The following is a 57671-nucleotide window of genomic DNA, read 5'->3' on the forward strand; positions in this document are numbered from 1 at the left end:
ATGTCTCTAATTCCATGAGATAAATCTGATGTTACTGCTTTTTCCTGGTGCGACATTCTGCGGATATTGTTTTTTTTGCACAAGTAGGGGGCTAGTACATATTTTTCAGGCAGAAAAGTGTGACTTGGTACTATGGAGGCAAAATCATCTGCACATTTGCGGTTTGTGTGGATAGACTGTCATATGGCGCGGTATTTTTTGTTATAAGCGTAATGTGGCATCCGTATTCGTCGATAATATTTAACTAACATGATGTATTTGGTGATCTATTTTTGGTTATTAAAAATAGTCAGTTACCCCTAAATTTTTGTAGTTTCTGTTTATTTGCAGGTGCTTGCTCTACCGTGGGGATTCTTTTGGATTGAAAATTCATAGTGAATTGATCGGTAAGGCCATTCAAAAAGGAAAATCCCTTATATTTTGGATAAACAAATAGCAATTTAACTTCAGGGAAAAGGTTTCGAGCGAGACTAATTTTTGCTTATTTCTCTCAGGTCTATATAGCCAATTCAGGATATATAGTCTTATTAATTTCACCAATTACGGCTATCAGGTTATCCCCCTTTTCATCCCCTTTGACGACGTTTACACTCGATCTGTTTATAAATTGGGCAATCCAATACTTTTTGAGGTAGATGTAGCTGTAAGTTCATAAAATCAACTAAGAGGGGCACGGCGGTGATTATAGCCATACCTAGAGAGACCGCAGAGGGAGAAGCACGTGTTGCAGCGACTCCCGATAGCGTAAGACGATTACGCGATTTGGGTTTTTCCGTAGCGGTGGAGAAGGGGGCTGGTAACAGGGCCAGTTTTACTGATGAAGCTTATGCTGAAGCCGGTGCAGAAATCCGTGAGGATATGCAACAGTGCCTGGCTGATGCGGGCATAGTATTAAAAGTACAAGCACCAACTGATCAAGAGTTGGCCCTGATTCCCAAAGGGGCTACGCTGATCGCCTTTCTGAAGCCGGCACAAAATGCCGAGTTCCTACAGAAGCTTGCCGAGCGCGATATCAATGCGCTAGCGGTCGAGTCGATTCCAAGAATTTCCCGCGCGCAAAAAATGGATGCGCTCAGCTCCATGGCAAATATTGCCGGCTATCGTGCGGTTGTGGAGGCTGCCCACAATTTTGGTCGCTTCTTTACCGGACAGATCACGGCAGCAGGAAAAATTCCCCCGGCAAAAGTACTTGTTATTGGTGCTGGTGTAGCGGGGCTCTCTGCAATAGGTACGGCAAAAAGCATGGGAGCTATAGTGCGGGCCTTCGATACCCGCGCTGAAGTACGTGAGCAAGTGGAGTCCATGGGGGCTGAATTCCTCACCGTAGAAATTGAGGAGGAAGGCTCGGGCTCCGGTGGTTACGCCAAGGTGATGTCGAAGGAATTTATTGATGCTGAAATGGCACTGTTCCGCGAGCAGGCCAAAGAAGTGGATATTGTGATCACCACTGCCTTAATTCCGGGGAAACCAGCCCCGAAATTATGGCTTGCAGATATGGTCGACAGTATGCCTAAAGGTTCTGTCGTCGTGGATTTAGCAGCAGAAATGGGCGGTAACTGTGACTATACAGTGGCTCATAAAAAAGTGGAGCAGAACGGCGTCACTATTCTTGGTTATACCAATCTGCCCAGTCGAGCAGCAGCACAATCCTCGCGCCTGTATTCAACCAATCTTGCTCATCTGCTTGGGGAGCTAACTCCAGAAAAAGATGGTGAGATTAATCTCAATTTTGATGATGAAGTGATTCGTGGTGCCACAGTGGTTAAATCCGGTGAGATTACCTGGCCTCCACCCGCACCCAAAATTTCTGCTCAGCCCAAGCCATCGGCGAAAGCTACTGAAGAAGTGAAAATTGTTGAGGAGAAAGCTGAGAAACGAAAATCTCCCGTATCTATTTTTGCATTTTGGGCGATCGCGGCAATCTTATTGTTGTGGTTGGGTCGTGTGGCACCTCCTGATTTCGTCTCGCACTTTACCGTATTTGTCCTGGCAATATTTGTTGGCTGGCAAGTGATTTGGAATGTTACCCATGCGCTACACACTCCGCTAATGAGTGTTACTAATGCAATTTCCGGCATTGTGGTTGTTGGTGCATTAGTACAGCTTGGAATTGCCAATTCGGGTTTGGTGAGCCTGCTTGCTTTCATCGGCGTGTTGGTGGCCAGTATTAATATATTCGGTGGTTTCTTTGTGACCTACCGTATGTTGAAAATGTTTCGCCGGTAAGGGGAGGAGAGAGTGATGAACGGTATGATTGCAATGGCTTATCTCTTCTCGGCAGTGATGTTTATCTTGAGCCTGGGAGGTTTATCCAGTCACGAAACTGCGCGCAGGGGAAATATTTACGGCATGGTGGGAATGGCAGTTGCCATTATCGCCACTATTGCTGGAGTGGCCGCCGGGGCTTACTGGATGGTCGCCATCGCCATGATCGTCGGTGCGGTGATTGGTTTGGCACTAGCCAAGCGTGTGGCTATGACTCAAATGCCACAAATGGTGGCTTTGCTACACAGCTTCGTCGGCCTGGCTGCGGTATTAATTGGTTGGGGCGGTTTCCTCGACCCGGTTGTGGAGTTACACGGGGCTGCTCATGTTGTCCACAGCACTGAGATATACCTGGGTGTATTTATTGGGGCAATTACCCTGACCGGTTCTTTGGTTGCTTTTTGTAAGTTGCAGGGATTGGTTTCCGGGAAACCATTAATGCTACCGGCCCGGCACTGGCTTAACTTGATTGCCATTTTGGCCTGTATTGTTCTAGGTGTGTTGTTTGTACCGGCAGATGTGCATGCGGGTACGGTTATTAACTTGCTGTTAATGACCTCAATTGCATTGCTGTTAGGTATTCACCTTGTGGCGGCTATTGGCGGCGCTGATATGCCGGTGGTTATATCCATGCTAAACAGCTACTCCGGTTGGGCCGCTGCCGCTACCGGATTTATGCTGGGCAATGACCTGTTAATTGTAGTGGGCGCCTTGGTGGGTTCTTCCGGTGCCATCCTGAGTTACATCATGTGCCGGGGAATGAATCGCTCTTTTATCAGCGTTATTCTCGGTGGATTTGGCTCTGATGGTGGTGAAGTTTCCGATGAGGAAGTCGATGGTGAAGTAATTGCCATTGATCAACAGGAGCTTGCGGATGAACTGGATGCGGCGGACAGTATCATTATTGTTCCCGGATTCGGAATGGCGGTAGCCCATGCACAGCAGGCGGTTAGTGACTTGACCGATCGTCTGAGAAAAGCGGGCAAAACAGTGCGCTTTGGTATTCACCCGGTAGCTGGACGTCTTCCCGGACATATGAATGTGCTTTTGGCTGAGGCTAATGTGCCCTACGATATCGTTCTGGAAATGGATGAGATTAATCCAGATTTTCCCGCTACAGATTTGGTTTTGGTGATCGGTGCTAACGACACGGTAAACCCGGATGCAGTGGAAAAACCGGGCTCGCCTATCGCAGGCATGCCGGTATTGGAAGTTTGGAAGGCTGGTAAGGTTGTTATCCTTAAGCGCTCTATGGCTTCCGGGTATGCGGGAGTTGCTAACCCGCTGTTTTACAAAGAAAACTCACGCATGCTGTTCGGTGATGCAAAAGATAGTTTGCAGGGGGTTTTGGGTAAAGTCGGCAATTAGTTGCTGACTCGGGTTATTAATAGTAATTAACCTGTTTTGTACTGAAAGGCCTGGTGGGGTACAAATTGTGATGTGCCTCTTCAGGCCTTTCTGTATTTTGGTTTAGCAATTTCTTTTGATGAAAAACTTGGTTATCGAACCCTTTTTCAAATAGTGGTAGGCTCCACCGCTTTACATATCTTTACTAATAAAAAGGTTAATAGGAGTTTGGGGATGGAAATCCGTCTACGTAAGCTAGCTTTAGCAGGGGTTGTTACTCTGGGAGCTTTAGGCTTGGCAGCCTGTGGGGGAGGCGGAGGTAGCTCTGACTCTGATAGTGGAGATGGTTCTGAGACGCCAACTGCCGTTGGCGGCACTTGGGAAAAGGATAACTTTCTGCCTGTCTCAACTTATGCGAGCCGGTGTGTTGCTCCCCGCAGTGGCACAGACCCAGCAACGGGTTCAGCTTATGCTGATGTAGCGGGCACCCGCGAGGACGAGAATAACTGGCTGCGCTCAATGAGTAATGAGCTCTACCTATGGTACGACGAGATTGAAGACCAGGATCCAGCGAGCTTCGATGATTCTTTAGCTTATTTCGAAGAGCTAAGAACTTTCGCTCTAACTCCCTCCGGTCGAGAAAAGGACCGCTTCCATTATACGGTTCCGTCAGATGAGTGGTATTCACAAACTGAATCTGGTGTGTACGTTGGTTATGGTGTCCAGTGGGCCCTACTTTCCGATAAGCCGCCACGTAAAGCGGTAGTCGCTTATCTGGATGAGGAAAACGGTGGTAATCTGCCGGATATTATCACCCGCGGTGCAGAAGTTATCAGTGTGGACGGCGTTGACCTGGCTTATGGTGATGATGTCGATACCTTAAATTACGGTATGTGGCCGGAAAACGATGGTGAGTCCCATGTATTTGAAATAAGACCTTTGGGTTCTTCAACGATTGAGACTGTCACTTTGGTTGCATCACCAGTGCAATCAGATCCTGTTCAATATGTTAAAACGGTGGACACAAATTCGGGCCGCAAAGTCGGATATATGTTGTTCAATGATCATATTGCGACAGCCGAAGCGGAATTGATTGATGCTGTCAGCGAGCTTGAGTCTGAGTCTGTTGACGATTTAGTACTAGACCTTCGTTATAACGGTGGTGGTTACCTCGATATCGCTGCAGAGTTAGCTTATATGATCGCAGGTGATAATACTGCGGGACAGGTATTTGAAACGTCCCAATTTAATGATCAACACCCGGAAACAAACCCTGTTACCGGAGCGCCATTGGATGGGACTCCATTCTACTCGACCGGTCTGGGCTTTGTTGATGAGTCTTTATACGGGGAAGAATTGCCGACTTTAAACCTGTCGCGACTGTTTGTCTTAACCAGTGAAAATACCTGCTCAGCCAGTGAGGCCATTATCAATGGCTTGCGCGGAATTGATGTAGAAGTTATTCAGATCGGTGAGACTACTTGCGGTAAGCCTTACGGTTTTTACCCCCTGGATAACTGTGGCACTACTTACTTCACAATTCAGTTCTCCGGTGTGAATGCAAAAGGCTTTGGCGATTACTCCGATGGTTTTGTACCCAATGGTAATTATGGAACTGATGCCGATTTGCCCGGGTGTGTGATTGGGGATGACTTTGACAATCTCCTGGGTGATGCTGATGAAGCGCGGTTTGCCACTGCGTTGAATTACATTGAGACTGGCGAATGTGGAGATATTGCGGTTAGCGCATTCTCCATTTCCGGTGAAAGCGAGGGTGCCCCCGCTTTCAATGCACGAGTGACCAAGGAAGTCTCTCGCAGTAACCGCATAATGGTGAAATAAAATGAAAAAGGCAGCTTTGGCTAAACTTTGTGGTTTTGCATTGGTGTGTCTTGGCTGCTCCTCCCAGCAAAATATTGAAACTGCACAACCGGCACTGTTACAGGAAACGAGCCCGGAGATTCAGGGCAAGTTGCAGGTGGCAGTTTCGCAAGCGCTGGGCGGGGTTAATGTGACCCTAGGCCCGAGGGTGTTTGTGGACGATACTATTTTGGTGATTGAGAATGATCCCAAAAAGATGGCTCTGATTGGCCGGGATATGGGGCGGCCGATCAAGTTTCAATTAGTCGGCAATGGTGAGAAGTGCTGGTTGAGGCGACTGTCCAATGGAGAATCCTGGGAGTTGCCTGTGATGTGTAAGCCTGTTTCCACTGGTTGAGAAAAGAAAGGGGAGCATTAGCTCCCCTTTTTGTTTAACGCAGCAGGTTGGACTTGCGAATATCCGGCTTCTGCGCCGCACGGAAAATCAGGGCAATCTTGCCGATTTCCTGTACCAGCTCGGATGAGGATTTTTCGCAAAGCTCACCAACGATTTGGTGGCGTACTTCCCGGTCGGTGATCATCAGTTTGACCTTGATCAGCTCGTGGTCTTCGAGTGCGCGGTTCAGTTCTTCCATCACCCCCTCGCTCAGCCCATTGCCGGCTACGGTCACGACAGGTTTCAGGTTGTGACCTAGAGAGCGAAGAGCTTTTTTGCGGTCGGCGGTTAAAGGCATACAATACTCCATTACCACTTTGTGGAATTCGATGTGGGAGCGGCCACAGACCGCGATCGTCGCCAGCGTTTGTTCGGCGGACCCGATCACGGCCAGTGGCCGCTCTTACAATTAAGCTGTAGTGATTGTAGGCATTGTACCCGATGGGCCGATCTAAGAGCAGCCACCGTTGGCTGCGTGAACATTTTAATGACCATTACGTCAAACAGTCCCAAAAAGAGGGCTATCGCTCCCGTGCCAGCTACAAGCTGCAGGAGCTACAAAATAAGGACCGCTTATTCAAGCCGGGAATGACTGTTGTCGACCTGGGTGCGGCTCCAGGGGGCTGGTCCCAGGTAGCGATGGAGTTGGTAGGGCACAAAGGTAAGGTTTTGGCGTCAGATGTATTGCCGATGGACCCGCTGGCCGGTGTGGACTTTGTCCAGGGGGACTTTACCGAGGAGTCGGTGCTCAGTGAACTGTTACAGCGCATGGGCGATGAACTGGCAGACCTTGTGATTTCCGATATGGCCCCCAATATGAGTGGGATACGCGATGTTGATCAGCCCGCCTCCATGTATTTGGTGGAACTGGCGGTCGATATGGCCCGGCAGGTACTTAAGCCCGGTGGTGCATTTGTTGCAAAGGTATTCCAGGGAGAGGGTTTCGACGAGTTGATCCGCGACTTGCGTGGGAGCTACAACAGTGTCGTAACTCGCAAACCTGGTGCTTCCCGCCCCCGTTCACGTGAAGTATACGTGGTGGCGCGAGGATTTAAGGGCTGAGAGCGACTGAGAATATCGGCGTATTTCTAGTCTGACTCCCCATATGGTATAAGCGATACCTGTATCGGGGGCGAAGGCTGTTGACCCCCCGCACCTATACTGGTTTTATCCGGTATTGATGTGGCCGGCATTGCCGGAATGAACGGATTTTGATTGCGAAAGCGAGAGGGCTATCCCTTTGAATGATATGGCAAAGAACCTAGTACTGTGGTTGATCATCGCAGCGGTACTGCTGATGGTTTTTCAAAACTTTAAACCGCAGTCACGGGATGAGGCTCTCAGTTACTCCGACTTTGTTCAGGATGTGCAGTCGGGCCAAGTTAAGAACGTGATCGTAGACGGTCTGGTAATCACCGGCGAAAAAGCCGATGGCAGCCGCTTCAAGACTATCCAGCCACAGATTATCGACGATGAACTCACCAATGAGCTGGTTCGCAGCAATGTGCAATTCGTTGGTCGCGAGCCTGAGTCACCGAGTATCTGGCAGCAGCTTCTGGTAGCCAGCTTCCCGATCCTGATTATTATCGCTGTATTTATGTTCTTTATGCGCCAAATGCAGGGCGGAGCCGGCGGTCGCTCAGGTCCTATGGCATTTGGTAAGAGCAAGGCGCGCCTGCTGGGCGAAGACCAGATCAAGACAACTTTTTCCGATGTTGCCGGAGTAGATGAAGCTAAGGAAGAGGTACAGGAGCTGGTCGAGTTCCTGCGCGATCCCACCAAGTTCCAGCGACTGGGTGGCAATATCCCCCGTGGCGTACTGATGTGTGGCCCTCCCGGTACCGGTAAGACCCTGCTTGCCAAAGCAATTGCCGGCGAAGCAAAAGTACCTTTCTTCTCTATCTCCGGTTCTGACTTTGTTGAGATGTTTGTTGGTGTGGGCGCTTCCCGGGTGCGGGATATGTTTGACCAAGCCAAGAAGCAGGCTCCCTGCATCATCTTTATCGACGAGATTGACGCTGTTGGCCGTCACCGTGGAGCCGGCGTTGGCGGCGGTCACGATGAGCGCGAGCAGACCCTGAACCAGTTGCTGGTTGAGATGGATGGTTTCGAAGGTAATGAGGGTGTGATCGTTATTGCAGCGACCAACCGCCCGGATGTACTGGACCACGCCCTGCTGCGCCCAGGTCGCTTTGACCGCCAGGTGTTTGTCGGGCTGCCAGATATTCGCGGCCGCGAACAAATCCTCAAGGTTCATATGCGTAAAGTGCCTATGGACGACAAGGTGAATCCGCAGACTATTGCCCGTGGTACCCCTGGTTTCTCCGGTGCCGATCTGGCCAACTTGGTCAACGAGGCTGCCCTGTTTGCTGCGCGAGCCAATAGACGCACCGTGACCATGGAGGAGTTTGAGCGCGCCCGTGACAAGATCATGATGGGTGCCGAGCGCAAGTCCATGGTGATGAATGAAAAGGAAAAGGTGAATACCGCCTACCACGAGGCCGGTCACGCCATTATTGGTCGACTGGTACCCGAGCATGATCCGGTACACAAAGTAACTATTATTCCCCGTGGCCGCGCTCTGGGTGTCACCCAGTTCTTGCCTGAGGAAGACAAGTACAGCCTGTCCAAGCGCGCGATTGAATCGCAACTGTGCTCCCTGTTTGGTGGCCGTATTGCTGAAGAAATGACGCTGGGTATCGACGGTGTTACGACTGGCGCTTCCAATGACATCGAGCGGGCCACTGACTTGGCGCGCAGCATGGTGACCAAGTGGGGCTTGTCTGAAAAACTCGGCCCATTGCACTACGGCGAAGATGAAAGTGGTCAGCCCGGTCAGGGCAACCCGGTTTCCGGCAAGACTTCCAATGAAATTGATGTAGAAGTGCGCCGTATTATCGATGTCTGCTACGAGCGAGCACAAAAGCTGCTGGAAGATAACCGCGATATTCTTGAAGCGATGAAAGATGCGCTGATGGAATATGAAACCCTGGATGCGGAGCAGGTGGACGATCTTATGGCTCGCCGCAAAGTTCGTGCACCAAGGGACTGGGAAGACAATAACTTCGGCTCTGGTGGAAACAGCCCGACCCAGGATACTGAAACCACAGAGGCCTCAACTGAGGCGGATAAGAGCAATACCGTCGGCGGCCCATTAAACGGCCACTGATTCTCCGAAGCGACTAACTGGACAAAACCAAATGCCGGGTTGGGGATAGGGCGATAGCCTGTTCCGATCCGGCATTTTTTATTTCAGCCAATGAAAATTATTTGTGGTAACCACACCCTAGACCTCTCCCAACCGGTGGTTATGGGGGTTCTGAATACAACGCCGGACTCCTTTTCCGACGGTGGCAATTGCTTTGCCTCCGGTAGCCTGGACTTGACCCTGGCTCTGCAGAGAGCAGAACAGATGCTCTCTGAGGGAGCGAAAATCCTGGATATTGGCGGAGAATCGACACGCCCTGGCGCATCGTCGGTCACCGAACAGCAGGAGCTGGATCGGGTAGTGCCGGTGGTGGAGGCGATCAAAGCGAACTTTGACGCGATCATCTCTGTCGATACCAGTACCCCGGCAGTGATGCGTGAGTCAGCTGCGGTAGGGGCGGGACTGATCAATGATGTTCGCGCCCTGGAGCGCCCGGGTGCACTGGAAGCGGCCGTTGAGAGTGGCTTGGCGATCTGCCTGATGCATATGCAGGGGCAGCCCGGCACTATGCAGGATGATCCGTCTTACACTGATGTTGTAGAGGATGTCGCCAGGTATCTGCAGAAACGGGTCGATCTCTGTATCGATCTGGGGGTGACACGGGACCGGCTCATTCTCGACCCAGGTTTTGGCTTTGGCAAAACCGACGACCACAATTTGACGTTGTTGCGTAATTTGTCGCAGCTGGCGCCGGCGGATATGCCCATACTGGCGGGCTTGTCGCGGAAATCGATGATCGGCCGCCTGCTCGATCGAGATGTAGATGGCCGACTCCCCGGTAGCCTGGCCCTGGCCATGTTGGCTGCGCAAAAGGGCGCAAGAATTTTACGTGTCCACGATGTTGCGGAAACCGTGGATGTGTTGCACATGCAGCAACTGGTTTGCAGCGAAATTTGATGAGTGATGTCTTACAGAGACCTTAAGCCGCAGGGTCCTGTTGTGGTTTTCCGACAGAACAGAAAAGCGGCGAAGTACACAATTGAGAAGCGTTATGGAAAGAAAGTATTTTGGCACTGATGGTATTCGTGGTCGCGTTGGCGAGGGAGCAATTACTCCCGATTTTATGCTGCGCCTGGGATATGCAGCGGGCAAGGTACTGGGAAGAATTTCCAAAGCTAAACACCACCGGCGCCCCCGCATCCTTATCGGTAAGGACACTCGGGTCTCCGGCTACATGTTTGAGGCAGCGCTGCAGGCGGGCCTGATTAATGCTGGCGTGGATGTCGCCCTGTTGGGGCCAATGCCGACTCCGGCGATAGCCTACCTGACCCGGACTTTCCATGCCGGTGCAGGCATTGTTATCAGCGCCTCCCATAATCCTTACCACGACAATGGCATTAAGTTTTTCAGCGCTGAAGGCTCCAAGTTACCGGATGAGGTTGAATTGGAGATTGAAGCCGCTCTCGAGCTGCCGATGGAAACTTCCGACGATCTCGGTCGCGCCTATCGTGTTGATGATGCAGCCGCGCGTTACATTGAGTTCTGCAAGGCTTCTACGCCCTGGGGTTTCTCCCTTGAGGGTTTGAAGATAGTTCTCGACTGCGCCAATGGTGCCACTTATCACGTAGCGCCGATGGTGTTTCGCGAGCAGGGAGCAGAAGTCAGCGTAATTGGAGCGGGTCCTGATGGACTCAATATCAATCTAGATTGCGGCTCCACTAAACCACAGCAGTTGCAACGGGCCGTGGTTAAGCGCGGTGCAGACCTGGGGATAGCCTTTGATGGTGACGGGGACAGGGTGTTGTTCGTCGATGCCAATGGGGAGTTGGTCGATGGCGATCAGCTGCTGTATATCATTGCTATGCACCAGCATAAATTCCTGGGTGGTTGCAGTGGTGTTGTCGGCACCTTGATGAGCAATTACGGTTTTGAGCTCGCATTGCGCGAAAACAAAATCCCGTTTGAGAGAGCCAAAGTGGGCGACCGCCATGTGCTTGAAAAAATGTCAGCTAATCAGTGGAAGCTGGGAGGCGAGTCGTCAGGCCATATTATCTGTGCCGATGCATCTACCACCGGCGACGGTATCATTGCCGCACTGCAGGTACTGCGTGGCCTGTGTGAATTTGATGAGCCCTTGCATCAGCTTAAATCCCGTATGACAATGTTCCCCCAGCACATGATTAATGTGCAACTGGCTCATCGCGATGGTGTTCTCGATCACACAGACGTTAAGGCCATTGTTGTCGATGCAGAACGTCAGCTTGCAGACAGCGGACGTGTGCTGCTACGGCCATCAGGCACAGAGCCTCTGATCCGGGTAATGGTTGAAGGTCGCGACAGCGCTCTGGTGGAACAGCTGGCCAAAGATATTTCCTCTGTAGTGGAGCGAATTGGAAATAACTGATCTGCTGCGATTTAACCCGTAGTAAATCGGTCCTCTTGGGGCGCAGAAGAAACTCGTATAATTTTGGTTGTATGTTGGCGTCAATGTCGCTAAGATTTGCGCCCCTTGAAGGAGCACACATGCGAACACCGCTAGTAGCAGCAAACTGGAAAATGAACGGCAGCCGCGAGTTTGTCGAACGTTTTTTCACCGAACTCGGCCTCGAAGGTGTGAAGTCCGGTGTTGTTGTTTGTCCATCTTTTCCATATCTAGGCTTGGTGGCTGATGCGGCGGAAAAGAGCGGAGGTTTTAGCCTGGGTGCCCAGGACCTTAGCCAGGAGCCCAAAGGGGCGTTTACTGGTGAGGTTTCCGCTAGCATGTTACTGGATTGGAATACCCGTTACGTTATTGTCGGGCATTCTGAGCGCCGTAGTCTCTACGGAGAAACCAGTGAGTTAGTGGCGAAAAAATTTGTTGCGGCCCAAGAGGCGGGACTGACTCCAATACTTTGCGTCGGGGAAACCCTTGAAGAACGCGAGCAGGAGCGCACTCTCGAAGTGGTTGCAGAACAACTTCAAGCGGTTGCCGATATCATTGATTCGGCTGGCTGGAAGCAGTCCGTGATTGCCTATGAGCCGGTATGGGCCATTGGCACCGGAAAAACTGCTACCCCTGATGAAGCCCAAGCTGTACATGCGTTTATTCGCTCGCAGTTGGGAGATTTGGGCGCTGAAGTACAGATTTTATATGGCGGTAGTGTAAAATCCGCAAATGCCAGGGAGCTTTTTGCCCAGGCAGATATTGATGGCGCCCTGGTGGGTGGAGCCTCGCTGGATGCCGGCGAGTTTGCTGAGATTTGTCGCGCTGCTGTCTGAATTGACAGCACGCGGGCTGGCGAATACTGAATAACGGGTTGTTTAGACCCCGGTAGAGAGTTTCCAGAAAATGGAAAAATTGGTATTAGTTGTACATGTTTTGACCGCATTGGGCATTATTGGCCTGATTTTGTTGCAGCAAGGTAAAGGTGCCGAAGCCGGTGCATCCTTTGGTGCGGGCGCGTCTCAGACAGTTTTTGGCAGTCAAGGTAGCGGAAATTTCTTTTCCCGCTTGACAGCAATTTTTGCGACGGTATTCTTCGTCACCAGTTTCGGCCTGGCCATCCTGGCTAAGCAAGGTGCAGGCACCAACGTTGATGCGGACCTTCCGCAAATTCCAGCAGCGGTGCAGCAAATTGGCCCAGCCGAAGAACTGCCGGCTATCGATAGCGATATCCCGCAGCTCGAAACAGATTTGGAAACTGGCGATATCCCGCAGATTCCTGCAGACAGCACCGGTTCAGAAGAGCCAGCTGCTAACCAGGAAAGTGAGGAACAGCAGTAAAAGATTTTTGCCCAGGTGGTGGAATTGGTAGACACGCTATCTTGAGGGGGTAGTGAGCTATGCTCGTGCGGGTTCAAGTCCCGCCCTGGGCACCACATCAAGATCCGAAGAAGTTCGGAGTCATTCAAAAAGCCCGGTAAGTCCGGGCTTTTTGCTATCTGTAGGGTACGTAACCCTCCGCTCTCGTTCGTTGTCAGCCGGTGCTATCTGGTGCTACATTTGGTGCTACCTAGTTCAATTTAGAAACAGGTAGCACCACCATGGCTCTGACAGATACTCAAATCAAGCCAGCCAAACCAAGTGGCAAGAAGCAGTGGTTTGCGGATATCTGGTAGCTTTGTATGCGGCTCTTCCGCTCAATACGCAAAGCAATGTAATCAATATAACTTGAGCCCTGAGATCAGCTTTAGATCTCAATTTTGGCCAAGTAGAGAGCTAGTCATTTCAGCAAGAAATGATATGGACTACTAGCTATTTGACTTAGTCAGGGGATAATTATGCCTACCCTACGCAGTTGCTTGTCTATAAGTTTTAGTATACTCGTCCTAATTTACGTCCTGCATTGGCTTCTTGCTTTTCCATGGCTGTGGGTGATTGGCTATCTTGTAGTTGGTGCAATATTCGTCGGTTTCTCAACGTGGCTTTACTCTGGTATGTATAGCGAAGACGAATGAAAATTTTTACAAGCGCGCATATGCATAGTGGCATAGTGTCGTCTTCGCGGTCTATTCGGTTTGAGTTTCTGTACTTTACCGACCACCAAGGGTTCTAGGGTGTGTGATTCTGGGCGCCCTTTGGGATGTTTTGTAAATCACTTCGCCTAAAGCGAGTTTCCTGCTCAGCATTGAGTAAACCGATACTTTGTCGATTGGAGTAGGTGACGCCACGCTTAAATTTCAGCATCACGCTCAGTCGTTGAGGCTCCTCAGTAGGGGGCGGGAATTTGAAGTGGTGCTACAACGGTGCTTTTTTTACTGCGCTTCCCTATGTGCGCCGTAACCACCGCTCTAGAGGTTATTTTTCTGCCACCACACATGAAGCTGAGAGAAAGCCTCAGTCCATTCAAAGAGTTCAAAGGAGGCTTTGCCCCCCTTTTATGTCTGGTAATTCGCTCGCATACAATTGATACAAGCTTATGTACCTTTTGACGCGCCCGGATAGCCCCTACCTTTCACTTAATTCTCACTTCATAAAAGTCCAGTACCTTACCAATCTGTTGAATGCCAGTAGCCAATCCGAAATATTCAGAGTTGTATATAAGCTGTGTGGATAATAAAGAGCCAAGACTATAGAGAACCTGTTGGGGCAAGGAACCTGGGGGGTAGTGCATTTAGTGGTCAAAAACTTCTTGTTGGAATTGGGCGGTATTAACGATTACTGGACATATCCAGTCAGACAGCTGACGGTGGCTCCTGAGGCGTCCACGGTGGATACAATGGCACGGCCAGCATTTAACAAGTTGATAGCTTTATGATGAGCTAAGAAGGCCTCTACAGCTTCCGATACATATTTAGCCCGTAGGGAATATTCCCTTACTGTTCTTTTTACTTCTCCAAGACTCTCCCAGTTAAGACAATACTGGGCAATTGTCTTTAATAGCTCTCTGTGGGCTCCATAACCTGGAATACAGCAAGGATCTTCCTCCTGATATTGCTTTCTCTTTAGGGTGGTAGGTCACCAGATTTCGACTCTGAAGGGTATCAGCTGATCATAAGGAAAAGAGTGGATAGTTGGAGTCAATATCTGCTACTTCTTCTCCACTAGTAGATCAAGTGGTGGCAGAAAATTGATTGAAGAGTATTGATGCTAGATTCAGCAATAAAGAAAAGTGGTTGGGGTGAGTGAAATCAACTTAACCAGTTTGAGATAACCCAGGAGCTAGCTTGTAATCGAGGTGGTGTACTTTAAGTAAAATAAAAGAGTGCTTAAGCTGTAATTCGATCGAGAATAAGCTTTAGGCTAGCTGAATTGATGTTTTATTACTTTGTTTGTTTTAGCTTTTTAATATCATAAGGTTCTTAAACATGTTGTCGATGTCTGCGATGTGATTGATGTTTCCTTTGCTTTGTTAATTATTGCTTTTTAATCTAGGGGCAATATTCAAATAGAAGCTAAGTTTGTCTTTAAGTGGTTTCCTGTCGTTTGGTTGGGGTGTTGTGATCTGTCATTTTGTGGCGAGTAAAGATAAATGAAGATTTAAATAATCGGTTAATTTAAGTTTTGATTTATATTTTTTGAGATTTTTGTAAGGCATACTGAGTGTGAATGCAGCCTGAATATATAGTTTTTTTGCTGTAATTTCTGAAGTATTTATAATTTTAATTTTTTGTTTGGATCTTCTTGCTAGTTAATATTTGGGTATTTATACTGCCTGCGCGATTATTTTTTTAAGGATGAAAAATGAAGTTTTTGAATTCTGTGTTGCCGGTGTTTGCCTTGTTGTTAGCGAGTCAGTCTTTTGCAGAAATGACTTTTATTAGCGGCGTTAAGCACAATATTACTGAGTACTCTTATACTTCGGATACTCGGCGAATTGCTGAGATTGATATCTTGGGTGATAGTGCGCAAGAAATCAGTTTCGATATTACTGCGATTGTATCTGGTTTGGGACGGTTGAGGCCAGATGTCGTTTGTCGTTATTCCCATAGGGGGGAGCGTTGCTACACTAGAAATCATCCTAGAATTTTTGACTATGTGTATGACGTTTCGATCACGGCAAGTTGTGTTGCCAAAGATGGTACTCAAACTGCAATAGGGGTTGATAGGGACGATAAAAATATTTATACGAATGTGCCCATTTCAGATTTTCGCAATGAAGTAGTCTTAACGATAGATAATGGTTCAATTGCCGCGGATATGTGCGATACCTTGACAGTTGATATTCAGGGTGATTTAGAGGCTATTGAAGATGTAAATTTAAAAGTTTTCACCTACGAAATTTTCTAGTTAATAGTATGAAAGTGTCGGTAATAATTGCCGGCACTTTCACAGTCGAACTCCAATCGAGTATATCCATACAATCAAAAGTAGTGGATCACCGCACATCTAATAGAAATGATGTCAGCTCTGTAGCAGAGTCAGAAGTAGTTAATAAAGTCTTTTCTTTTATCTGAAGTCGGTAAGGGTTGAACGAATTAGTAGTGGCGATTCAGTGCCGATAGCTACCGGCCGGTTAAAAGTGATGAACTTAGTATTGAGCTGGATACCGATTCGTTAAATTTCCTTCACAATAGAATCTGTTGCTAGTTTTGAGCCCCATCAAGGGGCTTTTTTGTATCTGTTGATTGACAATTGATATCAATAGCTGATGCAGGCTAAGGGGTGGGGGAATTGTCTGTACAGGAATATTCTCATATAGAGAGGCGAATGGGATTAATACCCTTATCTTGTGTGTGGTCTATGCGATAACTGAGCACTTTTCTTTGTGTGAGGTAGTAGGCGCTACCCTGATTTCCGGTGCGGAAAGTGAGAAAGATGCCCAGACTTGAGCCAGATCATTTTTCCCCAGTCAGAGTGGCATAAGGTAACGGAATTAGTGTCCCGGCAGTGACGCTGAGAGATTGAGCACTCAAAAATGAGGCAGAGGCGCTCGCACTGCTCTGAGTGTAACTGTTCCCTCTAGCTCTTGAAAAAAGCATGGCTATAACGGAGTAAGAGGGCGGAGACTGGATCAGGGAGGATCGTGGTGAATTTGGTTGAAGATTCCTGGCTGCCAATTATCCGGCGATGCGGTATGCAGGAAAGAATTGCTCCTTGGCAAATTGCCGAGGTGGATAATCCTATCGTAGACATTTGCACGGTACGACCGGATTTTCGCGGGGCGCTGTTCCAATTTTTAATCGGCCTGTTGCAAACAGCTTTTGCACCTGAGAGTGTCGATGATTGGGGGGGGTACTGGAAAAAGGCGCCTACTGAGGAAACACTAATATCACGGCTACAGTGCTATGTCCCCAGCTTTGAATTATTTCAAGAGTCCGGGCCTGCATTTATGCAGGACTTGGAGCTGAGAGATGGGGAATCAAAGTCAATTGCGGCCCTACTGATTGAGGCTCCGGGCAGTAAAACCTGCAGAGATAATCAGGATCTATTTATTAAGAGCGGTAGGGTGCAAGGTGTATGTCCCAGCTGTGCCGCTAGTGCCTTGTTTACCTTGCAAATTAACGCCCCCTCTGGAGGAGTGGGGCATAGAACGAGTTTGCGTGGTGGTGGCCCTTTGACCACATTGATAATGCCAGAGGCAGAAGATGCCAACCTTTGGCAGAAATTGTGGCTCAATATCTTGCCACAAGAGGAGTTTGGGGCGAGGTCTGAAAGCTCTGATAGTTGTATCTTCCCCTGGCTCGTTCCCTCTCGCCTCTCTGACAAACAAGGTTCCTCTACGTCTCCCAATGATACCCATCCGCTGCAAATGTACTGGGGTATGCCGCGCAGGATACGTTTCCATATCCCGAGAGAAGGCAAGGGTTACTGCGATCTTTGTGGAGAGCAGACGAATCAATTAATCCGAGAATATACCACTAAGAATTATGGCATTAATTACGAGGGTCCCTGGATTCATCCCCTTACGCCCTATCGATGTGATCCCAAGAAAAAAGCCCCACCCTTGAGTTTGAAAGGTCAACAGAGTGGTCTCGGTTATCGGCACTGGTTGGGGCTTATGTGGAATGACCATTCAAATGGTGATGAAGCGAGCCGGGTGGTGCGCCTGTTCCATGAGGAATATGCGGAAATTCTCGAAGAACTTGATTTGAATGTCGATGTACGCCTGTGGGGATTTGGCTATGACATGGACAATATGAAAGCGCGTTGCTGGTATGAACAGGAAATGCCAGTACTGCCTATTTCCCCCGAGTACCGGTCGCTATTTATTCAGCTGGCAGGGCAGCTTTTAACGGCTGCAAAAGATACTTTGAAAGAGCTGCGCTTTAGGGTCAAGGCTGCCTGGTTTAATAACCCTAATGAGGCTAAAGGGGATTTTTCATTTGTCGATCAGGCGTTTTGGCAGGCGACGGAAAGCCAGTTTTATCACTCGCTCAAGCAATTATCCCTCGAATCCAAGAAATCCCAATTTACACCTGCACCAGTGGCTATTGCCTGGGCACACACATTGAAAAAAACGGCCTTTGCGCAGTTTGATCATTGGTCAATGGAGGGCTCTGCGGAAGACCTGAAATTGCAGCGAGTGACCCGGGCGCGACGTCTTTTAAGGAATAAGCTCGCCAGCCTGGCAAGTTTAAAAACTCTGGATAATACAGCCAAAGTTGAGCAACAACAGGAGGAATTGTGATGGCCGGATATCAATATCTTAGCGATACAGATGTGAGCCGACTGCGCGAGTGGCACCGCTGGCTCAATGACAAAGCTGGCCGGGCCGACCGAGCGCGTTTGCGCCGTGCGGTAGAGCCCATGGATGTAATGCCTACTCCCGCCTTTATCCGTTTTTTAAAGGATATGCCCGAGCGCTGGCAGAAAGATGAGCAAATTCGTATCGAAGATGCGGCTCTGGTAGCCACCGTAATTGCACACGTAAAAACTGATAACACTAGCAAAACAATTGATGTTGACAGCAGCGAGGCTATGGATGTCAGTTTTGCCCGGTCCCTGGCTATGCCCCGGGAGAGAGGCGGGCGCCCCCCTTTAAGTGAGCTGCGTTTTTTTCAGTTGCAAAAAAGTCGCGATACGGCTGAGTTTTACCGCCGCATAGTACGGGCCCTGGCCCTGCTGGATGGCAGAGCCAATATAGCTTCTCTTGCCAATGATTTGCTGCACTGGCAGAGAGAGATGCGCACGATTCCAGCGAGGCATCCACAGGAACGTCTGGCTGTGCGTTGGGCAACTGATTACTACGCCGTATTACCAGACTGAGAAGTATTTAGAGAATTACAAATTAAAGGTGTCTTAGGGGCCTAAAGAATTTTTAAATGCTATTCCCATAACAACACTAAGCACAGAGCAAAGCCAGACCGATTGACAGTGACTGTTGATCAGATACCTGAGAAATGAATCGAAGTAATGTGATGGCCTGACGGTCGCAACAAGGAGAGATTTATGAGCCGCTTTATTCAATTGCATGTATTGACCGCCTATCCCCCTGCGAACCTGAACCGGGATGACTTGGGGCGGCCAAAAACAGCTAAGATGGGAGGTTGTGATCGCCTGCGAATCTCTTCCCAGAGCCTTAAGCGTCACTGGCGAACGTCAGAGTTGTTCCAGCAGGTATTGGCAACGGAGCAGGGGGATAGCCTAATTGGCATCAGAACCAAGCGTCAGGGAGTACTGGCCTATGAGACTTTATTGGAACTGGGTGTCTCTGAGAAAAAGGCCAAATTGTGGGCACAGAAAATTGCCGAGCAATTCGGTAAGTTAAAAAAGCCGGAAAAAGATAACCCTTTGGCCGATTTGGAAATCGAGCAGTTGGTTCACCTCAGTAGTGCCGAGCAAAACGGGATCAATGCACTACTGAAAACCATGGCAGAAGAGGGGCGGGAGCCGGAGAAGACAGAGTTGGATTTATTGCGCAAGGAAAACATGGCGGTGGATATCGCCTTGTTTGGCCGTATGCTCGCTTCCAAGCCCACCTATAACGTGGAAGCGGCGTGCCAGGTGGCTCATGCACTCTCGGCTCACTCTGTAGTGATTGAAGATGATTACTTTACTGCGGTAGACGATTTGAATGATCGCAGCGAGGATGCCGGTGCCGCTCACTTGGGGGAGGCGGGTTTTGCTGCGGGATTATTTTATTCCTATATCTGCATTAACAAAGAGCTGCTAATTGAAAACCTGGGCGGGGATAAACCCCTGGCCGATCGAGCTGTAGCTGCGCTGACTGAGACAATCCTTAAAGTTTCTCCCAGCGGTAAACAAAACAGCTATGCCAGCCGTGCCTATGCCTCTTATGTCGTGGCCGAAGCCGGTGACCAGCAACCGCGCTCTCTCTCTGCGGCCTACTTGAAGCCGGTTGATCGCTATAGCGAGGATTACGCCCATGACGCTATTGATGCACTGCAAAAGCAATTGCAGAGTTTCGATAAGGTGTACGGGGATTGTGCCGATAGCCGCTATGTTCTCAATGCTGTAACTGGCGAAGGTAATATCGAGGAACTTTTGGCCTTTGTCAGCGAATAGGTGGCGCTATGGAATACCTAGTATTTCGTCTTTACGGTGCCATGGCTTCCTGGGGGGAAGTGGCTGTGGGAGAGTCCCGCCACAGCGCACACTATCCGGGTAAATCCGCTATTGCGGGACTATTTGGTGCGGCACTGGGGATACCCCGGGAGCGAGAGGATTTACATCAGAACTTGGCCCGGCAATATCGCCAGGCGGTAAAGGTGCTGAATGTCGGTACTTTGCTAAAGGATTTCCACACGGTACAGGTCCCAGATTCCGCCGGCAAGCGCCGCTACCATACGCGCCGGGATGAGCTGGTTGTAGGGAAAGCGCGCCTGGGAACCCTGTTATCCCGCAGGGAGTATCTGGTGGATGCGCAGGCGATAGTGGCCATGAGGTCTTGTGAAGAGGCTAACTGGACTCTGGCGGAGCTGTGTGAAGCCCTAACCCGGCCAAAGTATCACCTCTACTTGGGGCGAAAAGCATTTCCACTTTCAGCCCCCACTGCCGCACGGGTGATCGGTGCGGATAATTTCCGCAGCGCCCTGGATCATTATGATTCCCCGGAGTTGCTGGATTACCAACCGGAATGGGCCCGGCAGGAGCGCTGGTTGCCCACTGAAGAGAGTTGTCGTTACTACTGGGAGGGTAGCTTGGATGATTTCTCTGCGGAAGATGGAGTGTTTTCAGCAGGATCTGTACAGCGGCTTAGCCGTCTCGATCAGCCCCTATCTCGCAAGCGCTGGCAGTTCCAGCCGCGTATTGAAAATCTCTGGCAGTCATAAGGGAGCGGCTATGTATCTATCCAGAGTTCAACTATCTCCCTCGCTGGCGGTGCAGAAGCAGCTGTCACGGTTGCTCAGCGAAAACAGCTACGGTATTCATCAAATCTTGTGGGATCTTTTCGAGGGTGATGAGCGTTTTTTATTTCGTGAGGAATCCTCGCGGGAACAGCTGCTTAGCAAACGCAACCTACCGGTGTATTACCTGCTGTCTAAAGTCCGGCCTGCGCAGGACAATCCGATATTTTTGGTAGAGACTAAAATCTTCGAGCCCCGTTTAAACCCCGGGGATCGGCTGGCCTTTCGCCTGCGGGCGAACCCTACAGTCGCTCGTAAAACCGAAGGGCAAAAGCGCGGCAAGCGGCACGATGTGCTGATGGATGCCCAATACCATTGGTTGAGGGAGCAGTGCGAATTGCATGGTTTACCTGTTGAAGGTGGCAAAGGGCAGCTGAAGCAGAGCTTGGTGCAGGAAAAGCCGGAGCAGTTTGACCAGGGGCAGATTGAAACCCGGTTACAGGATGTCAGCCAAACTGCCGCCCGCAGCTGGTTAATTCACCGGGGGACGCGCCTCGGATTTGATATTTACCCACCAAAGCTTCACTGCAATGGGTATCGTTGGAATTTGTTACATAAAAAGCAGCGCGGTGCTGGTTTCAGTTCTGTAGATTACCGGGGAGAGCTTTTGGTTACTGAACCCGAATTATTTATAAAAAATATTTTTGCGGGTATGGGGCCGGCCAAAGCATTTGGTTGTGGATTGATGTTAATCCGCCGAATCTGATTGGGATAAATAGAGTTGTTATACAACTGGAAGTGTTTGAGAGTGAGGGCTGGGATTCAAAAGTATCGGCAACGATACTGAGACTTTAGCGGATAGCAAATAGGCAGATTTAGAGAGTTCCCCGCATCAGCGGAGATAAATCGACCGGTGAGATGATGGTCAAACCAGCTTCATACTGTTCCCCGTATATACGGGGCTAAACCGGAGGGTATCCTGTTATACACTCCTTTCCGAATAGGTTCTCCGCATAAGCGGAGTTGCACCGGTAATTGCGCAATAAGGCGATCTTAACCGAGGCTGTTCCCCGCCCAGGCGGGGTTAAACCGTGGAAAATCGTCAAAGCTGCACGGTAATGATTCGGGCTATTCCCCGCTGCTGCGGGGGTAAACCGAGTGTGGGGTTGGGTTGTGCCGACACCTGAGTTTGTTCCCCCGCTGGGCGGGGCTGGACCGTAGCCGATAGCGCACGGACATTAGTTCTGAAAATGTTTCCCCGAAGGCTCGGGGATGTAATGAGGGTGTGCTATGATCGCGCTCCTTTTGCGCGACTGTTCCCTGTTTTTACAGGGGTAAACCGGATAAGGCATGGCCTTTGTGCTCTGTGCAAGGTGTTCCCTGAATACTCGGGGATAAACCGACGATGGAGAAGTTGTCGGAGTGCATCCTAGTTGTTCCCCGCTCTCGCGGGGCTGCACAACGACTTTTCCCTTCTTCTTTTCCCTGTAGATTTCGCAATCGAAAGCCCCGCAGTGTATTACCGGGGGCTTCTGAATTTTGGCTGAAATTATTGGATGATTACGCCGGTATTACTCTCGCCGCCGATCTGGAAGTTAAAAGCGCGGCCATTAGAACCTGTCTGGGTAATTTCTTTTGTGTGGTTGTTACCAATTTGCAGGCTAAAAGCTGAGTTGGAATCGCCACTCTGGGTGATGGTGATGTTATTACTATCGCCAAACTGGCGGGAGCTTATTGAAAGAGACTCACCAGCTTGTTCGAACGTTGCCCGGTTATCGAAACCCAATTGACGGGTGAATATATCTACCTCTGTTCCAGCCTGCTCGATATTGGCAACATTCTGCAAACCGGTTTGTTCATTGGTCGCGCTGATCAGTAAGCCGCCTTGATTAATAACTACCACATTATCAATCAGGAACTGTTGGCTGTTCATGGAGTTGAATTCGGCACCCAGCTGGGAACCCGTAATCTGGTTGGTGGTACCGGTCTGGCGTATATCGATACTGCTACTCAGTGCGGATTGTTCTAAAGCCGCGTTGTTGCCCCCGCCATTTTGGCGCAACTCAAGGGTATTAAAGGCACCGGTTTGGGTAATCGAGGTGATATTGGCATCGCCGAGCCTTTGGATAATCAGAAGGTCATTGAACAGACTGTCTACTTGGGTTGCAAAGGCGAAGTGGCGATTGTTTGTTTGCCGTAAGGTCATACTGCTGCTGACACTGGCAAATTGTGCGAGCCCGCCATAGATATCGCTGCCATCCTGCAGTATGTCCAAGGTGCCATCGATTGTGGCAACCAGGCTGGCGGTGGCGAAGTCGTCCCGATCAAACTGAAAGATTAAAACGGAACTGCCTATATTGCCTGCGGTTTCCTCTACCACGGCACTTTGCCTTTCGCCGTCCTGGAATACAAAAATGCTGCCGTTAGCACTGGCTTCCTGGCGACCAATAAAAAAGTGACTGTCTCCATCCTGGATATTGGTAATGGTATTACCGCTGCCAAAGCGCTGTTCGATAGTGGAAGCATTGGAGGTACCGAGTTGCAGAATAGATACCTGGCTGTCGAGAGAGAGTTCTTGGGTGATCTCGGAAGTATTTTGCGATCCGATTTGTGTATTGGTTGCGCTTAGAGAAGCACCACCGGATTGAGATATCGTGGTCTCATTTTGACTGCCGATCTGGGAACTCTGAATACTACTGTTAATAACACCGCCACTTTGAGTGGCGGTAGCAGTATTAGTATCACCTATTTGGCGTTTGATAATAGTATTGCCGAAACCTGCTTCAGTTTGATCGGAATTTGCTGAGTTACCTGAACCGATTTGTTCCAAGTCAGTAGAGTTGGTGCCCAGCGCATTGCCGCTAAAGGCAACCAGTGCGAGTGTCGCAATACTGGCGCATAACTTCATGAGTAACTCCTTTACTACAAAACTTCCAAGGAGCCCATTCGGGGCTGCTAATGAATATCGTCCACTCGCGCTTCACAAGTGGACATCAAAAACTACGAGCCGAATACATCAGTATGGGATCTTAGCTACTTCTAGCCGTCTATCTAAGCGCCAAATTATCCCTATGGGATAAACGGATGCCAGGTAGCTTTTACTTTCAGTAGCTATTTCCCGCCGAATAGAAAAATTATTGCTGGCATCGAAGGGGTAGGATATGAGAAATAAGTATTGAAAATGTAGGAAGAAAGTCCCAGGGATGTGACTGGTAAATGGCGCGATGACTGCCTTTCATTCTCTCAGGAACTATCGTGGGGACTTCCGACACTCGCGGTCCACGCGTTTCAATAAAGTGGGGATACGGTGGTCTCCATGCATCTTTTTCACCAATTTTTTGGCTTCCGGCAAAGGGAGACCGAGGCTGCTGATATACAGCGGTTTTACACTTTTTCCCCGCAGCAGTTCCGCCTCAACAGGGGTGTCCTTAAACGGTTTCTTGGCGACACCGATGATGGGAACTTCCTGCTGGAGAGCAGAGTAGAGATGGACACCCAGCCCCGGTTTTTGTTCCCCTCCGAGAAATACATAACCATCGATAACAATCAGTTCTGCTTCTATCCTGTGCTCCTCGATTAGGGTGAGGATACAGGGGAGTTCTCGCTTGTAGAAAGCACCGGGCTCATAGGCCAAGGTACTCTCTATTTGACTGAGATATAGTTGCTCGGGGTCAGGAGCTGACCAATCCTCAAAGCCGACCCCGGCTACCATTGCTCCGGGGTCCCGGTAATCTACATCTACCGCCAAAATCATATTGGGAGCCTTTTTACCATTGAGCCGAATGTTGCGATTGGTTCAGGATACTTCCAGTTTTGCCTGCTTTAACAGCTGCTTATGAGTCGCTTTGTAGTGCTTGCCCAGTGTTTTGGATTTATCGAGGATTTCATTGAACAAGACATTGGCCTTTTCCACCTGGGATTGATCTTTCAAGAATAAGGCAAAGTAAAAAGTCGCTTCTGGTCCGCTGTAGTATTGGTACAGCGTTTCATACTCGTGGTAGGCCTCTTTTACTTGCTTCAATGCCGCTAGTGTACGAGCGTAAAGCAAGTGAGCATCCTGATTTTTAAATTCGGGGTTCTTTTCGATTAATTGATCCAGTGTCTCTTTGGTCGATTCAAACAGATTGAGAGCAAACTGACAGCGAGCCAACCCAAACATCAGCTCAGGGTCATCCTGATGAATCCCCTGAAGGCACTTTTCATAGAGAGTTTTTGCCTCGTGATAAAGGCCGCGCTTCACGCATTCATCGGCCATGCGCATAGAGTTTTCCACATTATTGGAACGGGACAACTCTTGTGCAGCCTGATGGATATCCCGATTGGGATTTAGTGTTTCCCGTACCGTCCTGCGCGCATTTTTGGCACTGCGTGACTTGTTTAATTCCGGCAGGATTTCCAGGACCAGGTAAGCAATAACTCCGGCCATGGGCAGCATCACCAGAACCCAAATCCAAGTGGTGTTGCGCCCGGTTTTGAGCACGTGAATTACAAAAGCTGCCTGAATAAGGATGGATAGAATAAGAAACGGCATAGGGATTACTCTTCTTATTTTCACTACTAACTTTTCGAGGGCAAGGTTAACCGAGTTCGCTTAGAACACAAGGGCTGTGGATCACGGAGTTGTGCACCAGGGTACCACTCTGTATTGAGTGTACAGTTGTCGCAATATACTACTGGGCCATTGGAATAAGCCGTCTAAGATTTCTGGGGATAAAAATGACCAGTGCCCTAGACACATGGAGCTATGGCGCATAGGGAGGTGGACCCATGGCTCAATTGTCGCGACGGGAATTTTGTTTTGCCACTGGCGCATTGGGGGCGGCCTTGCTAACAGGGGTGTCGACTTCCAAAGCTGCCCAGGCACAGAAGGGTCGCCGTCAGGCTTTACCGATTCCCCCGGAGTTGCGTGCAGATGGGCAAGGCCGGATTAAATTGGCAGCGCGCCCGGGCAAGCAGTCTTTCCTACCGGGGGTGACTACGCGTACTTATGGGTTCAATGGTCCGTTTTTAGGTCCGGCGATACGGGTGCGTAAGGGCGAGAAAGTAACCGTCAGCGTGGTCAATCATCTGCCGCAAAATGTAACTGCGCATTGGCATGGACTGATCGTACCCGGCAATGCCGATGGTGGCCCCTATATGCCATTGAAGCCTGGAGAAACCTGGACCGTAGATTGGAACATAATCCAGCCCGCCGCCACTCTGTGGTTTCATCCCCACCTCTACCCGACAACTGCCGAGTTGGTACTCAACGGCTTGGCGGGATTGATTATTATCGATGATGAAGAAGGCGATGCACTGCCGATACCTTCGCGGTGGGGTGTGGATGACATTCCGTTAGTGATTCAGGATCGCCGCTTTACCGATGATGGTCAGTTCTTCCATCGCTTTAACGAAGTGACGGTTGCGGCGGGCTATTGTGGGGATCGACTTCTGGTTAATGGCGTTATTAATCCGGTGGTCAGGCCACCTAAAGGCTGGGTGCGCTTCCGTATTTTGGATGGTTCCAACGGACGCAACTATCGGCTTGCCACCAGTGACAAGCGACCACTCTACGTGATCGCCAGCGATGGCGGTTTTCTCTCGGAACCAGTGAAAGTAGATGTACTGCCTATTGCTGCAGGAGAGCGCTACGAAGTCATGATCGACACCCGCGATGGCAAGCCTTTCGACTTCCAAACACTGCCAGTGCCCCAGCCAATAATGCGCCTGCCACCATTTGATCAGGCCCACAGTTTTCTCAGTGTGGTGCCTGGAACATCCGAGGGAAAAGGACAGTTGCCGGAGCGCCTGGTATCCCTGCCGCAGATCCCCCAAAACCTGCCACCAATCAGTCAGAAGCTGGTGATGCAAATGAACCGACAGAAGCAGGCGCAAGCTGTGATCGGTGCAACGGGGCTGCCGCAGATGGTTGCCGCAGGTACGACCAACCCCGATGTGGTGGCCAAAGTATTGAAGCTAATTACTGAGGGGCCGGCATTGCCGTTAAAAGAGCAGCTAACTGCGAATGCGATTAATGGGGTTTCCTTTGCATTTACCGAGCCTGGGTTTAAGGTTGCGAGGAATAAGGACCTGCGCTGGGAGATCTCAGAAGGACAGGACCGAATGCTACACCCGGTACATATCCATGGCTGCCAGTTTCGAGTCACGAAATATAATAATGCAGAACCGCCACTCTATATGCGCGGCTGGAAAGATACGATGCCCATATCCGATGGCGGCAAAGCGGAAATATTTGTTCGTTTCCCGCTACCGGCGATGCCGGATATGCCCTATATGGCGCACTGCCATGTTTTGGAACACGAGGACTCGGGAATGATGACAGAGTTTAGTGTCTCCTGACTTTATTCGCTGCTATTCTGTCAGCGTCGCTTCTGTTTCCTGTTTTCCTTATGCTGTAACTTGGTCGCTTTCCTGATCAAGTTTTGGAAGTTGGGGCACTCCAGCTGATTGACCTCGGGACAGTTGGCCACATGACGTAGCCCATCGCGCATAGCTTCGAGTCGGCGGATATTCTTTTCCAGATCGTCGGCCCTGGCGAGGAGCTGCTCCCTGTCGATAGCGGGGTTGCCATTAGAGGAAAACATCTCGCCAATTTCATCCAGGGAAAAACCGGCGTAGCGGCCAAGGGAGATAAGGGACAACTGTTCTATCACTGTGGCTTTAAAAATTCGGGTAATTCCCCGACGACCACATGACTTTATCAGGCCTTTTTCCTCATAATACCGAAGTGTGGAAGAGGGGAGTCCCGACAGTTTGGAGACTTCGCGTATATCCAGTTCTTCCCTGTTATTCATCGCTTATTGACCTCAAGCTCACTTGAAGTTGTATGCTAGTTTCACGCGTCATTACTGGCAAGTCAAAGTTCAGCTTATGCACACCGCGAAAAGTTATTCCGAAGACCCAATTTCCCAAGAGGCTGCTCAGGTTTCCAAAAGAGGAGTCCTGGTCACCTTGTGTTTGGCGACCTTGCTCGCAGCCTTGGGAGTCAGTGCAATTAATATGGCGCTGCCTGTATTAATCGAAAGCTTGGGGGCTTCCTTCAGTAATACTCAGTGGATTACCGTGGCCTACATGATGTGTATGACTGCGACCCTGCCTATTGCCGGAAGCCTCAGTGACAAGCTGGGTCGCAGGAAATTGTTTCTAAGTGGCGGATTGATATTCACCTTATCGACATTACTTTGCGCGCTGTCTTTCAATGTTTGGACTCTGGTTTTTTTCCGCGCAATACAAGGGGTCGGTGCCGCGATGTTCGTGGCTGTGTCGATGGCTATTGCCAGCGATGTTTTCGATAAAAGTGAAACGGGAAAGATAATTGGATTACTGGGCAGCCTGTCTGCGGTTGGGACTGGCATGGGCCCTATTGTGGGCGGCTTGATTGTCGAAAATCTGAATTGGCAGGCCATTTTTTGGTTGGTAGTGCCGGTGGGATTGGGGGTGTTCTTTCTCGCATATCGAACTCTGCCGGAAAACATAGTCAGCGAAGTTGTTGATGGCAGGAGTCGATTCAAACGCTACCTGGCCGCAGCATTCCTGTTCTTTAGCATTGTTTTTTATACCCTGGCAATTAAACCATTGGGAGAGGGATATTCCGCGGTTAATGGAATTGCTATCGCTCTATCGGTGATATTTGGTGTGGGGTTGTTTTATGTCAGGCAGAAAGTACAACCCCTGCGTGACGGATTTACGGAATCTTCTGGGAAGCAGACATTCTTGGCGAATGTGGCTGGAAACTTTTTGGTGGCTTCATCGGTAATGAGCAGCCTGATTGTAGGGCCTTTTTATTTGACTCTGGCACTGGATCTGGACCTTTTTATCGCAGGGCTGGTGATGACAACCGGATCATTTATGGTGGCTGCTTGTTCAAATCTTGCCGGTCGAGCCGTGGATCGATTCAATAGTCGAGGTATCGTATTACTGGGTCTGGTAATTTTGCTTTGTGGAGCCTTGGGAATGGGACTGCTCAGGGTGGAGCAGGGCTTGGTAGGCTATCTGGTTTTTTCCGTCACTATGGCAATGGGTTACGGAACCTACCTGTCGACAGTTAATACTATGACCATGAATAGCGCCCGGGCCGAAGTTCGTGGGCGTATTTCCGGGTTTCTCAGCCTTTCACGAGGTTTGGGTTTGTTGACCGGAGCTTCAGTGATGAGTGTGATTTTTGTAGGGCTTGTACCCAGCCAGCCCCTGCAAGACATGAGCCCTTCGCAGATAGCGGATGGTCTCAATGCCGTTTATCGCCTGGCATCAGTGTTCTTGTTAACCGCATTAACAATACAGGTGGTGTCTATTCTTGCCAGCAAGCTTGCTTCCAAAGCGCTAAATTAACGATAACCTCCAGAGCTATAAAGTAAACCCATTAGCGAGTGCTTCGTTTTAGTGAACACTCGCGGGTATTAATAACTGCTGGAGCTATTAATACCCATCTTTATTTCCCGATTTATTCCTATTTTCCAGGCCAACGTTTTTACACTTCACCCACTAGCTCAATAGCTAAAAATTCAGGCACAGATCTGGTTGACTTAAAGCTGGCTTCAAGTTGTATCTTGAGTTTGTGGATTCGCAGTAATTTTCAACAAGATATCGAGAGAGCTTTAGGAGGACCAATCAGTGACGGATTCTTTGAGACAGTGTGTTGAAGCACTTAAAGCGAATTGGCAGGGACTTGATACTTCATCGATTGTGAGATGTCGAGAGGCCCTGGGAAAATTGGCGTCATCAAATTCTGATGAAGCATGGTTGGCTGATCTACACAGTCGCCAAGAACCCAGTGTAGAGTTATACCGTGACGAAGATAAGGGTTTTATCTTACTGGCTCATGTGGAGCCTCGTGGGCTCTATCGTCCACCACATAATCATGGCAATGGCTGGGTATTTTACGCGGTGCAACATGGTGAAGTGGAGATGTCTACCTATGGTTTGCTCAATCAAGACGACAGTGAACAACTGGTGAGCCGGGGCTGTTATCAAATGAAGCCCGGTGACTGTAGTGCGTTCTTACCAGGGGATATTCACGATACTCATTGCCTTTCCGAATATGTATTGATGTTTAGGTTGACCAGTTGTGACTTTAGCGAGGAGAAGCGTGAGGGTCGACTTAGAGTGTTTTCACCAAGTTTTGAACCTATCAGCGTATAATTTTTGTTGGCCATTAGGTAGCAGGTGTGCCAGAGAGGAAGTGTAAAGAAAATAATCTCAGGCACAAAAGCCCTTAAAGTATTTCCCTTTGTGTTTGGGGGCACATTAAGCTCTCTGTAAGTCAACGGAAAGTGAGTGTTCCCACGGTTTATTCCTACTATTACTACTGGAATATCATCCCGGTATTCCCGTTGCCGGCCTGATTAGCGGTGATATTTCCATTCATCTCATCTTGTGAAATTTCCATAAAATTATCCAGCCCATTTTGCTGAGCTGTAGTAAAACTCAAAGAGCCACCCTGATTTGCTGTAATCTCATTAGTCATACCGACCTGTGTCGTGCTTATATTCATAAATTCTCCCTCTTGTCGGGTAAATAAAATATTGTCTGATCCAATTTGACTTGATTGGGCGTAGCTATTTTCAATGAATATTTGCAACACACTCGCATTATTACTATCGCCGCTCTGGGTTATTTCATTCATAATGGATTCGCCAAAATTCTGTGCGCTTGTCGCCTCGTTTCCTACACCGTTTTGTGTAACTGTTGCCGTGTAGAAGGCACCACGCAGTTGTATAAGGACACCGTCATTTGAGGTTCCTGTTTGGAATAATGACCCGGTATGGAATTCACCACTCGTGGCGCGAACAAAGCCTATATTGCTCTGTCCTGATTGAAATAGGTAGCCAGTATCATTGAGTGAGTCAGTTTGGAGCATCTCAGCATCGTTCAGCTGCCCTTCCTGGTAAATCTCCCCGACAGTATTTTCTGTGAGAAAATGGGTGCTCAATGCAATTTGGTTATCGCCAATCTGTTGTATCAATATCATTGTTGAGTTGCTTTCTTCCTGGCTGGAAGAAGCATCATTGCTGTTGCCGGTTTGTGTTTGAATTATCGAGCTAAATGAAGAGTTTACAGTTTGTACAGCTTCAGCTGAATTGGTATTACCTGTCTGTGACTGATCTATCAGGTTATTTTCAACGGAGGGGTCGGTTTGATCGGCGACTGCCAGATTTCCATCACCGGTCTGTTCCACATAGGAAGTATTACTGTCGGCGCGAATAGCCATACTTGGCAAAAGAAGTATGACCGCAAAAAGGATATGGTGCTGCTTCACAGAAAACTCCCAATATTGAGCTAATCAAAATACATATTTGTTTGAGGCTTATGGCGATGAGTTGATACTGTCGATAAGGTGAAGGGTTGCTAGTTTCGGCTTATTACTACTGATATTGCCGACTTAAGTGTCGTATGAAGTGGGGGGAATGCCATGGGATATAAGTACTTTAAACTTGAGAATAAAGTCACTTTTTAGAAGGTTGGTACTTATTTAATTTATTATTTACTGTCTGTGGGTCACAGTGGTATTGGGAAATTGTTCTCATTTATTCATAAAATTAGCACTTGACTCCATTAATGATGACGGATACGGCTCCAGAAATTCTCAAAGTCACATTGGGTCGCAACTATCTCTTCCCTGTTCATATACTTCCCGATCCATCGGTTAGAATAATTTGCCAGTTAAAGCTGTATTTGAGGTTTATAAACCCCTTATTCTTTGTGTTTTGTAATTAATTCCTCGTTTAATAATAATTGCTCACTTTCGCACATCATCTATGTCTAGGTGGTCACGAAATATTTTCTGTATGTCTGGAACCATTCCCCCTGGGGTTTATCGAATTTGCTGTGTACGTATGGGGTTATATGAACAGCGTACAAAAATAAAGTAAGTATTTGTAAAGGTTTTTAAGGGGCGCAAAGGCAGCTGCATTTAATCGAGTGAATAATAACGGGAGAGGGGATGTTGCCCTTCGCTGAGCTCAATGACTTTGATCGCATAAAACAATTTCATAATTGTCTACTGCTCAAATCGCAAACGCTATCCGTTACAGATCATTCACACGAGCTCTTAATATCTATTTTTACAAGTAATACCTAGCAGTTCGGTGGTTGCCTCATCGCATAAAGCTGCGTTTTTAAATAGAACCCTAAAAACGACAATTGGAGATTCTATGAGCCATATTTTTATTCGCACAGCCATAGCATCGGCGCTGATGCTGGGCGCTCAAGGTTTGAGTGCGGCACAACCCGCCGACGACTACGTTGCGGGGCAGAGTTATACCGGTGGCAGCCAGGTTTGCTACGGGGGAAACTTATATAAAGCTCAATGGTGGGCAACAGCTTCTCAAATTCCCTCGGATGCCCTGACAGCAGAAAACCGCTGGGACTCCCCCTGGATTTTGGAGGAGTCAGGTGCGTGCGATACCAGTGGTGGCGATGACTCCAATTCTGGTGATGGTGATAACAACGACTCTGATGATGATACTGATACCGGTAATAACGGAGATACGGATTCTGGTAACAATGATGATACAGGTTCCGGCAGTGGTGGTGGCACTAGTGGCTCCGATACTTATATTTCCGGTCAAAACTATCGCAAAGGCGAAGAAGTTTGTTACGACGGCGACCTATTTGTTGCCCAGTGGTGGGCTAATGGTGACGACCACCCCACCGATGCATTAACGGCTGAAAATACCTGGGGTTCCCCTTGGCTTCTTAAGGAAGCGGATGGTTGCTCCAGTGATGGCGGCTCAGATGACGACACCGGCACCGGTGGCAACGATGGCGGCAGTGATAACGACGATAACGACAACAGTGACGATGGCAGCGATAATTCCGACGGCACTCCGATTACGGTCAGTGCTTCAGTGTCGCAGACACAAATTACCGGTGGTGGCACTGTAACACTTGATGCCAGTGCCTCCGGTGGGGACGGCAATTTATCTTACAGCTGGGCCCAATTATCCCCGGCCTCACCTGAAGCAGATATTGCCTCTGCAACCAGCGCATCCACCACTGTTACCCTACCATCAAGCACTTTTGATGTGAGCTATGTCTTTAGCCTGATCGTCAGTGATGGTGACACTACTGAAGAAGCACAGATAACCGTGCAAAACCTCGCGGTGGACGATACCGATGAAGACGAGGATGATGATAATACCGATGGTTCTGAAAGCTCAGTAACCGCAAATATCTCGGCCTCAAGTATCAATGTAGGCTGTAGTGGAACGGTTAATCTGGATGGCTCTGGCAGCACCGGCGGCAGCGATATCTCTTACATCTGGAGCCAAACCAGTGGCCCGGTTGTAAAGATGACCAACTATACCGGCAGCGCTACCTCAGTGACCCTGTCTGAGGTATACAGCGATGTAACCTACACCTTCCAGCTGACGGCTTCTGACTCCACTCAAGCCAGTGATGTAGACGAGGTCTCCATTAGCCAGGATGGCTGTGCCGCAGCTGATGGCTATGTGATGGGCATCAGCGAACTGGAAGCTGCGGAAGAGTCGATTACCAGCAGTGATTCCCTGCTTCAGGAAGTAAAGAATACCGTCGAAACCCGGGACAATGCCGTGGTTGAGGCGGTTCAACCTGGCCGCAGTGCAAACCCTGAAAATGTCCTCCGCGTTGAGAGCATCCTATCTGAAGAAGATTGGGATTACCTTTTCGCCCTCAGAGCGGAAGAGTACACCTACACCAATTTCCTCCGTGCCGTAGCCAAGTTCCCAGCTTTCTGTGGTGACTATACCGATGGCCGTGATGCCGAGGCGATCTGTCGCAAGTCGATGGCGGTAATGTTTGCACACTACGCCCAGGAAACCGGTGCCCACGCAACAGGTTGGGAAGTGCCGGAATGGCGCCAGGGCCTGTACTGGTTGCGGGAAATTGGCTGGACAGAAGATACTTCCGGTGGCTACGGCGCCTGTGATGCCAGCAGCAGCTGGGCAGCAGAAGCATGGCCCTGTGCGATCAATAGTGATGGTGGCTATAAGAGTTACTTCGGCCGCGGCGCCAAGCAGTTGAGCTGGAACTATAACTACGGTCCCTTCTCCCAGGCGATGTACGGCGATATTTACACCCTGCTGGAAGCCCCGGAATTGGTAGCGGATACCTGGTTGAACCTGGCGAGCTCTATCTTTTTCTTCGTCTATCCACAGCCACCCAAGCCAAGCATCCTGCATGTAATCGATGGCACTTGGGAACCGAACAGTGTGGATCTGGCCAATAACCTGACTTCTGGATTCGGTGTTACCACCAATATTATTAATGGGGCCATCGAATGTAGTTCTGGTACTGAAGACTACCGCTCACAGTATCGGATCGAGTACTACCAGAGCACAGCGGAATACTTCGGTGTAGAAATTCCGGCAGATGAAGAACTCGGTTGTGCCAATATGGGGCAGTTCCAGACTGGTGGTGCAGCCTCCCTGGATATTTACTGGGATAAAGATTGGGGATGGTCTGCGGATACCCCAAATAATGAGAGCTACGCATGTCAGTTGGTGAATTACCAGACTGCCTACTCAGCACTGAATGAGGGCGACTATGCCAAGTGTGTTGAAGGCAACTTTGATATGACCATCGATTACCAAGACTAAAAACCAGGGGGCTGAATAGCCTCCACCCAAACCCTTTCAGTGACCTGGTTCTCCCCCGCAGCCAGGTCACTTTTTTATTGCCTTTCCTTCGGTGTTATCTTTCTCTAAACCTATCTACAGGCATATACATTCCTGTTAGACAAAAATTTAATCCAGGCAGCTGGGGTTAGCAGTTGTAAAAGTGTTAGAGATCCATGTATTGGAAGACGTACAGGCATCCGCATTGGCATCATTAAGGTCGAAGCCAACGCCGAAGCCGCCCGCATCAACTCTGTTGCCAGTGATAAGGTAATTGGTTTGCGCAAACTCCTGCATCAATATGCCGCTAAACATAATATTTAAAACGGTATTTTGCGTAATAATACCCCCGGACGAGCTTCCGATAACGATACCATTCTCTCCTGTTACGAAACTTCCAGTTACTGGCTCTATGGTGTTTTGCGAAACGAGTGCATAGTCCCCTTGGATAACAATAGAGTCCCTCTCGTTATTTACAATTTCATTTGAAAGTATGCTGTTAAAATCCCCATCGGAAGAGATACCCATTTCGGTATTTAAAGAAATTGTCGAACTGCTAACAAAGTTGTTATTGCTGGTTAGGGAAATACCTATTTCGTTAGTTTGCACTAGGATATTGTAAATTCCATGAAATCCCGAGTCCTCTGCGCTGACGCCGGTATAACAATTTTCAATAGTCCCGTTTGAGAGAAAAGCCCCCTGACCAGACAAAATAATGCCAGTATTTAGCACGGGAAGTTCGGCACAGTGCACGGTAAACCCGTTCATATCCAGATTGCCGCTAGGACCGGATATGGTGATTGGCGGCATAGCAGTGCAGAATAATATGTCTTCAGTCATTATTTCAGCGCTAGTAATGGTATCGCCGCACTGAACGTCAGCAAAAGATGGGGCTGGTAAAAGCACGGATGCAAAAATTAACGGGAAATATTTTCCTGCCTGCATGGGGTTTTTCTCTGTCAGTTGCTTTAAGGTGGCGCTTAAAAGAGATCCTTTGAGCGGATCTTCTGAGAAAAATATAGATATGATTGATTGGGGGGTGAGGTAATAGGTGACGGAGATCAGGCGTGGGAAATGGGTGCATGTTATTGATGTTTGCATGGATTCCAGCCAAACAGGTAGGAATAATTAGCGGCTCAGAGCTTACTGGATCGGCTGTTTTTATACGTGCAGATTACTCTTTTTACTCTGTGGTATCGTGACTGCGCCTTGCGTATAAGCTGGAAATATGCAACAGGACTAATAAACTACAATGCCGCCGAATATCGCAAAGGATATTGGCGGCATGGTATTGAAAAATATTCAAGGGCTGATTAAAAATAGGGGTGCCGGTATATTCCTACTGTGTGATCTGGGCAAAGTTGGCGCTGCCGATTTGGATCGTAAAAGAGGAATGACCTTCACCAGATTGTGATATCTCCTTGTAATGCCCTTCGCCAATTTGTAGGAGTGTGAGGGAGTTATTCAGGCCACTTTGTGAGATCACTGCTTCATTAGAATTGCCAATTTGGGCAACATCTGCACTGAGAATAGTGCCATCCTGCTGTAGGCTGACGGTATTAGCTGTTCCGATCTGTGCAACCAGTAAGTGTACATCAAGTCCTAACTGATCAGTATCCACTGCATTTTGGCTTCCGAGCTGAGCAATCTCACCACTACTTATCAGTGTATTTTGGTCGGCCTCAACACTATTTCCTGAACCGCCTTGGGTAATAATTAGGGAGCCATCTTCAGATAGATTCTGGTTAGTAGTTGCTGTATTTAAGGTTCCTAGCTGGGCAATAAATACACTATTAGAGTTACTAATAGTCTGGGTAGTTTCAGCGGAGTTCTGAGTGCCAGTTTGTAATACTTCTGCACTATCAGAATTGGCATCCAGCTGAGAAATCTTCGCATAGTTATTACCTCCAATTTGGGTAATAGACCCTTGAGTGGTGTCGCTGTCGATTTGGTCAATACGGCCTGTATTTAATGATCCGACCTGAAGCAGAGTTCCAGTGCTACCAGACCTTAGCAGTTGCAGAATATTCCCCGTATTTGATATTCCAAATTGTTGAAGTGTGCCACTAGCAGAACTTATATTCTCCTGGTAAATTTCCGCAGAGTTTTGTTCTCCCAATTGAGTGGTGAGTGATGAGATTGAAGAGGTCACAACCTGTTGGGAGGTAGCGGTATTCGATACGCCGATTTGATTGACGATAATCGATCCGTCTGATGAGCTTCCCTGGCCTGCATTAGCGCTGTTACTATCCCCTGTCTGAGAAGTGTTGATATGCCCATTACTGGTATTTTCCTGGGCAGTCTCACTGTCATTGGCGACACCGATCTGGCTTTGCACGATGGTGCTTTCACTGGTTCCATCAATTTGGAGGGCATCCTCGCTGTTATTGACTCCAATTTGAGTTTGTACTATTAAGCTGTTGTTAACATCAGAGTCTGCATTATTGGCTGTGGCGGTATTACCTATGCCAGTTTGGTTTTGGATTACAAAATTGTTTTCGGCAAAAACCACACTGCTGATTGCCAACGCAAGTGAGCTAAAGATAAGTGGTGAGATTTTCATAAGTTACTCCTTTAAACTAAAAATCCCTAAATCATTGTCCGTTCAGTTACTGCTTCCTCCTTGTAAATCGAATTGACCACTGATATCCACTTGAGGCTCTGCCGATGAACGATACTGCATACAGAGCCTAATCCTGTGAGTTTTGGATATAACTATTGCTGCACACTGGCAAAGTTGGCATTACCAATTTGTAACGTAAATGAGGTTTGGTTTACATACACTTTGTGAAATTTCTTCTGAATGACAGCAGCCAATCTGGATTAATATCATCAAATTTCTCAGATCCGTATGGGTATTGTCTGCCTCATGGTACTGCCATTTTGTGTTACAGCGGTGCTCAGAAAGGCCCCACCTTGCTGTGAAGTAATAAAATCATTCTCGGCGATAGCAGCACTGCTGATGGTCAGCGCCAGGGAATCGGTAAGGAAGGAAGAGATTTTCATAAGATACTCCTTGACTACAAAATCTCTATGACAGCATATGGTGATGTTTAGGCGATGTGCTCATTAACTTTTGCATATTGAGTAGGTTAAGATGCCCAAAGGGCACCTTAACGAAAGTCTCTATCAGTCTACTGTATAAATGTAGCGCTATTGCCGTCTCCAAGTTGGGTAACACTGATAGCATCATTAAAGCCAGTTTGCGTAACCGATATGTAGTTACTGCTACCGTCTTGAGATAATGTTGCAGTGTTTTGCATGCCGCTCTGGGCCAACTCAATCAAATTCAAGTTACCTGCCTGCAGCATGGTTGCTGTCTCCATATCTCCATCCTGTGTTGAGGTAATTTCGTTCTCATCACCTTCCTGGGTGATATCCAGTGAGCCACTGAATGCTGATTGGCTAGCTGAAACCATATTCATATTTCCAATTTGTTCAACAGAGGATGTATCCGATGAACCACTTTGTGTGACAGTAGCATCGTTTTGTGTACCGTCCTGGGAAATAATATTGGAGCTATTGTCAGTCGACGCCTGTAAGGCTGTAGCCATATTGGATGAGCCTGACTGATAAATTTCAATGTTGTCACTGGCTCCTGATTGTGTTGCCAAAGCCATATTATTGTCATCACTTTGGCTAATATAAATGTTACTTTCAAAAGCACTACTTTGTGTGGCAACCGCTGATTGATTATCCCCATATTGGTAGATGGATAATGTATTGTCTGCAGTATCAAAACTAGTAGCACTGGCAAAATTGGAGTCTCCGGACTGTACTACGATAGCACTATCGGAACTTGAGGTGTTTCTGTTAATTGAGGCATTGTTGAAATCACCAACCTGACTTATCAAGTCTGAATTGGTAAAGGAGTTAAGGTGAGATATCCCAGCAGCATTTTGTTGCCCGAATTGAATTGTGGTAGCGCTGTTACCAGAGCTTGCTGTGTTTTGCAATGTAGTTGAAATATTTAAGTCACCGGATTGGGTAATGACTACAATATTGCTGGAACTCGTGTCTTGAGTACTAGTAGCCAGGTTTTGATCGCCATACTGGCTGATTGAAATAGAATCAGAATCTGAGGAGGTTTGTTCAGAGCTGGCAAAGTTAGTGTCACCATTCTGGAGGATTTCACTGCTACCGTTTGAAGCGGTTTCCTGACTGGTTAAAACGATATTGTTATCCCCGACCTGGAGTGCTGATGCCGTAGTGCTGGTTGTGGCATCTTGTGTCGAGGTGACACTATTATTATCCCCCTGCTGTGTTTGATAAATGGCGCCGCTGACATTGCCATTAGTTTGACTGGCATCAGCGTCGTTGTTATCACCAATTTGTGTTTGCACAATAAGGTTATCAAATACGGTCGGATCACTTTGATCAGCTGTCGCGTTATTATCTGTACCCATCTGGTTCTGGATGACAGTATTTTCCGCATAGGAAATCCCACTGATCATAAAGGATAAGGCCGTGGCTATAAGGGAATAGGTCTTCATTGGATAACTCCTTTACCAATTTGGACTTTGGGTGGTAAGCATATACTCTGCCTTTAACATCCATATAAAGGCAGAGTGTTTTTCGTGTTTCTACGAAAAATTATGTGCGGTCAATAATGATTGGGAATCTTAAGTGGAGGCTAGTACATAAAAAATATCACTCTACTACACGATGATATGGTTTAAAGCCATAGGTTGGGTTGTTAGCCATTTGATTTATAGCGTCAGATCAATCAAAGGCTACTTTAATTTTTGTCGATGAATTGGTATGTAGCTATGAGAATTTAGTTTGGCAAAGTTAGGAATAAAGTCGAGTTTGCGTTTTGACTGACTACGTACTGGGCTGATCTATATTTTATAGATTGACAAGAATATAGGGAGGTTGCGCCCTGATGATCACATCAGCTCACCGATCAGTACAGCTTTCGAGACAACCTTGAAAGGGCTAGATTATTGCTGCTGGTAGTTTGCGCTGTTGTCACCACCTATTCGTAGCATGTCGGCACTGCTATTAACCCCCAGTTTGCATCATTAGTATAAAGTTATTGCTACCAATTGGGGAGAGTTCGACAGTATTTTGTCTCCCACTCTGGATTAGACTGAGCCCATGATCGGTACCTATTTGGTGAGTGTAGAGGTGAGTCTCTTCTCCACTCTGAGTGACGTTTACACTATTAATATATCCCTCCTGCAGTAGTTACAGTTCGCAACTTGTACCGCCCAAATCCACTGTTTCAATATTACTACTGCCGAGTTGATTAATAATGACCTTATTATTAGCTGTAGAGATAAGACTAATATCGATAGTCTGCCTGGCCCCAGCTTGTATAATCTCTACTTTGTCATTATCACTAGTACTGTGAATTAGAAAAACCTGGTTGTCCGCACCAACTTTCTTGATATAGTCTATTGCCGAGTTTGTCGTGCTAATAAACACCTGGTTTTGATTGGCATCACCGTTTTGAGCAGAAATTGTACTATTATTAGAGCTATTGTTTGAATCTATTATTGTTGGTTTGTTACTAAGTCCTATCTGATGAAATTGCATTTCTCCATTGATAATATTACCTTGTGAACTAGTGGCAGAATTTTCTGTGTTTTTTTGATAGACAGAAATTGAAGCATTTTTAGAGTAGGTTTGAACACCTTGGGCGTTATTTTAATAGTCTAACTGGATATAGTTAAAATGGCTGTTAGTAATGGAGTCTTGTAGTGAACTTCCCTGGTTGCTATTGCTAATCTGTTAGCCACTGGAGCTTGTGTCTCTTGTATTTTCCTGAGAAGCAAAGGTATCGTTATCATCGCCGAATTGTATTTGTATGATCTGGTTGCCAATACTAGTAATATCGCTTTGGTCAGTAGTGGCACTGTTAGCGCTACCCTACTGATGCAGTGATTTAATATTTGTTTCAGCCTAAGAATCTGTGGCAACAAGTGAAGCTAGAGCAACGTAAATACCAGCCTTGGTGTACATGATAACTCCTTTCTATGACCGAACATTAAGTAATAGTTTTCCGGAGCAAGTACTTCTATCATGAGTAAGTTTTATATAAATAATCTAAGTCTTTCCTAATAAGCTGCATACACTAGCTGACGAATAAAATCGTACTTTCCCAAGTTGGATCAGAGTATGGTGTTCTGGATTAAATGTTAGTAATACTTAGAAAGTAATTGCGCCAGCTTAGGGTTCTGTTTTTAATCTTTGTTGTCGATTTAGCTGCGTTAGATTCTTCAAAGGAATGACTAGGTTTTTTTATTCATTCGAACGTCAATTACTTTGGGCAATTTTTCTTATGGTGGAAGTTATTATTGCATCCAAACTTAGGGGACTCAGTATCTCTGTGCTGAGGTATATTATTTTTTCTGAACTGATAGGAGTTGGATGTGAAAATTAAGCAATCTGTAGATAAGGTGGCACTATTAGCGATAATGGCTTTTTCGGCGTCTTCATATTCATCAATTACCTTGGCTGAAGTGGCTTGTGGCGATGTAATTACAACTGCAGAAGTGCTTACTGAGGACTTATCTTGTGATCTAACAACCGATGAACCTGATGCACTTACTATTGTCGGCCCAAGTGGCAGCTTAAATATGGGCGACTATTCCCTGACCTGTACTACAGGAGGAGACCTAGGTGGTGCAGGAATTCGAATCGAAGGCAATGGCGCCACCCTCACTGGAGGCGTTATTGATGGCTGTTTTGATGGAGTTTTCTTAGAGGGAGAGGGGTATCACAAAGTACTTAATACCGAAGTTGTTAATAGTGTTAATGATGGGATAGATATAGATAGTATTTATAATACTATAAATGACTGCGTTATTACTGATAGTGGTAGAGTCGGAGTTGATATGGATGATGACTACAATACTTTTTCTGGCTGTACTGTAACAGGTAGTGTTGCCGACGGAATCCAGGTGGATGATAGTTTTTCACGAGTTTTTAACAACACTTCAAGTGGAAATGGAGGGGCTGGTATTCTAATAGAAGGATCGTCAAATAATGTGATATCACAGAATACAACTACGGACAATGGCAACGGTGATAGCCAAGATGGTGGTATAGTTCTTATTTTTACTAATTCCAACTTCAATATTATTTCTGCGAACTCTTCTTTTGATAATGATCCTTTTGATCTGAGGGATACAGTTGACCCTGATTGCAGTGGTACTAATATTTGGGTAAACAATGAATATCTCACTAAAGATCCAGATTGCCTGGATTGAAAATTTTTTTCGAGCGAGTCTTTTTTCAAAGTCTCTTAAACTGGTGGCTACATCTTGTAGGATTTCATAGCGGGCTTTATTTAACTTGTCTATAAAATTTATCAATCAGTTGTCTATTGGGAGCTTGTATGTTAAATATATGAGCTTCCTTTTTTGTGATTAGATTCTGGTAGAGTTCTACTGTACTTTCACATAAAGTAAAAAGCGTTCAAGATCAGTAGCTTATATAAGGCTCTCGAGTACGTGGCTGGTAGCATTTTCTTTCATTAGCTGTTGTTGTATAAATCAAATTATACTTTTTCCTTAATATTAAAGCCTATGGTTCATCTCTTCCGGATAGCTGCATTTTTTAGTGGTTAATACCTTGAAACTGCCCGATATTGTAAGCAATATTCCAGTTTTGTACGGCTCGGCTGTAAACATCCAATGTCCTTGTAATTTGTACTATAGATTCTGATTTCATCCATAGCTTTACGGTAGTTCGACGTTTTTCTTTCTTAGCGGAAGTGGGTGGTTTTCTTACATCAATAATATCCACTTGGACATTATTGGAAATCAGCAGATGCCTCACCATCGGATAGGCATGCCACAATAAAATAACTGCCATCGTGTGCCTTAGCGATAGCGGGCAGCATGACATTACTCAGATCGCTGACATCAGACGCTAGCTGCTTGGCCTTTAACGTAAGAACCTTGGCTGCTTGTAGGAGCTGGGTATCAGAAAAGGATTGTCCTTCATGACCAAACTGGTGGAAAAGTTGATCAGGCTCAGCAGGCAATTGATCGAAACGCGCTATGGCAACCAGCACATGCAATCCTGTGTCGATCCCTGAAACTGCCTCCATCTTACTACTACGCCGCAACATCCATGTTAAATACAACTTTATAGCAAGCAAAAGCCCTGCTATACCATCTGCCATCCCGGAATCATTCCAGAGCGCACGCAGTATAAACAAATTTGAGAATCGATCTCAATAAATAGAAAATAAAATAAACTAAAATATAGTTTATGTGACTAACTTATCAGTCATTGTGTAAACAATTCACTTTCTTCGTCGGCCTATGATCTTGCCCCTTTTAACGGGCACCAAAGTCAAACAGACGAGGTGTCCGTTAAAAGGGGCAAGATCAGTAGGTTTTTGTTCGTTTCGACATACAATGTTCTTTGGTTCAAAAGAGGAAGCTGATGTTTACGTGTACTACTGATCCAGAAGGAATACACTGTTTCTGAGGGCTGCTGTGAATGCACATCGGTAAGCTCGTATTTGGCATCCACAGCTCATACAGCCTTAAATACAGTTTTTCTTTCTCTCCTGACTTCTTGTAGTTGGTGACTCCTAAGGCGCAGCCTACTGCTGTTGATAGCTTGCGCTATTGTTACTGCCAAGTTGCAATATGTTAATGCTGCTATTAATTCCTGTTTGCATCAAATAGATATAGTTGCTGTTACCAAATTGGGAGAGTGTGGCAGTATTTTGTCGCCCACCCAGGGTTAGATCCAGCTCATTATTACTACCTATTTGATGGGCGTATAGGTTAACTCCCTCTCCACCCTGAGCAAGATTGACACTATTAAGATATCCATCCTGTTGCAGTTGCGTTCCGTTACTTGTGCCGCTCAAATTTAAGGTACCAATATTACTACTACCTAATTGATTAATAGTGACTTCATTATCAGCCGTAGAGATAAGACTAATATTGAGCGTTTGTTGCGTCCCAGCTTGCAGAATCTCTACTGTATCATTGTCACTGATACTGTGGACCAGGAAAATCTGGTTGTCTGAACCAGTTTGCTGGAGATGATCTGTTGCGGAGTTTGTCGCGTTAAGAAACACATTGTTTTGATTGCTGTCCCCGCTCTGGGTAGAAGTTAATCCGTTATCAGAGCCGTTATTGGAATCCGCTACTGTAGATTTATTGCTAATACCGGTTTGGTAAAACTGCATTTCTCCCCTGGTAATAGTGTCCTGTGAGCTAGTAACTGTATTTCCTGTGCCCTCTTGAGCGATGGAAATAGAAGCATTGTCGGAATCCGTTTGGACGCCTTGAGCGCTATTTTGACTGCCCAACTGGGTATAGTTGAACTGACTGTTGGTAACTGAGCCTTGTAATGAGCTTCCCTGGTTGTTATTACCAATCTGGTAACCACTGGAACTTGTATCTCTTGTGCCTTCTTGTGAAGCAAAGGCGTTGTTACTATCACCGATCTGCGTTTGTAATATGGAGCCACGCAAATTGCTGTCGCTCTGTGTTGCCTCTAGTGAGTTATCGTTACCAATTTGTATTTGCGTAATCTGGTTGCCAATACTGGTAATGTCGCCTTGATCGGCAGTGGCACTATTATCACTTCCCTCCTGATAGAGGAAAGTATTATTGTTTTCAGCCAGTGAAAATGTGGCAGAGAATGAAACTAGAACGGTGCAAATACCAACCTTGGTGTGCATGATAACTCCTTTCTATGACTGAACAGCAAATAGCAGTTTCTTGAAGTGAGTACTTCTATCATGAATACAGTTTATATGGAGATATCTAGAATTTCATAGCCCTTTTTTTCTTATTTATTTTTAAGCGTTGTATCTGGAGATGGCCTCCCATTGGTATTGGGAAACCACCTGTTTTACTTTACTGAATAAATGTGGCGCTGTTGTTATCACCCAGCTGGGTGACACTAATGGTATCGCTAAATCCGGTTTGAGTAACCATTAGGAAGTTGTTGTTACCGTCCTGAGATAGGGTGGCAATATCCTGCTGTCCGCTTTGGGTAAGGTCTATTTCATTTAAAGTTCCCACTTGATCTAGCGTTGCCGTTTCACTATCGCCATCCTGCAATGAGTTGATTAGGTTGTCCTCACCGTTTTGCAGGGAGTAAAGGTCGTTATCAAAGCTTTGTTGATCTGCATTTATCTCATTTAAATCACTCATCTGAATGATCTCAGCAGTATGACTTGATCCAGACTGGGTAAGAAATGCGAAGTTTCCATCACCGATTTGGGAGACGTTATAACTGTTATCAGATACTGTTTGTAATAGAGTGGCGCTAATATTTCCATCTCCCTGTTGTAGCACAATTCCTGTGCTATTGCTTGAGTCTGTGGCAGAAGTATCAGTAAGGTTACTGTCTCCAAACTGATCGATTGTGGTGCTTTGACTAAAGCTTGTGAAACGAGCAAATACACCGGTATTAGAATTTCCTACTTGTGTAATTGTACCTGTATTGTTGGCGCTGCCATCCTGATCCCCTGTGGCGCCTAAATTGCCATTTCCGGTTTGGAAAATCAGTACAGTGGTGCTTGAACTATCGGCTTGGGTAGTAGTAACAACATTATCGTCACCATAAGTTTCCGAAATCAGTGTTGCAGAATCGGAGTTCTCCTGGAGTGAACTGCCGATATTACCATCGCCGACAAAAGTAAAATTCATTGAACTGTTGGATACATTTTCCTGAAGTGGACTAACAATATTATTATCCCCCTCTATAGTAATAATCAGGGATGTGTCAGAAGTTATATCTTGAGTGCCCCCTCCATTATTACTATTTCCCGTTACAAAGACGCTTATAGTGCTATTACTGGTAGATGTCTGACTGGTATCTGAATTGTTGTCGTCACCAGTGAGGTATGCTTCTGACGTTGAATCGGTAGTAGCATCTTGATCGGCAAGTGAAGTATTATTATTTCCTTCTTGATACTGGATAATCACTCCATTGGTGTTTCCATTTGTTTGTGTAGCATCCGCATCGTTATTGTCACCAATTTGGGTCTGCTCGATCAGGTTGTTAAAAATGGTGGGGTCGCTTTGATCCCCGCTGGCGGTATTGCCGGTACCATCCTGGTAGAGGATATATTCATTGTCATCTGCATGAACCAGACCACTGATGGCAAGGGATAGAGCGGTAACGGCTATAGGTAAAATCTTCACAAGTAACTCCTTTACTTCAACTCGTTGTGGCGTTTTGATGACGTCCACAGTACTTCCTGTACAACACAGGTGAAATCCATATCCAATCCCGGTGTAAACGAACGGCGACTACATTCCGCCTCTACCGTCCGCCGGGCATTGGGGATGATTTGATCGGCCCTAAATGGTGAGAGAAGTAGTGAGACTGCTTACTTGCACTGGCTCCAAGCCATTGTCATTGGCATTAGTACTTGGATATGCCGGGGCTTTGATCATTGGCGGCTTTCTCTAAAAGGACTCAATGATTCTCTAGCTGCTTATTTATTCACCTAATAGGTGAGAATTTACCTCCTTCGTAAGGTGATTTGTAAAAACATCAGCAAACACTCATTTCTCAATGATCGTGTTTGTTAATGTCCTTACTTAGTATTGGCAGTATTCATCATTGTGTGTATAGGACAAAAGCACTGACATACTAGTAATAAAGGCTGAAGGATAAGTTGCTCCAAGAAGAAATATATATCTGTTATGACTTAGATTACCGTTAATAATTGGGCAGTCTTACAAGGGTCTACATAATTTATGTAGACCCTCTAATTTACCTTACTGCATATAAGTTGCGCTGTTATTGTCACCAAGCTGTGTAACATTAATGCTGTCGTTGAAGCCTGTTTGCGTGACCATCAAGAAATTATTATTGCCATCCTGAGATAAAATAGCGGTATCCTGCTGTCCACTCTGAGTTAAATCTATTTCATTTAAACTTCCTGTTTGGTTCAGAGTAGCTGACTCTGAGTCTCCATCTTGCAAGGAGCTAATTAAGTTGTCTTCACCACTTTGCACCGCGTATAGATATGCATCAAAACTGCTTTGTTCAGCGTCTATAGTATTCAAATCATCGATTTGTATGATTTCTGCATAGTGAGAAGACCCACTTTGAGCAAGTAACGAGTCGTTGCTATCTCCTGTTTGGGTCACTGAGGAATTACTATCAAAGGCTTGACTTAATAATGTATCAGCATTATTGCTTGAGCCCTCTTGAATGATTGAGGCAGTGATATTTGCCGAGTCATTATATAGGATAAAGGAGTTATTTTGATCGCCTACCTGTAACAAATAACTTGTACTATCACTGGTGTTATTTGAAGATGACCCAGAAAAGTTGTCGTCTCCATATTGTTCAATTGTATCATTTTGGTTAAAGCTTACATCGTGAACAAAATTGATAGTATTTGAGTTTCCTTGCTGGATATTCACAACGCTATTATCAGCACTTCCGTCATCATCAAAACCACTAACAATATTCGAGTCACCAGTTTGTTGTATTACAATACTGGTATTGGAACTATCTTCCTGAAAAGTTGATGCAATATTATCGTTACCATTGATATCAACTACCAAAGATACAGAGTCAGAGTTTTGTTGAAAGGAGCTACCAATGTTGTTATCTCCTGTTATCGTGAATTCCATTATGCTGTTTGAAGTTAAAGTTTGAAATGATCCGCCGGTATTATTGGAGCCAGTGATGGTATATTCCATCGTGGTATTACTAGTAGAGGTTTGCTGGGTTGCTCCCTGATTGTTATCCCCAACAATGGTCATGATTCCGCTGGAGTCAGTTGTTCCATCCTGAAAGGCAAAAACATCATTGGTATCGCCCTCTTGATACTGAATGATCACTCCATTAGTATTACCATTAGATTGTGACGCTTCAGCAATATTATTATCGCCGATCTGGGTTTGCTCAATCAGGTTATTGCTAATAGTGGGATCACTTTGATCCCCCATTGCGGTATTTCCCGTACCCTCTTGATAGAGGATATATTCATTGTCATCTGCATGAATCAGACCACTGATGGCAAGGGATAGGGTGGTAACGGCTATAGGTAAGATCTTCACAAGTAACTCCTTTACTTCAATTCGTTGTGGCGTTTTGATGACGTCCACAGTACTTCCTGTACAACACAGGTGAAATCCATATCCAATCTCGGTGTAAACGAACGGAGACTACATTCCGCCTCTACCGTCCGCTGGGCATTGGGGGGTGATTTGATCGGCCCTAAATGGTGAGTGAAGTAGTGAGACTGCTTACTTGCACTGGCTCCAAGCCATTGTCATTGGCATTAGTACTTGGATATGCCGGGGCTAAGATCATTGGCGGCTTTCTAAAAAAGACTCAATGATTCCAAATTCTGGTGGGCATAAGTGCTCACCGTTTGTCATAGATATTTCTCCTCTGTAATCCGTTTGATTGGGCTCTCCAAAAGTCGAAATCCAGCTCGTTTCAGATATTGGAGCCTTGGAAAAAGTATTGACAATGAGACTCCTCAGGGGAATGAGAAAAAAGCACTGAGATACTGGGACTAAAGTCGGAAAATATCTGATATTTTCAGTGTGTTAGGATGTGGCTGCTGGGAGGAGAGTTGGATGATAGATTCTGGGAGATAGCTGTCTGAACATACAAGTTCCTAGAGATTGGCACATGGCTTTACTGCAGAGAAATCGCGGTATTATTACCAAATTAAGTAGTGGTGATGCTATCGTTAATTCCTGCCTGCGTGGGCATTATTTAATTATTGTTGCCGTTAAATTGTGTTGCTTCAACGTTATTATTGTCACCAATCTGAGCTTGATTTATTAAGTTGTTAGTGGTTGTTTTTTCAATTTGATCTTCAGTAGCAGTGTTGCCAGTTCTTACTTGGTTGATGAGTAAGTATTGTTCGCCAGGGCCTGATGGTCATGATTGATTGAGAGAATGGTAATGGCTAAAGATAGCACCTTGATGGGAAAATCCTGTCAGTCTTTGATTTATAAGAATTGGAGAAGGGGCCCCGCTCAAGCCTGTCGATCAATCCTGATTGATCATCGGCTGATAGCTTTAAATACTTCTGCTACCGGATACTTCTTTTGGACTGATTCGATCTGCTAAACATGGAATGAGGATTAGTGAGACTGCGGACTTACACTGACATCAAGCCATTGTTGTTGCCATTAATGCTTGTCTATGCCTGAGCTGGGACCTAATCAGAGTATTGCGGAAGAAAGTAATTCTGGATATAGGAGAAAAGCACCGAGAATCTAGTAATAAAGTTTATGAGAACCCCCTTGGTACTAGGCTGTTACTTGGTGTTGCCTGATAATTTACGCTGCAGTTGGTCCTTCATTGGTCCAAGCTTATATATCCATTGCATAACTTGCAAAGTGTGAAGTTTGGCATTTATGGCAGCCTCAAAGACCCCGCTATCGCGATCACAGATTATTGGCTTAACAGCATTGTCTTTGGCAGTCTTTTTGGTGGCCAATGATTTTACGGCCTTCTCCGTCGCTATCCCTGCAATGGAAAAACACTTTAACGCAGATATCTCCACTCTTCAGTGGGTGATTAACGGTTATGCATTGGTTTTCGGGATTTTTATAGTTACTGGCGGGCGCTTGGCGGATATGTTTGGTCGGCGCCGGCTATTTTTTGTTGGAACCTCAATCTTCGTCTTTTTCTCAGTTTTGGGTGGTCTGGCCGTCAATGAATGGATGCTGCTGGGAAGCCGGGCATTAATGGGTGTTGGTGGTGCTCTGATGTGGCCCGCTGTGCTCGGCATGACCTATCAGATCATGCCTGATGACCGCGCCGGTCAGGCAGGCGGTTTGATAATGACGGTGTGTGGCTTTGCGAACTCTGTAGGACCACTGTTGGGTGGTTTCTTTACAGATTTTCTTAGCTGGCGCTGGATTTTTTTTATTAACTTACCCATCGCTTTGGCGGCAATGTTGGTGGGTTGGAAAGTAATTGAAGATGATAAGCCCGATGAGAGCAATGAAAAGGTTGACTATTGGGGGATGGCCTCATTATCAATTAGCCTTTTGGCTTTAATGTTATCTCTGGATTTTGTTATCGATGTAGGATTTAGAAGTCCTTTAGTGATTGGACTTTTAGTAACATCGGTGATTTTCTTTTTGGTATTTGCCTGGGTTGAGTCTCATACTCGCTCTGACCCACTTATTCCCCCGGATGTAGCTACTAATTGGCGCTTTTTTTCTATCTGTGTGGTGACTTTGCTTCTATCGGTCACTTTTGTATCTATGTTGCTTTATATTCCTCAATTTTTAATTAAGGAGTTGAGCTATTCTGCAGTTTGGTCTGGTGCGGGTTTATTGCCGGTGATGATTACCTATGCGGTAGTCTCATATATAGCAGGGTGGTTATATGAATTTTTGGGGGCTCGCCTAATTTTAGCGGGAGCGGCACTCTTTTTAGGTTTGGGTATGTTTTTACTTTCTGGCCTAGTGGTTCGCGATCACTATCTGCACCTGGTACCGGGAATGCTCACTCTCGGTATAGGATTAGGCTTATATTTTCCTACGATAACGACTACTGCGGTTACGGTATTGGGGCCTGCCAGGGCAAGCTTGGCGGCGGCCTTAATTTATATGTTCCAAATTATCGGCGGTGCTATTGGTCTGGCGATGAATACAACGGTTGTTGCGATGGCTCCGGAATTATCTGAAGGTATTGATCGGGCATTTACTGTTAATGCGTGTTTGGCTGCTGCAGCACTGATTGTAAGTTTGCTGTTTGTGAAAGGGGATGTTTCCCAGAAAGAAAAAATCTGAGCAATAAATAATATGGTTTTTCTTAGCCTCTTTCTCTACTGTATGTATATCGCAGAATTGTTACTGCCAATCTGTGAAATGGAGATAGTAGCACCAAAACTCAATTGAATTACCTGGAGAAAGTTGTCTGTACCTAGTTGTAGTAGCTCTGCACTATTAAAGCTGCCGGTTTGAGTGAGATTGATAGTGTTTAGCTCACCCAGTTGAATGATGTCCGCATCATCAATATAACCAGACTGCGTTGAACTTACTTGATTCTGTAGGCCTTGTTGCAGCAACTGTAGTCTTGCACTAAAGCCATCTTGAATGGCTATTAATGTGTTTTGATCAAATTCCTGGTCTATAGCTGCCTCAGAGACTGATCCACTTTGACTAATATCAGCACTATTATCCGATCCACTTTGTGTGACAACACTACTGGCCCCTTCAATAGCGAGTTGTATTGACGTGGCGCTATTACTTGTTCCTGTTTGTGTTATCTCGGAAAAATTATTGATGTTTATCTGGTTGATTGTGGACCCGTTGTTTGTTCCACTTTGAGATGTAAAGGCCTGGTTGTTTTGAGCAAGATTAACAATTATAGAAGCGTGATTACTCTGTCCTTGCTGGATGGAACTGTTAAATCCCTGAATAGAGTTGCTTGTTTGGATGCTAGTAGCACTGGAATCTGTAAGTTGTACTATTGAGTTGGTATTAAAGGCGCCGTTAGTATTTGTTATCCGGGCAGTGTTGTTATTGCCAAATTGTTGAATTTGATTATTGGTTCCCAGAGACTGTATCAGGATAATTCTAGTATCAATATTCTGGCTTCCACTTTGGATAATACTGGCAGAGTTTGCTATGCCACTTTCTTTATCGATAATCTCAGCTCTATTAAAATTACCTAACTGGCTAATAGAGACATCACTAAGAGCAACATCATCTTGGATAGATTCCGAAAAATTTAGGGTTCCTATCTGCGAGATGTTAGCAGTTGTACCAGTGGAAAGGTTTTGTATGCTCGTAATATGATTTAAGGATTGTTCCTGACTGATGCTTATAGTGCTAAACAGTGTACTTGTCTGTGAGGTTTCGGCCTTGTTGAGAACATTAAGCTGGGAGACTGATGTCGTGCTACCCAGGCTGCTGGATTGGACTGACATTAGCTCGTTTGATACGCCTCTCTGCAACTGGATAATAGATCCTTCAGTATTGCCGTTGGATTGCTGAGCCACCACATTATTAAATTCACCATCTTGTGTTTGCATGATGAGATTGTTAATGATGGTTGGGTCGCTTTGGTCCCCTATAGCCCGATTGCCAATACCCTGTTGTGACAGGATATAAGTGTTGGTTGCGAGGGCCTGGCAGCAGAATAGTAAGGTTGATGCCGCGATAAGATAGCCTGGTATGAGCATAATTCCTCCACTGCACAGACTGGCGTAAATCTTTAACTTAGGCTGTATCTTGCCGGCACTGGGCACCGTGTAATGATTGCCATATAAAATTATGGTGAAAATATAATGGTTTGTATATGAGAGATAAGTACTGAATTACTAGGGAAGTAGGTTCAAGCTTTATTCCTGGTTGAGTGTTTGTTTATTGGTGGCTCCGTGTATGTTTCTGTAAATGGAAGTGCTTCCCAATTTGAGTAAACTTGTGAGATACTTCAAGTCCACTTCACCTTTGCCCAGTTTTTCCTGAAAATAGAAATAACCCTATAAAACGTGTGGTTTTTTTTCAGGTTATCTACACAGAAAAAGATTCTTCGCCCCAGTTAGAATAATTCACAGACTACTCATTTTTTTGTTAACTATTTTTGTTAATTGAGTGAGAATAGGGCTCTTTCCCAATCCCTGGAAATGGAATCTCGGGCGATATCCCGCACTGATGCGGATGACTGAAAAGTCGGCGCTTTTGCCTAGGTTGCGGCGCCGCCGGACAGATAAACCCCTGTGTCCTGCTTTTTTTAGGACGCCTTTGATTCTCCAAGCAAAGCAGGCCTGTCGGGGTGGTCTTGTACTGCGAATTATTTGTGTAGGGAGCCTGGTGTTCCCGTAGTTGGTAAGGAGAATGGATTTTGATACCTATCGTTGACCGCGCGCGCGCGGAGTCTATTGCACCTATTTGGCGTATGCCGTTTCGCCCTTTTTTCTGGGGAGCTGCTCTGTGGAGTATGGTTGCCCTGGTTATCTGGCAGGGGCAGTTATTCGGTTGGCAGATGCCGGCTTTTCGAATGGGGGTAGTCTGGCACTCCCATGAGATGCTGTTTGGGTTCGCGGCTACCGTTGTTGTGGGTTTTCTCGGCACGGCCATGCAAACCTGGACTGGTATCCCCTCGCCAAAGGGAACCCAACTTATTGCTTTGGTCGGCCTGTGGCTCTTGGCCCGTTTGGGTTACCTGTTGGCGGCGGTCCCTATTTGGATGCCGGTGATTGCTGAAGTCTCCTTTTTCCTGTTCTCAGCGTTTTTGCTCGGAGCCAGGGTGTTGCGAACCAAGCAGTGGCGAAATATGTTTGTATTGCCTGCGATGCTGATGTTTGCTGCATTGTCCGCTAGCCACTGGTTGCTGCCAGGGGCACAGAGCCGAATCGCCTTGCTGGCTTTGCTGTTGGTGACGGCGATTATTCTGATAATCGGTGGGCGGGTTATACCCTTCTTTACGGCGCGCCGCTTTCACTTGAGCCCAAGAGATAAGATACCGGCTGTAGAGTGGGGTACCCATATTGCTGCGGTGGGCTTGTTGCTATCGGTGGCTGTTGGTTTGCCGCAAATGGTTTGGGCCTTTTTTGCGGTCTCTCTGGGTATTTTGCAGGTGATCCGGGTGGTGCGCTGGCACCCTACAAAAATATGGGCAGAACCGATGGTTTGGTCTCTGCATGTGAGCTACTGGTTAGTTATTTTGGGGTGTTTTCTCGCGGCTCTGGCCTGGAGCCAAATTGCCCCTTCCTGGCAGAGTCCCGCTTTACACGCATTTGCCGTTGGCGGTATTGGCGGATTGATCTTGTCTATGACCAGCCGCGTCAGTCTCGGCCACACAGGTCGGATATTGAAGGCGCCGCGCTTGATGCCCCTGGCTTTTATGGCCCTGGCGTTATCTGCTCTCGCTCGTGTTTTTTGGGCACCTGCCCCGAGTGGTTTGCTCGCAGCAATTATTGCCTGGGTAGTCGGTTACACGCTTTTCTTACTATATTACACCCCGGTGCTTTTCCAGCCGCGCGTTGACGGTCATCCTGGCTAATTCTCTCTATGTGATCTTCAGTTGCTGCGAGAAACCTTATCATCGCAGCAACTGTGGTCGAGTAAAGCCATCATTAACCGGTCTATTCAGAGTCCGCACTAGCTGCCTGGGGTAGTTTGTCTACTTTAGGTACTGTTTCCAGTTCCCGGTCCCACTCGGCTTTACTGGCCATAAAGATATGGGCATTAGGCCTTACATCTATTGGGCGATCCAGGCTGCCAGCGGGAACCGCTAAGAGGCCAATTTCAGGATCTTCTCGTGGCACTGCGGAACCGCATTGATTGCAAAAGCTTTTGCTGTGCCTCGTCCCTGCTAACTTAAAGGTTTTGACCTGTTCTGCACCGGATAGCCATTCAAGTTTCGCTGATGCGAAGAATAGATTTGCTGCATGAGCTGAACCGGTATCTTTGCGGCAGTAACTACAGTGGCAGAGAAAGAAGCCCCCAAAGTCACCTTCAATTTCGAAGTTAATAGTGCCGCATAGGCACGATCCTTTTTGTTCCATTGCTCAATGCTCCTCTATTTAGTTGTACTTATCGTAATTGGGGGAAATTGTGATTTATTTTGGATGTCTCGGTGGGTTTTTGGGGTATCAAACCCGTATGGTCCCGCTCAAATAGGGTACTGCTTTGCCTGAGATAATGACCCTGTCCCCGGCGATGGTGCAATTCAGCAGGCCGCCGCGCTTGGAGGCTTGATAGGCGATCAGCTTTTTCTTATCCAGAATTTGTGACCAGTAAGGGGCTAGCCCTGTGTGAATAGAACCGGTCACCGGATCTTCGGCACCACCATTGGATGGCCAGAAGTATCGGGAGATAAAATCGTACCTATCGGATTTTGCCGTAACGACCACATCGTAGGGGGCGAGCTTTCGCAGGCTGCTCGCATCCTGCTGCACATCCAAAACGTCTCGCTCACTATCGTAGATGGCAAAGTAAGCTTGGTTGTTAAGTAACACCTGGCTTGGTGTTATTGAAAGCCCCTTCAGTAATTCCGGCGGTATGCGATCTATGGGTTGTGGCTCCCTTCGTGGGAAGTCCATGGAAATAATTCCATTTTCCCCTCGGCTTATTGTCATTTTGCCCACAGCGGCAGCATGGAGCTGGAGTTGCTCGCATTGAGGGTCTTGAGAAAAAAGAACATGGGCTGACGCCAGGGTGGCATGACCACAAAAATCAATTTCCGTTAACGGTGAAAACCAGCGAATTCCATAACTGGTATCCGGGCGTTTTACCAGAAACGCGGTTTCGGAAAGATTATTTTCTGCAGCGATGGACTGCATTAAATTTTCATCCAGCCAATCCTCAGTAACAACAACTCCGGCTGAATTTCCGTGAAAGACTTTGTCGGTAAAGGCGTTAATGAAATGAATTTCAAGTTCCATATTTGAACTCCATGGTGCTCCAGTTTTTCAGAAGCGCTGGTGGCGGGCGTGATATTTTATACCCCTAAAGTTCACCAATTTATACCTCTGTAGAGCGGCTTGGGATTGGCTTTAACCTGATCTGGATCAGTTTATCCCGGATGTGAGTCACTAGAGTGACTTGTATTTGTTGCGTGCAAATCAGGGGTGTGAAAATGACGGAGTCCGATGTAGCTATCGTAGGTGCTGGACCGGCGGGACTTTCCTTGGCGGTGATGCTCGCCCGCAAAGGGTGTCAGGTGGCAATTATTGAGCGCCAGGATAAGTCGGCGCTGTCCGCTCCCGTTGATGATGGCCGCGAGATTGCTCTGACACATAAATCCTACAAGCTGCTGCAAGAACTGGGGGCTTGGCAGAGATTATCCCCGGAAGAGATTAGCCCGCTAAATGCTGCCGAAGTAGTCGACGGCAATTCCCCTTCGACACTCCACTTTAGCCCGGGAGAGAGGGGGCCTCTGGGTTTTATTGTCTCCAACTCTGCAATCCGGCGAATTTTATATGAGACAGTTTTGGAGACTGAGAATATAACGCTGCTCGATAACTCGACCGTTACCGGGATGACATTGAGTGGCGCCATGCGTCATCTTGAACTGGCAGAGGGGGAGGGCGTGCGCGCTTCCCTGGTGGTTGCAGCCGACAGCCGTTTTTCTGAAGTGCGACGCATGGCGGGAATTGGCGCCGATATGCGCGACTTTGGCCGAGTGGCGATTGTCGGCCCTGTACGCACCGAATTACCCCACGATGGTATTGCCCGGGAGTGTTTCCGCTACGGCTCGACACTGGCGCTGTTACCTTTGCCCAAGGCAAATATTTCATCGGCCGTGGTTACTGTTCCCGCCAGTCTCTCTGCCCAGATTATGGCGATGGGTAATGAAGAGTTTGCCGGGCACGTATCCCGCGAAAGCGCGTCCCAGCTCGGCGGTGTCGAAGCTTTTGGTGGGCGCCACTGTTATCCATTGGTTGCGGTCTATGCACATCACTTTTTCACTGAGCGCTTTGCCTTGGTGGGAGATGCTGCTGTGGGGATGCATCCAGTGACCGCACATGGATTTAATTTGGGCTTGGCCGGTGCGGATACTTTGGCTCGTCAACTGGATAGTGTTAGCCGTCTATATAACCCGGCCAAGCTGACTCGGGCCTTGGCCCGTTACCAGATGCTGCACCGGGTTGAATCCAAGCCGATTTACTCTGGAACTAATAGGGTGGTGGATTTGTTTACTGACGATCGCCTGCCGGCCAAGTTGCTGCGCAAAATGGTGTTGCGAGTCAGTGATCGCTTTCCCCCAATTCGAAAAGCAATAGTGCACCAGTTAACTCGCTAGCTTATCCAGAGGCTTGTTAAGAGAGTTTTGCTCTTCGTTCTTTTTATAAAAAGTACTTGTGCAAGAAAGAAGACGGTATATGAAGGTGGCCTGCTTGCGGGATTTTCTTCCTTTTCTATACTGATTTGCGAGATGGTAGAGACGGCTTTAACCCCCCGGTGAAAACAAATGCCAATTACGGCTTGACTCACCGGGTCAGCACCAATAGAATGCGCAGCCTCTTGAGTGGTTGGGCAGGTCCCACCGCAGGGAAACAAAGATCAACCAGGCTTTGTTTCTTGGAGTTGTTGCGGGGTGGAGCAGCCTGGTAGCTCGTCGGGCTCATAACCCGAAGGTCGTAGGTTCAAATCCTGCCCCCGCTACCAATTTTACCTTCGGGTAAAATATTTGATTGCGCATTTGTTGTTGCGGGGTGGAGCAGCCTGGTAGCTCGTCGGGCTCATAACCCGAAGGTCGTAGGTTCAAATCCTGCCCCCGCTACCAACTTTCCTTAGGGAAACTTTGATTGCGCTTTCGTTGTTGCGGGGTGGAGCAGCCTGGTAGCTCGTCGGGCTCATAACCCGAAGGTCGTAGGTTCAAATCCTGCCCCCGCTACCAAATTTTGCATTCGTGCACACTGACTGCACGAATGTGCGGTCAAAGCCCCGTCAGGGGCTTTTTCGTATCTGCAAGAAAAGTTGCAGATATTTTTCGAAGTGGGCCGTAGGCCCATTTTTTGTATGTGGTGACGAGAATGGCGAGCAAACGCGAATTGCTGGAAGAGCTTCTGGCGCCGGTGGTGGCATCGCTGGGGTGTGAGTTGTGGGGTATTGAGTACCAAACCCACGGTCGCAACGCGCTGCTGCGCATTTATATCGACTCCGAAAACGGTATTTCCGTTGAGGATTGCGAGAAAGTGAGCCGCCAATCCAGTGCTGTACTGGATGTGGAAGATCCCATCAGTAGTAAGTACACACTTGAAGTCTCTTCCCCAGGGCTCGACCGCCCTCTTTATAAACTGGCCCAGTACGAGCGCTTTATCGGCGCCCAGATTGAAGTTCGCCTGCGTATGCCTCTGGATGGGCAGCGTAAGTGGCGCGGACTGCTGGCCGGTGTAGAGGGTGATGAAGTGGTTCTGCGTGTAGATAGTGAAAACGAATACCTTTTGCCGATCGACAGTATCGAAAAAGCAAATATCATTCCCCAATTTACCAAATAACCTGTAGGAGCCTGAGCTCAGGCGATTTTGAGGCACAGTTGCATGAACAAAGAGATCTTGCTGGTAGCCGAGGCGGTATCCAACGAGAAGGGCGTTGACCAGGAGATTATTTTCCAGGCCATCGAAGCGGCATTGGCAACGGCCACGAAGAAGCGCTACGACGAAGATTCAACCATTGAGGTTATCATTGATCGTCGTTCAGGCGATTACGAGACTTTCCGCAGCTGGGAAGTGGTCGGTGATGAAGTCTTGGCTGAGTTGGGTACCCAGTTCACCCTGGAAGAAGCCCACGAAAAAGATGCTGACCTGAAAGCAGGTGACGTTTTCCGCGAGCAGGTGGAAAATGTAGAATTTGGACGCATCGCCGCACAGACCGCAAAGCAGGTCATCGTACAAAAGGTACGTGAAGCCGAGCGCGCCAAAGTTGTAGACGAGTACCGCGATCGCGTCGGCGAAATGGTTAGCGGCACTGTGAAGAAGGTGACCCGCGACTTTATCGCTGTA

45 protein-coding genes and 4 tRNA genes (1 of these 49 cut by a window edge) are annotated in these 57671 nt (G+C 47.2%); 31 read left to right on the plus strand and 18 right to left on the minus strand.

Annotation, left to right across the window (positions count from 1 at the left end):
- Positions 1–678: 678 nt before the first annotated feature.
- From ACJJI3_RS20890 to ACJJI3_RS20905, 4 genes are all read left to right on the plus strand, one after another.
- Positions 679–2226 carry a Re/Si-specific NAD(P)(+) transhydrogenase subunit alpha gene (locus ACJJI3_RS20890; protein WP_444940818.1) on the plus strand — a complete coding sequence of 516 codons (1548 nt, stop codon included), beginning with the start codon at positions 679–681 and terminating at the stop codon, positions 2224–2226.
- A gap of 15 nt (positions 2227–2241) precedes the next feature.
- Entirely contained in the window at positions 2242–3633 is a 1392-nt protein-coding gene (gene pntB, locus ACJJI3_RS20895) for a Re/Si-specific NAD(P)(+) transhydrogenase subunit beta (RefSeq protein ID WP_413663233.1), read from the plus strand.
- Between the two features lie 213 nt (positions 3634–3846).
- Entirely contained in the window at positions 3847–5454 is a 1608-nt protein-coding gene (locus ACJJI3_RS20900; protein ID WP_444896161.1) for a S41 family peptidase, read from the plus strand.
- A 1-nt stretch (position 5455) separates the two neighbouring features.
- Positions 5456–5830 carry a hypothetical protein gene (locus ACJJI3_RS20905; RefSeq protein WP_444896162.1) on the plus strand — a complete coding sequence of 125 codons (375 nt, stop codon included), beginning with the start codon at positions 5456–5458 and terminating at the stop codon, positions 5828–5830.
- 34 nt (positions 5831–5864) lie between these two features.
- Here ACJJI3_RS20905 and yhbY read toward each other — a convergent pair whose 3' ends face one another.
- Entirely contained in the window at positions 5865–6167 is a 303-nt protein-coding gene (yhbY, locus tag ACJJI3_RS20910; protein WP_444940819.1) for a ribosome assembly RNA-binding protein YhbY, read from the minus strand.
- Positions 6168–6310: 143 nt separating this feature from the next.
- On the opposite strand from yhbY, the gene rlmE reads away from it, so the two are divergent.
- The 13 genes from rlmE (at position 6311) to cas6e (ending at position 21453) form a co-directional block, all read left to right on the plus strand.
- Positions 6311–6931, plus strand: a complete 621-nt coding sequence (gene rlmE, locus ACJJI3_RS20915) for a 23S rRNA (uridine(2552)-2'-O)-methyltransferase RlmE (protein ID WP_444940820.1) — start codon at positions 6311–6313, stop codon at positions 6929–6931.
- A 187-nt stretch (positions 6932–7118) separates the two neighbouring features.
- Complete coding sequence (gene ftsH, locus ACJJI3_RS20920) at positions 7119–9038, plus strand: ATP-dependent zinc metalloprotease FtsH (protein ID WP_444896163.1); 1920 nt, start codon at positions 7119–7121, stop codon at positions 9036–9038.
- A 90-nt stretch (positions 9039–9128) separates the two neighbouring features.
- On the plus strand, positions 9129–9974 hold the full coding sequence (gene folP / locus ACJJI3_RS20925; protein WP_444940821.1) for a dihydropteroate synthase: 846 nt from the start codon (positions 9129–9131) through the stop codon (positions 9972–9974).
- A 94-nt stretch (positions 9975–10068) separates the two neighbouring features.
- Positions 10069–11421, plus strand: coding sequence for a phosphoglucosamine mutase (glmM, locus tag ACJJI3_RS20930; RefSeq protein ID WP_282931361.1), 1353 nt, complete (start codon positions 10069–10071; stop codon positions 11419–11421).
- 119 nt (positions 11422–11540) lie between these two features.
- Positions 11541–12275 (plus strand): triose-phosphate isomerase, encoded by a 735-nt coding sequence (tpiA, locus tag ACJJI3_RS20935; protein WP_444940822.1) that lies wholly within the window; start codon positions 11541–11543, stop codon positions 12273–12275.
- Positions 12276–12345: 70 nt separating this feature from the next.
- The gene (gene secG / locus ACJJI3_RS20940) at positions 12346–12780 is read left to right on the plus strand and encodes a preprotein translocase subunit SecG (protein WP_413663227.1); all 435 of its coding nucleotides are present in this window, start codon (positions 12346–12348) and stop codon (positions 12778–12780) included.
- Positions 12781–12789: 9 nt separating this feature from the next.
- A tRNA-Leu gene (locus tag ACJJI3_RS20945) sits at positions 12790–12875 on the plus strand.
- A 2305-nt stretch (positions 12876–15180) separates the two neighbouring features.
- The gene (locus ACJJI3_RS20950; RefSeq protein ID WP_444940823.1) at positions 15181–15726 is read left to right on the plus strand and encodes a hypothetical protein; all 546 of its coding nucleotides are present in this window, start codon (positions 15181–15183) and stop codon (positions 15724–15726) included.
- Between the two features lie 739 nt (positions 15727–16465).
- Positions 16466–18067: a type I-E CRISPR-associated protein Cse1/CasA gene (gene casA / locus ACJJI3_RS20955; RefSeq protein WP_444940824.1), complete on the plus strand. Its 1602-nt coding sequence runs from the start codon at positions 16466–16468 to the stop codon at positions 18065–18067.
- Positions 18067–18645 carry a type I-E CRISPR-associated protein Cse2/CasB gene (gene casB, locus ACJJI3_RS20960; RefSeq protein ID WP_444940825.1) on the plus strand — a complete coding sequence of 193 codons (579 nt, stop codon included), beginning with the start codon at positions 18067–18069 and terminating at the stop codon, positions 18643–18645. Before casA ends, casB begins: the two co-directional genes overlap by 1 nt.
- A gap of 183 nt (positions 18646–18828) precedes the next feature.
- A complete protein-coding gene (cas7e, locus tag ACJJI3_RS20965; RefSeq protein WP_444940826.1) occupies positions 18829–19905 on the plus strand; it encodes a type I-E CRISPR-associated protein Cas7/Cse4/CasC in 1077 nt (358 codons plus the stop codon).
- An 8-nt stretch (positions 19906–19913) separates the two neighbouring features.
- Positions 19914–20672, plus strand: a complete 759-nt coding sequence (gene cas5e, locus ACJJI3_RS20970; protein ID WP_413663213.1) for a type I-E CRISPR-associated protein Cas5/CasD — start codon at positions 19914–19916, stop codon at positions 20670–20672.
- A gap of 10 nt (positions 20673–20682) precedes the next feature.
- Positions 20683–21453 (plus strand): type I-E CRISPR-associated protein Cas6/Cse3/CasE, encoded by a 771-nt coding sequence (gene cas6e, locus ACJJI3_RS20975; protein WP_444940827.1) that lies wholly within the window; start codon positions 20683–20685, stop codon positions 21451–21453.
- A 783-nt stretch (positions 21454–22236) separates the two neighbouring features.
- Here the strand turns inward: cas6e and ACJJI3_RS20980 are convergent.
- From ACJJI3_RS20980 to ACJJI3_RS20990, 3 genes are all read right to left on the minus strand, one after another.
- Complete coding sequence (locus ACJJI3_RS20980; RefSeq protein ID WP_444940828.1) at positions 22237–23595, minus strand: hypothetical protein; 1359 nt, start codon at positions 23593–23595, stop codon at positions 22237–22239.
- A gap of 342 nt (positions 23596–23937) precedes the next feature.
- Positions 23938–24471, minus strand: coding sequence for an endonuclease V (locus ACJJI3_RS20985; protein WP_444942579.1), 534 nt, complete (start codon positions 24469–24471; stop codon positions 23938–23940).
- A gap of 12 nt (positions 24472–24483) precedes the next feature.
- Positions 24484–25218, minus strand: coding sequence for a tetratricopeptide repeat protein (locus tag ACJJI3_RS20990; protein ID WP_444940829.1), 735 nt, complete (start codon positions 25216–25218; stop codon positions 24484–24486).
- A gap of 236 nt (positions 25219–25454) precedes the next feature.
- On the opposite strand from ACJJI3_RS20990, the gene cueO reads away from it, so the two are divergent.
- Entirely contained in the window at positions 25455–27026 is a 1572-nt protein-coding gene (gene cueO, locus ACJJI3_RS20995; protein WP_444940830.1) for a multicopper oxidase CueO, read from the plus strand.
- 20 nt (positions 27027–27046) lie between these two features.
- Here the strand turns inward: cueO and ACJJI3_RS21000 are convergent, their stop codons facing one another.
- Complete coding sequence (locus ACJJI3_RS21000) at positions 27047–27481, minus strand: helix-turn-helix domain-containing protein (protein WP_444940831.1); 435 nt, start codon at positions 27479–27481, stop codon at positions 27047–27049.
- Between the two features lie 28 nt (positions 27482–27509).
- On the opposite strand from ACJJI3_RS21000, the gene ACJJI3_RS21005 reads away from it, so the two are divergent.
- Together ACJJI3_RS21005 and ACJJI3_RS21010 are read left to right on the plus strand one after the other, a co-directional pair.
- Positions 27510–29015 (plus strand): MFS transporter, encoded by a 1506-nt coding sequence (locus tag ACJJI3_RS21005; RefSeq protein ID WP_444942580.1) that lies wholly within the window; start codon positions 27510–27512, stop codon positions 29013–29015.
- Between the two features lie 282 nt (positions 29016–29297).
- Positions 29298–29825 carry a hypothetical protein gene (locus ACJJI3_RS21010; protein ID WP_444940832.1) on the plus strand — a complete coding sequence of 176 codons (528 nt, stop codon included), beginning with the start codon at positions 29298–29300 and terminating at the stop codon, positions 29823–29825.
- 163 nt (positions 29826–29988) lie between these two features.
- Here the strand turns inward: ACJJI3_RS21010 and ACJJI3_RS21015 are convergent, their stop codons facing one another.
- A complete protein-coding gene (locus ACJJI3_RS21015) occupies positions 29989–30942 on the minus strand; it encodes a hypothetical protein (RefSeq protein ID WP_444940833.1) in 954 nt (317 codons plus the stop codon).
- Between the two features lie 895 nt (positions 30943–31837).
- On the opposite strand from ACJJI3_RS21015, the gene ACJJI3_RS21020 reads away from it, so the two are divergent.
- Complete coding sequence (locus tag ACJJI3_RS21020; RefSeq protein ID WP_444940834.1) at positions 31838–34264, plus strand: glycoside hydrolase family 19 protein; 2427 nt, start codon at positions 31838–31840, stop codon at positions 34262–34264.
- Positions 34265–34411: 147 nt separating this feature from the next.
- Here ACJJI3_RS21020 and ACJJI3_RS21025 read toward each other — a convergent pair whose 3' ends face one another.
- The 5 genes from ACJJI3_RS21025 to ACJJI3_RS21045 form a co-directional block, all read right to left on the minus strand.
- Positions 34412–35383 (minus strand): NosD domain-containing protein, encoded by a 972-nt coding sequence (locus ACJJI3_RS21025; RefSeq protein ID WP_444940835.1) that lies wholly within the window; start codon positions 35381–35383, stop codon positions 34412–34414.
- Between the two features lie 238 nt (positions 35384–35621).
- Positions 35622–36845: a hypothetical protein gene (locus tag ACJJI3_RS21030; protein WP_444940836.1), complete on the minus strand. Its 1224-nt coding sequence runs from the start codon at positions 36843–36845 to the stop codon at positions 35622–35624.
- A gap of 278 nt (positions 36846–37123) precedes the next feature.
- Positions 37124–37288: a hypothetical protein gene (locus ACJJI3_RS21035; protein WP_444940837.1), complete on the minus strand. Its 165-nt coding sequence runs from the start codon at positions 37286–37288 to the stop codon at positions 37124–37126.
- Between the two features lie 128 nt (positions 37289–37416).
- The gene (locus ACJJI3_RS21040; protein ID WP_282931393.1) at positions 37417–38775 is read right to left on the minus strand and encodes a hypothetical protein; all 1359 of its coding nucleotides are present in this window, start codon (positions 38773–38775) and stop codon (positions 37417–37419) included.
- 697 nt (positions 38776–39472) lie between these two features.
- Entirely contained in the window at positions 39473–39823 is a 351-nt protein-coding gene (locus tag ACJJI3_RS21045) for a hypothetical protein (protein WP_444940838.1), read from the minus strand.
- Between the two features lie 836 nt (positions 39824–40659).
- Between ACJJI3_RS21045 and ACJJI3_RS21050 the strand changes: the two genes are divergently transcribed.
- Positions 40660–41499: a right-handed parallel beta-helix repeat-containing protein gene (locus ACJJI3_RS21050; protein WP_444940839.1), complete on the plus strand. Its 840-nt coding sequence runs from the start codon at positions 40660–40662 to the stop codon at positions 41497–41499.
- Between the two features lie 545 nt (positions 41500–42044).
- On the opposite strand, the gene ACJJI3_RS21055 is transcribed toward ACJJI3_RS21050, so the two are convergent.
- The 4 genes from ACJJI3_RS21055 to ACJJI3_RS21070 all read right to left on the minus strand — a co-directional run bounded on the left by ACJJI3_RS21055 (position 42045) and on the right by ACJJI3_RS21070 (position 47343).
- Complete coding sequence (locus ACJJI3_RS21055; RefSeq protein ID WP_444940840.1) at positions 42045–42419, minus strand: cysteine peptidase family C39 domain-containing protein; 375 nt, start codon at positions 42417–42419, stop codon at positions 42045–42047.
- A 429-nt stretch (positions 42420–42848) separates the two neighbouring features.
- On the minus strand, positions 42849–43943 hold the full coding sequence (locus tag ACJJI3_RS21060; RefSeq protein WP_444940841.1) for a hypothetical protein: 1095 nt from the start codon (positions 43941–43943) through the stop codon (positions 42849–42851).
- A gap of 178 nt (positions 43944–44121) precedes the next feature.
- Positions 44122–45417, minus strand: coding sequence for a hypothetical protein (locus ACJJI3_RS21065; protein WP_444940842.1), 1296 nt, complete (start codon positions 45415–45417; stop codon positions 44122–44124).
- A 582-nt stretch (positions 45418–45999) separates the two neighbouring features.
- A complete protein-coding gene (locus ACJJI3_RS21070; protein WP_444940843.1) occupies positions 46000–47343 on the minus strand; it encodes a hypothetical protein in 1344 nt (447 codons plus the stop codon).
- A 535-nt stretch (positions 47344–47878) separates the two neighbouring features.
- Here ACJJI3_RS21070 and ACJJI3_RS21075 point away from each other — a divergent pair.
- Together ACJJI3_RS21075 and ACJJI3_RS21080 are read left to right on the plus strand one after the other, a co-directional pair.
- A complete protein-coding gene (locus ACJJI3_RS21075) occupies positions 47879–48037 on the plus strand; it encodes a hypothetical protein (RefSeq protein WP_444940844.1) in 159 nt (52 codons plus the stop codon).
- A gap of 578 nt (positions 48038–48615) precedes the next feature.
- Positions 48616–50004 (plus strand): MFS transporter, encoded by a 1389-nt coding sequence (locus ACJJI3_RS21080; RefSeq protein ID WP_444940845.1) that lies wholly within the window; start codon positions 48616–48618, stop codon positions 50002–50004.
- 35 nt (positions 50005–50039) lie between these two features.
- On the opposite strand, the gene ACJJI3_RS21085 is transcribed toward ACJJI3_RS21080, so the two are convergent.
- A complete protein-coding gene (locus ACJJI3_RS21085; protein ID WP_444940846.1) occupies positions 50040–51401 on the minus strand; it encodes a hypothetical protein in 1362 nt (453 codons plus the stop codon).
- A gap of 662 nt (positions 51402–52063) precedes the next feature.
- On the opposite strand from ACJJI3_RS21085, the gene ACJJI3_RS21090 reads away from it, so the two are divergent.
- Positions 52064–53224 (plus strand): NnrS family protein, encoded by a 1161-nt coding sequence (locus tag ACJJI3_RS21090; protein WP_444907373.1) that lies wholly within the window; start codon positions 52064–52066, stop codon positions 53222–53224.
- 82 nt (positions 53225–53306) lie between these two features.
- On the opposite strand, the gene ACJJI3_RS21095 is transcribed toward ACJJI3_RS21090, so the two are convergent.
- Together ACJJI3_RS21095 and ACJJI3_RS21100 are read right to left on the minus strand one after the other, a co-directional pair.
- Positions 53307–53729, minus strand: a complete 423-nt coding sequence (locus tag ACJJI3_RS21095; RefSeq protein ID WP_444940847.1) for a GFA family protein — start codon at positions 53727–53729, stop codon at positions 53307–53309.
- An 87-nt stretch (positions 53730–53816) separates the two neighbouring features.
- Positions 53817–54608, minus strand: coding sequence for a PhzF family protein (locus ACJJI3_RS21100; RefSeq protein ID WP_444940848.1), 792 nt, complete (start codon positions 54606–54608; stop codon positions 53817–53819).
- Between the two features lie 194 nt (positions 54609–54802).
- On the opposite strand from ACJJI3_RS21100, the gene ubiM reads away from it, so the two are divergent.
- From ubiM to nusA, 6 genes are all read left to right on the plus strand, one after another.
- Positions 54803–55969, plus strand: a complete 1167-nt coding sequence (gene ubiM / locus ACJJI3_RS21105; protein ID WP_444940849.1) for a 5-demethoxyubiquinol-8 5-hydroxylase UbiM — start codon at positions 54803–54805, stop codon at positions 55967–55969.
- A gap of 288 nt (positions 55970–56257) precedes the next feature.
- Positions 56258–56334, plus strand: a tRNA-Met gene (locus ACJJI3_RS21110).
- A 41-nt stretch (positions 56335–56375) separates the two neighbouring features.
- Positions 56376–56452 (plus strand) — tRNA-Met (locus tag ACJJI3_RS21115).
- Positions 56453–56489: 37 nt separating this feature from the next.
- Positions 56490–56566: transfer RNA gene (locus ACJJI3_RS21120), tRNA-Met, on the plus strand.
- A gap of 136 nt (positions 56567–56702) precedes the next feature.
- The gene (rimP, locus tag ACJJI3_RS21125; protein WP_108734364.1) at positions 56703–57167 is read left to right on the plus strand and encodes a ribosome maturation factor RimP; all 465 of its coding nucleotides are present in this window, start codon (positions 56703–56705) and stop codon (positions 57165–57167) included.
- 42 nt (positions 57168–57209) lie between these two features.
- Positions 57210–57671: the start of a transcription termination factor NusA gene (gene nusA / locus ACJJI3_RS21130; protein ID WP_413663186.1), read on the plus strand. It continues 1041 nt past the right edge of the window; the window shows 462 of its 1503 coding nt (coding positions 1–462); it begins with the start codon at positions 57210–57212; its stop codon lies off the right edge, out of view.

The sequence above is a fragment of the Microbulbifer maximicatervae (SeqCode) genome (genome assembly GCF_052466985.1).

Bases quoted from the DNA above. Each gene is read 5' to 3' on its own strand.
- ACJJI3_RS20950 (WP_444940823.1), top strand. From the start codon at position 15,181: ATGAAGTTTTTGAATTCTGTGTTGCCGGTGTTTGCCTTGTTGTTAGCG.
- folP (WP_444940821.1), top strand. From the start codon at position 9,129: ATGAAAATTATTTGTGGTAACCACACCCTAGACCTCTCCCAACCGGTG.
- ACJJI3_RS21030 (WP_444940836.1), bottom strand. From the start codon at position 36,845: ATGAAAATCTCACCACTTATCTTTAGCTCACTTGCGTTGGCAATCAGC.
- ACJJI3_RS21000 (WP_444940831.1), bottom strand. From the start codon at position 27,481: ATGAATAACAGGGAAGAACTGGATATACGCGAAGTCTCCAAACTGTCG.
- ACJJI3_RS20905 (WP_444896162.1), top strand. From the start codon at position 5,456: ATGAAAAAGGCAGCTTTGGCTAAACTTTGTGGTTTTGCATTGGTGTGT.
- ACJJI3_RS20990 (WP_444940829.1), bottom strand. From the start codon at position 25,218: ATGCCGTTTCTTATTCTATCCATCCTTATTCAGGCAGCTTTTGTAATT.
- cas7e (WP_444940826.1), top strand. From the start codon at position 18,829: ATGAGCCGCTTTATTCAATTGCATGTATTGACCGCCTATCCCCCTGCG.
- rimP (WP_108734364.1), top strand. From the start codon at position 56,703: ATGGCGAGCAAACGCGAATTGCTGGAAGAGCTTCTGGCGCCGGTGGTG.
- ACJJI3_RS21045 (WP_444940838.1), bottom strand. From the start codon at position 39,823: ATGCAATTTCATCAGATAGGACTTAGTAACAAACCAACAATAATAGAT.
- ACJJI3_RS21095 (WP_444940847.1), bottom strand. From the start codon at position 53,729: ATGGAACAAAAAGGATCGTGCCTATGCGGCACTATTAACTTCGAAATT.
- casB (WP_444940825.1), top strand. From the start codon at position 18,067: ATGGCCGGATATCAATATCTTAGCGATACAGATGTGAGCCGACTGCGC.
- rlmE (WP_444940820.1), top strand. From the start codon at position 6,311: ATGGGCCGATCTAAGAGCAGCCACCGTTGGCTGCGTGAACATTTTAAT.
- ACJJI3_RS21100 (WP_444940848.1), bottom strand. From the start codon at position 54,608: ATGGAACTTGAAATTCATTTCATTAACGCCTTTACCGACAAAGTCTTT.
- ftsH (WP_444896163.1), top strand. From the start codon at position 7,119: ATGGCAAAGAACCTAGTACTGTGGTTGATCATCGCAGCGGTACTGCTG.
- ACJJI3_RS21055 (WP_444940840.1), bottom strand. From the start codon at position 42,419: ATGGCAGATGGTATAGCAGGGCTTTTGCTTGCTATAAAGTTGTATTTA.
- tpiA (WP_444940822.1), top strand. From the start codon at position 11,541: ATGCGAACACCGCTAGTAGCAGCAAACTGGAAAATGAACGGCAGCCGC.
- ACJJI3_RS20900 (WP_444896161.1), top strand. From the start codon at position 3,847: ATGGAAATCCGTCTACGTAAGCTAGCTTTAGCAGGGGTTGTTACTCTG.
- cueO (WP_444940830.1), top strand. From the start codon at position 25,455: ATGGCTCAATTGTCGCGACGGGAATTTTGTTTTGCCACTGGCGCATTG.
- ACJJI3_RS21080 (WP_444940845.1), top strand. From the start codon at position 48,616: ATGGCAGCCTCAAAGACCCCGCTATCGCGATCACAGATTATTGGCTTA.
- cas6e (WP_444940827.1), top strand. From the start codon at position 20,683: ATGTATCTATCCAGAGTTCAACTATCTCCCTCGCTGGCGGTGCAGAAG.
- ACJJI3_RS21075 (WP_444940844.1), top strand. From the start codon at position 47,879: ATGGCTTTACTGCAGAGAAATCGCGGTATTATTACCAAATTAAGTAGT.
- ACJJI3_RS21040 (WP_282931393.1), bottom strand. From the start codon at position 38,775: ATGAAGACCTATTCCCTTATAGCCACGGCCTTATCCTTTATGATCAGT.
- ACJJI3_RS21060 (WP_444940841.1), bottom strand. From the start codon at position 43,943: ATGCACACCAAGGTTGGTATTTGCACCGTTCTAGTTTCATTCTCTGCC.
- ACJJI3_RS21025 (WP_444940835.1), bottom strand. From the start codon at position 35,383: ATGCAAACATCAATAACATGCACCCATTTCCCACGCCTGATCTCCGTC.
- pntB (WP_413663233.1), top strand. From the start codon at position 2,242: ATGAACGGTATGATTGCAATGGCTTATCTCTTCTCGGCAGTGATGTTT.
- glmM (WP_282931361.1), top strand. From the start codon at position 10,069: ATGGAAAGAAAGTATTTTGGCACTGATGGTATTCGTGGTCGCGTTGGC.
- cas5e (WP_413663213.1), top strand. From the start codon at position 19,914: ATGGAATACCTAGTATTTCGTCTTTACGGTGCCATGGCTTCCTGGGGG.
- ubiM (WP_444940849.1), top strand. From the start codon at position 54,803: ATGACGGAGTCCGATGTAGCTATCGTAGGTGCTGGACCGGCGGGACTT.
- ACJJI3_RS21020 (WP_444940834.1), top strand. From the start codon at position 31,838: ATGAGCCATATTTTTATTCGCACAGCCATAGCATCGGCGCTGATGCTG.
- secG (WP_413663227.1), top strand. From the start codon at position 12,346: ATGGAAAAATTGGTATTAGTTGTACATGTTTTGACCGCATTGGGCATT.
- ACJJI3_RS20980 (WP_444940828.1), bottom strand. From the start codon at position 23,595: ATGAAGTTATGCGCCAGTATTGCGACACTCGCACTGGTTGCCTTTAGC.
- ACJJI3_RS21035 (WP_444940837.1), bottom strand. From the start codon at position 37,288: ATGAAAATCTCTTCCTTCCTTACCGATTCCCTGGCGCTGACCATCAGC.
- yhbY (WP_444940819.1), bottom strand. From the start codon at position 6,167: ATGCCTTTAACCGCCGACCGCAAAAAAGCTCTTCGCTCTCTAGGTCAC.
- ACJJI3_RS21085 (WP_444940846.1), bottom strand. From the start codon at position 51,401: ATGCTCATACCAGGCTATCTTATCGCGGCATCAACCTTACTATTCTGC.